At 66.6% G+C, this 55,871-nt stretch carries 55 protein-coding genes, 1 tRNA gene and 1 pseudogene (1 of these 57 running past the window's edge); 18 read left to right on the forward strand and 39 right to left on the reverse strand.

The window, feature by feature from the left end; genetic code table 11:
* Together Q0A27_RS03930 and Q0A27_RS03935 are read right to left on the reverse strand one after the other, a co-directional pair.
* Positions 1 to 891: metallophosphoesterase (locus tag Q0A27_RS03930; protein ID WP_291473767.1), on the reverse strand; the 891-nt coding region annotated here is incomplete at its 3' end.
* An 89-nt stretch (positions 892 to 980) separates the two neighbouring features.
* Positions 981 to 1,574: a hypothetical protein gene (locus tag Q0A27_RS03935; RefSeq protein WP_291473768.1), complete on the reverse strand. Its 594-nt coding sequence runs from the start codon at positions 1,572 to 1,574 to the stop codon at positions 981 to 983.
* A 542-nt stretch (positions 1,575 to 2,116) separates the two neighbouring features.
* Here Q0A27_RS03935 and Q0A27_RS03940 point away from each other — a divergent pair.
* Positions 2,117 to 2,326: a hypothetical protein gene (locus Q0A27_RS03940; protein WP_291473769.1), complete on the forward strand. Its 210-nt coding sequence runs from the start codon at positions 2,117 to 2,119 to the stop codon at positions 2,324 to 2,326.
* A 119-nt stretch (positions 2,327 to 2,445) separates the two neighbouring features.
* On the opposite strand, the gene Q0A27_RS03945 is transcribed toward Q0A27_RS03940, so the two are convergent.
* From Q0A27_RS03945 to Q0A27_RS03955, 3 genes are all read right to left on the reverse strand, one after another.
* Positions 2,446 to 3,066, reverse strand: coding sequence for a hypothetical protein (locus Q0A27_RS03945; protein WP_291473770.1), 621 nt, complete (start codon positions 3,064 to 3,066; stop codon positions 2,446 to 2,448).
* 586 nt (positions 3,067 to 3,652) lie between these two features.
* Entirely contained in the window at positions 3,653 to 4,081 is a 429-nt protein-coding gene (locus Q0A27_RS03950) for a hypothetical protein (protein ID WP_291473771.1), read from the reverse strand.
* Between the two features lie 434 nt (positions 4,082 to 4,515).
* Entirely contained in the window at positions 4,516 to 5,565 is a 1,050-nt protein-coding gene (locus Q0A27_RS03955; RefSeq protein WP_291473772.1) for a TniB family NTP-binding protein, read from the reverse strand.
* Between the two features lie 163 nt (positions 5,566 to 5,728).
* On the opposite strand from Q0A27_RS03955, the gene Q0A27_RS03960 reads away from it, so the two are divergent.
* The gene (locus tag Q0A27_RS03960) at positions 5,729 to 5,920 is read left to right on the forward strand and encodes a hypothetical protein (protein ID WP_291473773.1); all 192 of its coding nucleotides are present in this window, start codon (positions 5,729 to 5,731) and stop codon (positions 5,918 to 5,920) included.
* Positions 5,921 to 6,010: 90 nt separating this feature from the next.
* Here Q0A27_RS03960 and Q0A27_RS03965 read toward each other — a convergent pair whose 3' ends face one another.
* Complete coding sequence (locus Q0A27_RS03965; protein WP_291473774.1) at positions 6,011 to 8,074, reverse strand: Mu transposase C-terminal domain-containing protein; 2,064 nt, start codon at positions 8,072 to 8,074, stop codon at positions 6,011 to 6,013.
* On the reverse strand, positions 8,071 to 8,856 hold the full coding sequence (locus tag Q0A27_RS03970; RefSeq protein ID WP_291473775.1) for a TnsA-like heteromeric transposase endonuclease subunit: 786 nt from the start codon (positions 8,854 to 8,856) through the stop codon (positions 8,071 to 8,073). The genes Q0A27_RS03965 and Q0A27_RS03970 overlap by 4 nt, the downstream gene beginning before the upstream one ends.
* A 589-nt stretch (positions 8,857 to 9,445) precedes the next feature.
* Here Q0A27_RS03970 and Q0A27_RS03975 point away from each other — a divergent pair.
* Complete coding sequence (locus Q0A27_RS03975; protein WP_291473776.1) at positions 9,446 to 9,997, forward strand: dihydrofolate reductase family protein; 552 nt, start codon at positions 9,446 to 9,448, stop codon at positions 9,995 to 9,997.
* Here Q0A27_RS03975 and Q0A27_RS03980 read toward each other — a convergent pair.
* Complete coding sequence (locus Q0A27_RS03980) at positions 9,984 to 12,254, reverse strand: excinuclease ABC subunit UvrA (RefSeq protein WP_291473777.1); 2,271 nt, start codon at positions 12,252 to 12,254, stop codon at positions 9,984 to 9,986. The two genes, Q0A27_RS03975 and Q0A27_RS03980, sit on opposite strands and share 14 nt — an antisense overlap.
* A gap of 68 nt (positions 12,255 to 12,322) precedes the next feature.
* On the opposite strand from Q0A27_RS03980, the pseudogene Q0A27_RS15010 reads away from it, so the two are divergent.
* Positions 12,323 to 13,090: pseudogene (locus Q0A27_RS15010) on the forward strand (helix-turn-helix transcriptional regulator); the annotation flags it as partial.
* Positions 13,091 to 13,135: 45 nt separating this feature from the next.
* Here Q0A27_RS15010 and mgtE read toward each other — a convergent pair.
* From mgtE to Q0A27_RS04000, 4 genes are read right to left on the reverse strand one after another with little or no spacing between them, the layout of a single operon-like run.
* Entirely contained in the window at positions 13,136 to 14,437 is a 1,302-nt protein-coding gene (mgtE, locus tag Q0A27_RS03985; RefSeq protein ID WP_291473778.1) for a magnesium transporter, read from the reverse strand.
* 7 nt (positions 14,438 to 14,444) lie between these two features.
* Complete coding sequence (locus Q0A27_RS03990; protein WP_291473779.1) at positions 14,445 to 14,630, reverse strand: hypothetical protein; 186 nt, start codon at positions 14,628 to 14,630, stop codon at positions 14,445 to 14,447.
* A gap of 35 nt (positions 14,631 to 14,665) precedes the next feature.
* Positions 14,666 to 15,349, reverse strand: coding sequence for a YceI family protein (locus tag Q0A27_RS03995; protein ID WP_291473780.1), 684 nt, complete (start codon positions 15,347 to 15,349; stop codon positions 14,666 to 14,668).
* 56 nt (positions 15,350 to 15,405) lie between these two features.
* The gene (locus tag Q0A27_RS04000) at positions 15,406 to 15,789 is read right to left on the reverse strand and encodes a hypothetical protein (protein WP_291473781.1); all 384 of its coding nucleotides are present in this window, start codon (positions 15,787 to 15,789) and stop codon (positions 15,406 to 15,408) included.
* 44 nt (positions 15,790 to 15,833) lie between these two features.
* Between Q0A27_RS04000 and Q0A27_RS04005 the strand changes: the two genes are divergently transcribed.
* Positions 15,834 to 16,205: an RNA polymerase-binding protein RbpA gene (locus Q0A27_RS04005; protein WP_291473782.1), complete on the forward strand. Its 372-nt coding sequence runs from the start codon at positions 15,834 to 15,836 to the stop codon at positions 16,203 to 16,205.
* Between the two features lie 102 nt (positions 16,206 to 16,307).
* Here Q0A27_RS04005 and Q0A27_RS04010 read toward each other — a convergent pair whose 3' ends face one another.
* From Q0A27_RS04010 to Q0A27_RS04020, 3 genes are read right to left on the reverse strand one after another with little or no spacing between them, the layout of a single operon-like run.
* Positions 16,308 to 17,084, reverse strand: coding sequence for a polyprenol monophosphomannose synthase (locus tag Q0A27_RS04010; protein ID WP_291473783.1), 777 nt, complete (start codon positions 17,082 to 17,084; stop codon positions 16,308 to 16,310).
* A gap of 3 nt (positions 17,085 to 17,087) precedes the next feature.
* Positions 17,088 to 18,677, reverse strand: a complete 1,590-nt coding sequence (gene lnt / locus Q0A27_RS04015) for an apolipoprotein N-acyltransferase (protein WP_291473784.1) — start codon at positions 18,675 to 18,677, stop codon at positions 17,088 to 17,090.
* Entirely contained in the window at positions 18,674 to 19,216 is a 543-nt protein-coding gene (locus tag Q0A27_RS04020) for an FxsA family protein (protein WP_291473785.1), read from the reverse strand. The genes lnt and Q0A27_RS04020 overlap by 4 nt, the downstream gene beginning before the upstream one ends.
* Before the next feature lie 91 nt (positions 19,217 to 19,307).
* Between Q0A27_RS04020 and Q0A27_RS04025 the strand changes: the two genes are divergently transcribed.
* Positions 19,308 to 19,643 carry a hypothetical protein gene (locus Q0A27_RS04025; protein WP_291473786.1) on the forward strand — a complete coding sequence of 112 codons (336 nt, stop codon included), beginning with the start codon at positions 19,308 to 19,310 and terminating at the stop codon, positions 19,641 to 19,643.
* A 25-nt stretch (positions 19,644 to 19,668) separates the two neighbouring features.
* Here Q0A27_RS04025 and Q0A27_RS04030 read toward each other — a convergent pair whose 3' ends face one another.
* From Q0A27_RS04030 to Q0A27_RS04090, 13 genes are all read right to left on the reverse strand, one after another.
* Complete coding sequence (locus Q0A27_RS04030; protein WP_291473787.1) at positions 19,669 to 20,400, reverse strand: SDR family NAD(P)-dependent oxidoreductase; 732 nt, start codon at positions 20,398 to 20,400, stop codon at positions 19,669 to 19,671.
* A complete protein-coding gene (locus tag Q0A27_RS04035) occupies positions 20,397 to 21,551 on the reverse strand; it encodes a Xaa-Pro peptidase family protein (protein ID WP_291473788.1) in 1,155 nt (384 codons plus the stop codon). The genes Q0A27_RS04030 and Q0A27_RS04035 overlap by 4 nt, the downstream gene beginning before the upstream one ends.
* A 22-nt stretch (positions 21,552 to 21,573) precedes the next feature.
* Positions 21,574 to 24,300 carry a DEAD/DEAH box helicase gene (locus Q0A27_RS04040; protein WP_291473789.1) on the reverse strand — a complete coding sequence of 909 codons (2,727 nt, stop codon included), beginning with the start codon at positions 24,298 to 24,300 and terminating at the stop codon, positions 21,574 to 21,576.
* Positions 24,287 to 25,285 carry a twin-arginine translocase subunit TatC gene (gene tatC / locus Q0A27_RS04045; RefSeq protein WP_291473887.1) on the reverse strand — a complete coding sequence of 333 codons (999 nt, stop codon included), beginning with the start codon at positions 25,283 to 25,285 and terminating at the stop codon, positions 24,287 to 24,289. The genes Q0A27_RS04040 and tatC overlap by 14 nt, the downstream gene beginning before the upstream one ends.
* Positions 25,286 to 25,378: 93 nt before the next feature.
* Entirely contained in the window at positions 25,379 to 25,645 is a 267-nt protein-coding gene (gene tatA, locus Q0A27_RS04050; RefSeq protein ID WP_291473790.1) for a Sec-independent protein translocase subunit TatA, read from the reverse strand.
* Positions 25,646 to 25,709: 64 nt separating this feature from the next.
* The gene (locus tag Q0A27_RS04055) at positions 25,710 to 26,699 is read right to left on the reverse strand and encodes a YafY family protein (protein ID WP_291473791.1); all 990 of its coding nucleotides are present in this window, start codon (positions 26,697 to 26,699) and stop codon (positions 25,710 to 25,712) included.
* On the reverse strand, positions 26,696 to 27,706 hold the full coding sequence (locus Q0A27_RS04060; protein WP_291473792.1) for a WYL domain-containing protein: 1,011 nt from the start codon (positions 27,704 to 27,706) through the stop codon (positions 26,696 to 26,698). The genes Q0A27_RS04055 and Q0A27_RS04060 overlap by 4 nt, the downstream gene beginning before the upstream one ends.
* Positions 27,703 to 29,139 (reverse strand): Pup--protein ligase, encoded by a 1,437-nt coding sequence (gene pafA, locus Q0A27_RS04065; protein ID WP_291473793.1) that lies wholly within the window; start codon positions 29,137 to 29,139, stop codon positions 27,703 to 27,705. The genes Q0A27_RS04060 and pafA overlap by 4 nt, the downstream gene beginning before the upstream one ends.
* Positions 29,136 to 29,333: a ubiquitin-like protein Pup gene (locus tag Q0A27_RS04070; protein ID WP_014009939.1), complete on the reverse strand. Its 198-nt coding sequence runs from the start codon at positions 29,331 to 29,333 to the stop codon at positions 29,136 to 29,138. The genes pafA and Q0A27_RS04070 overlap by 4 nt, the downstream gene beginning before the upstream one ends.
* A gap of 67 nt (positions 29,334 to 29,400) precedes the next feature.
* The gene (dop, locus tag Q0A27_RS04075; RefSeq protein ID WP_291473794.1) at positions 29,401 to 30,927 is read right to left on the reverse strand and encodes a depupylase/deamidase Dop; all 1,527 of its coding nucleotides are present in this window, start codon (positions 30,925 to 30,927) and stop codon (positions 29,401 to 29,403) included.
* Positions 30,924 to 32,570 (reverse strand): proteasome ATPase, encoded by a 1,647-nt coding sequence (arc, locus tag Q0A27_RS04080; RefSeq protein WP_291473795.1) that lies wholly within the window; start codon positions 32,568 to 32,570, stop codon positions 30,924 to 30,926. The genes dop and arc overlap by 4 nt, the downstream gene beginning before the upstream one ends.
* Before the next feature lie 56 nt (positions 32,571 to 32,626).
* A complete protein-coding gene (locus Q0A27_RS04085; RefSeq protein ID WP_291473796.1) occupies positions 32,627 to 33,463 on the reverse strand; it encodes a tRNA (adenine-N1)-methyltransferase in 837 nt (278 codons plus the stop codon).
* Positions 33,464 to 33,680: 217 nt separating this feature from the next.
* Positions 33,681 to 35,621 carry a thioredoxin domain-containing protein gene (locus Q0A27_RS04090; protein WP_291473797.1) on the reverse strand — a complete coding sequence of 647 codons (1,941 nt, stop codon included), beginning with the start codon at positions 35,619 to 35,621 and terminating at the stop codon, positions 33,681 to 33,683.
* A 22-nt stretch (positions 35,622 to 35,643) separates the two neighbouring features.
* On the opposite strand from Q0A27_RS04090, the gene Q0A27_RS04095 reads away from it, so the two are divergent.
* Genes Q0A27_RS04095 through Q0A27_RS04115 form a run of 5 tightly spaced genes read left to right on the forward strand, consistent with a single transcriptional unit; the run spans position 35,644 to position 41,360 of the window.
* Entirely contained in the window at positions 35,644 to 36,321 is a 678-nt protein-coding gene (locus Q0A27_RS04095; RefSeq protein ID WP_291473798.1) for a YoaK family protein, read from the forward strand.
* 33 nt (positions 36,322 to 36,354) lie between these two features.
* Positions 36,355 to 37,761, forward strand: a complete 1,407-nt coding sequence (locus Q0A27_RS04100) for an FAD-linked oxidase C-terminal domain-containing protein (RefSeq protein ID WP_291473799.1) — start codon at positions 36,355 to 36,357, stop codon at positions 37,759 to 37,761.
* Positions 37,762 to 37,775: 14 nt separating this feature from the next.
* A complete protein-coding gene (locus tag Q0A27_RS04105) occupies positions 37,776 to 39,152 on the forward strand; it encodes an FAD-linked oxidase C-terminal domain-containing protein (RefSeq protein WP_291473888.1) in 1,377 nt (458 codons plus the stop codon).
* Positions 39,145 to 40,527: an FAD-linked oxidase C-terminal domain-containing protein gene (locus Q0A27_RS04110; RefSeq protein WP_291473800.1), complete on the forward strand. Its 1,383-nt coding sequence runs from the start codon at positions 39,145 to 39,147 to the stop codon at positions 40,525 to 40,527. The genes Q0A27_RS04105 and Q0A27_RS04110 overlap by 8 nt, the downstream gene beginning before the upstream one ends.
* Positions 40,524 to 41,360, forward strand: a complete 837-nt coding sequence (locus Q0A27_RS04115) for a RecB family exonuclease (RefSeq protein ID WP_291473801.1) — start codon at positions 40,524 to 40,526, stop codon at positions 41,358 to 41,360. Before Q0A27_RS04110 ends, Q0A27_RS04115 begins: the two co-directional genes overlap by 4 nt.
* Positions 41,361 to 41,394: 34 nt before the next feature.
* Here the strand turns inward: Q0A27_RS04115 and Q0A27_RS15015 are convergent, their stop codons facing one another.
* From Q0A27_RS15015 to Q0A27_RS04140, 6 genes are all read right to left on the reverse strand, one after another.
* Positions 41,395 to 41,700, reverse strand: coding sequence for a helix-turn-helix transcriptional regulator (locus Q0A27_RS15015; protein WP_367273305.1), 306 nt, complete (start codon positions 41,698 to 41,700; stop codon positions 41,395 to 41,397).
* A gap of 604 nt (positions 41,701 to 42,304) precedes the next feature.
* Complete coding sequence (locus Q0A27_RS04120) at positions 42,305 to 43,237, reverse strand: Sir2 family NAD-dependent protein deacetylase (RefSeq protein ID WP_291473802.1); 933 nt, start codon at positions 43,235 to 43,237, stop codon at positions 42,305 to 42,307.
* 29 nt (positions 43,238 to 43,266) lie between these two features.
* A complete protein-coding gene (gene aspA, locus Q0A27_RS04125) occupies positions 43,267 to 44,778 on the reverse strand; it encodes an aspartate ammonia-lyase (RefSeq protein ID WP_291473889.1) in 1,512 nt (503 codons plus the stop codon).
* A gap of 114 nt (positions 44,779 to 44,892) precedes the next feature.
* Positions 44,893 to 45,738: an ATP phosphoribosyltransferase gene (hisG, locus tag Q0A27_RS04130; protein ID WP_291473890.1), complete on the reverse strand. Its 846-nt coding sequence runs from the start codon at positions 45,736 to 45,738 to the stop codon at positions 44,893 to 44,895.
* Positions 45,739 to 45,766: 28 nt separating this feature from the next.
* The gene (locus tag Q0A27_RS04135) at positions 45,767 to 46,030 is read right to left on the reverse strand and encodes a phosphoribosyl-ATP diphosphatase (protein WP_014009953.1); all 264 of its coding nucleotides are present in this window, start codon (positions 46,028 to 46,030) and stop codon (positions 45,767 to 45,769) included.
* Positions 46,031 to 46,035: 5 nt separating this feature from the next.
* Positions 46,036 to 46,737: an HAD family phosphatase gene (locus Q0A27_RS04140; RefSeq protein ID WP_291473803.1), complete on the reverse strand. Its 702-nt coding sequence runs from the start codon at positions 46,735 to 46,737 to the stop codon at positions 46,036 to 46,038.
* A 59-nt stretch (positions 46,738 to 46,796) separates the two neighbouring features.
* Here Q0A27_RS04140 and Q0A27_RS04145 point away from each other — a divergent pair, with 59 nt between their 5' ends.
* Positions 46,797 to 47,603: a thioesterase family protein gene (locus Q0A27_RS04145; protein WP_291473804.1), complete on the forward strand. Its 807-nt coding sequence runs from the start codon at positions 46,797 to 46,799 to the stop codon at positions 47,601 to 47,603.
* Here the strand turns inward: Q0A27_RS04145 and Q0A27_RS04150 are convergent.
* Genes Q0A27_RS04150 through Q0A27_RS04160 form a run of 3 tightly spaced genes read right to left on the reverse strand, consistent with a single transcriptional unit; the run spans position 47,600 to position 50,111 of the window.
* On the reverse strand, positions 47,600 to 47,971 hold the full coding sequence (locus tag Q0A27_RS04150; protein WP_291473805.1) for a hypothetical protein: 372 nt from the start codon (positions 47,969 to 47,971) through the stop codon (positions 47,600 to 47,602). The genes Q0A27_RS04145 and Q0A27_RS04150 overlap by 4 nt on opposite strands.
* Positions 47,968 to 49,260, reverse strand: coding sequence for a cysteine--1-D-myo-inosityl 2-amino-2-deoxy-alpha-D-glucopyranoside ligase (gene mshC / locus Q0A27_RS04155; protein ID WP_291473806.1), 1,293 nt, complete (start codon positions 49,258 to 49,260; stop codon positions 47,968 to 47,970). Before mshC ends, Q0A27_RS04150 begins: the two co-directional genes overlap by 4 nt.
* Before the next feature lie 23 nt (positions 49,261 to 49,283).
* On the reverse strand, positions 49,284 to 50,111 hold the full coding sequence (locus tag Q0A27_RS04160; protein WP_291473891.1) for an undecaprenyl-diphosphate phosphatase: 828 nt from the start codon (positions 50,109 to 50,111) through the stop codon (positions 49,284 to 49,286).
* 88 nt (positions 50,112 to 50,199) lie between these two features.
* Here Q0A27_RS04160 and Q0A27_RS04165 point away from each other — a divergent pair, with 88 nt between their 5' ends.
* Positions 50,200 to 51,297, forward strand: a complete 1,098-nt coding sequence (locus Q0A27_RS04165; protein WP_291473807.1) for a hypothetical protein — start codon at positions 50,200 to 50,202, stop codon at positions 51,295 to 51,297.
* Positions 51,298 to 51,323: 26 nt separating this feature from the next.
* Positions 51,324 to 52,433, forward strand: coding sequence for a quinone-dependent dihydroorotate dehydrogenase (locus tag Q0A27_RS04170; RefSeq protein ID WP_291473808.1), 1,110 nt, complete (start codon positions 51,324 to 51,326; stop codon positions 52,431 to 52,433).
* A 29-nt stretch (positions 52,434 to 52,462) separates the two neighbouring features.
* Here Q0A27_RS04170 and Q0A27_RS04175 read toward each other — a convergent pair whose 3' ends face one another.
* A complete protein-coding gene (locus Q0A27_RS04175; RefSeq protein WP_291473809.1) occupies positions 52,463 to 53,023 on the reverse strand; it encodes a YbhB/YbcL family Raf kinase inhibitor-like protein in 561 nt (186 codons plus the stop codon).
* Positions 53,024 to 53,142: 119 nt separating this feature from the next.
* Between Q0A27_RS04175 and Q0A27_RS04180 the strand changes: the two genes are divergently transcribed.
* From Q0A27_RS04180 to Q0A27_RS04190, 3 genes are all read left to right on the forward strand, one after another.
* A tRNA-Leu gene (locus tag Q0A27_RS04180) sits at positions 53,143 to 53,228 on the forward strand.
* Positions 53,229 to 53,296: 68 nt separating this feature from the next.
* Complete coding sequence (locus tag Q0A27_RS04185; protein ID WP_291473810.1) at positions 53,297 to 53,980, forward strand: VTT domain-containing protein; 684 nt, start codon at positions 53,297 to 53,299, stop codon at positions 53,978 to 53,980.
* 25 nt (positions 53,981 to 54,005) lie between these two features.
* Positions 54,006 to 54,650 carry a DNA-binding protein gene (locus tag Q0A27_RS04190; RefSeq protein WP_291473811.1) on the forward strand — a complete coding sequence of 215 codons (645 nt, stop codon included), beginning with the start codon at positions 54,006 to 54,008 and terminating at the stop codon, positions 54,648 to 54,650.
* A gap of 12 nt (positions 54,651 to 54,662) precedes the next feature.
* Here the strand turns inward: Q0A27_RS04190 and Q0A27_RS04195 are convergent, their stop codons facing one another.
* Positions 54,663 to 55,523 (reverse strand): DUF3097 domain-containing protein, encoded by an 861-nt coding sequence (locus tag Q0A27_RS04195; protein WP_291473812.1) that lies wholly within the window; start codon positions 55,521 to 55,523, stop codon positions 54,663 to 54,665.
* Positions 55,524 to 55,562: 39 nt separating this feature from the next.
* Between Q0A27_RS04195 and Q0A27_RS04200 the strand changes: the two genes are divergently transcribed.
* Positions 55,563 to 55,871, forward strand: partial view of a hypothetical protein gene (locus Q0A27_RS04200; protein WP_291473813.1) — the 5' end (the start) only. Its footprint extends 534 nt past the window's final position; the window shows 309 of its 843 coding nt (coding positions 1–309); its start codon is at positions 55,563 to 55,565; the stop codon falls past the right edge of the window.

Genomic DNA, 55,871 nt, shown 5'->3' on the forward strand with positions numbered 1-55,871 from the left:
CGTGGGCCAGGGCAGTTCGGTGTCGGTCCAGGGCCACAGGGGACCGAACCCGGTCACGGTGAACTCGTCGACCGGGTACCAGCCGGTGTCGGTGATCACCTGCCGGTGGGCCACCGGTACCGACCACGTCCACTGGTCCGGCCCGCCGCCGTGGGTGTCGAGGATGACGACCGAGCCGTCGTCAGTCTCTTTGGCCAGGGCGATGTCCAGTGTGCCGGTCAGCTCACCGTCCAGGGGCGCGGCGAAGCGGGTGTGGTGGTGACCGTGGATGTGGACGGCCGGGTGCACAGCCGCGAGGATCCGGTCGATGCGGGCACGGTCTGCCTGGCTGAGTGGGTCAGCGGCCTTGTCCCAGGCGTGTGCACTGCCTGCGGACAGGGCGGTGAACGCTGCTGCCCCGGTCTCGTGGGTGACGAGGATGTCCACCGGGCCAGTACCGGTGCTGGCGGCGGTGATGGCGCGGGTAACCTGGGCGTCGGTGATGTGTTCGGCGGGGAACCAGTTCACGCCCTCGGTCCGCCACTTCCGGTCGGTGGAGGTCGCCCCTCCCAGGAACAGCAGGTCGATCCCAGCGATGGTGGTGCGTAGCCCGCGGGGCATGTAGGTGATGGACCGGGTCAGGGCGGTGGGTTCGGTGGTGTCGGGTGTGAGGAGGGTGAAGTCCTCGTGGTTGCCGTCGATGATCCGGTAGTCGACACCTGGGGCGCGTTCGTCGATGATGAGTTGCAGGAGATCGAGGTCGGCGGGGTGGTGGAAGCCGAAGTCACCGGTCTGGACGATGGTGGATGCCCCGGCGGCTGCGGCGAGGTTGGTGGTGTGGATGAACGCGTCGATGTCGTCGTGGAGGTCGCCGACGAAGGCGATGCGGTGCGGGTCCGGGGTGGTGCTCATGGGGTGAGGGTAAGGGACGTGACAAGCCGTTGGCTAGTTCTTGTGTCCGGTTCTGCGCAGGTAAGAGGGAGTTTACTGGTTCTTGCTGGTTAAAGAGCTACCGCGAGAACAGTAGCTACGACGATACCCAGGACCGTGGCGAACAGTGTCCATGAGGCAATCCTGATTGTCTTCCTGGAGGAGGTCTCTGCGCTCGTGTTGTTCTCGACGAGTCTTTGCTCGACGTTCCCCATCTGCTGGTCGAGTTGCTGGATGCTGGCAGCCATGGCTTGTAATACCTCTAGTGAGGCAGTGGCGACCTGGTCCTGACGCTGTTGTCTGGCTTCCTTCTCTCGCGCAGCCTCGTCGAGTCCTTCGTTGAGTTCGTCGTAATCGAAGGAAGGAACCACAGACGATGTGAACTGTAGAGCTTCGTATTCTGGAGGGATGTCAGTTAACGAGATAATCGGCTGCATTGCCTTTACGCTGTCTGACAGTGTGGTGGACGCATCGAGCGCAGGTAGAGATAGCGAATTGAAGTTGCCAGCAAACTCGCTTATTCCGGGTGGGATCGCAATGGACCTCTTAAGCTCTTCCATTGCAGGTCCTATCTTTTCGGACATGCGTTTTCCTTGTTGAATCGCCTCATCGTGTCGTGGATGATTCTCATCTGCGAGGGCCTCCCGCATCTCGCCGAAGGCCATCTTGCTGGAACGTGAACTCAGCTCTGGTCCTTCCTCACCCGCTTCGTGTCCACGATGTGCGGGAATCCCGTCATGTTCGTGCAATTGCTTCCCCTGGAGTCTCGCGCATCGAACCTATTGTTGATGCCAGTGACCTTCATCCTAGCCGACAGAAACGACGTGACAGATCTGCCTCGTTAGCTTGTTCGGCGTCGCGGGAGTGTCCACTGCACGCGTGCACCGCGCCGCTGCTGCTGTGAACACCGCGGGGTGGTGCTGTCGTTCGTAATCTCCGCAGCGAAGTACCGCTCTGCTGCCGACGGGGGCTGGTGTCTTTGTGGGTATTGAGGTTACCGGCCACGGGGTCAGGCTACCGAGATCGGGGACGTCGCGTCAGTATCACGTGTCGAGTTCTGCGCAGTTCAACAAGGCGTCGACGCAGAACAGAGGCGTGATATGGGGGAGATATCCTGGCGCGGGGAGCGCGGAACAGGGGTCTGGCAGGGTTGCCCACAGCACCGATAAGCAGTGCTGCCCTCCGTGGGGTTTTCCACGATGAAAGGATGGTGGACCACATGCTGTTCATCTTCACCCTCCTGCCCCTCCTCGTCTTCGGCGCGCTCGCGCTGCTGGCCAGTGGTGGCCTCCTCGGTGCCATCGCCGGTGTCGGCGCCAGTCGTGAGCGTCCGGTCGCGTTGCAGACCGCGTTCGCCGCCCTGTGCGCGATCATCGGCACGATGTCGGTTAACTACATCGTGACTGCTGTGCTGTAGCTGTTGGAGAGAGACCTCCACCCCAGAAAGTTGGGGGTGGAGGTCTCTCTCGTTCTGCAGTTTTCAATTCAGCTTAGTTACCGTTCCGGTAATTATGTACGACATCCGGATACCTACAGCTACGCCGTAAGCAATGTCCTCGCTTGGGAGGGGTCCATAGTTCCAGAACGTAGCATCAGATCACGAACAGTCGAGTTGCTGTTGAGTCCCACACCTGCGATTGCCTCGGAGTGTTCCGGTACTTCCTCGGCCTCGCTTCCGCTAAGTCCAAGCCAGTACACTAGGTCTCCCTCCGGCATCCCGAGGAACACGGAGTCGTAGTGTCCGCAATTCTCCAGAGCGTCGCTAACCAGATCGTCGGGGAGGACAGCAACGGCGATGATGTCTCCGGTTGCTGCCAGCATGCCGTGGAAGGTGTCCTTGCGTTCTGGGTAGTTCTGGAGGAAAGTCGCGTACTCTACAGCGAGATTCTGTCGTTGGAGTCTCCGGGTGGTATCGGTGTCCTGTAGTTCTCGCACGTAGATCGCCGGGTGGTCATCAGACTCTGCGAGTGCCTGTCGCTCAACGTAGAACACGATTGAGGTGTCAGTCCCTACGAGGTCGGCGACGGCTTCGGCAGCGAGGTCTTTGGCCTCTCTGAGTGTATCGGAACCTCCGATAGCGCCGATGTCGGTCCCGTAGTACTGCCAGGTTGGTGTCAATCCGGGCATGTGCCTGATGACGACGTGTACGTTGTTCACTTCAGTGCCCTCCTTGCTTCATCTAGGGACAATCCTACCTGGGTGACAAGTATCTGTCTTACGATCCCACCGTTGACGGAGGCTCCGTCGTGGTAGGAAAACATGAACTGTTTACCATTGATGGGACTCTTGAAGTGCGTGTGGCTGCCTCTTCCGCGTTGCTTTCCGCCTGGCTTCTTAAGCGGATCACCGCAGATCCGGGTGAGAATCTTCCTCATCTGGCGACCCGACAAGTTGGGGAACCTTCCATCCTTGCCCAACGCCTGACCACCGCTCCTCTGTTCCATGTCAACGTGGGACCACGGTAACACTTCCCATATCGGTAGGTGAAGAGGTGAGATTTCACTGCGTCCAGAGAACACTATAAGTGCAGGTAGGTTATCGTCTCGGGGGGTAGCTTGCACCCCCGATGAGCCATGAACTATGCGATGCAGCTTCCCGCACACCGCAGCAGGATACGTCAACCAACCAACCAGCCACCGGTTCCCCTCGCGAAGTTGCCTGGGCCCTGGACATCTCAGGGGCCAGGCATTTGCCAGTGGCCAAGTCGAAGGGAGGGCCAGGCGCACCGCCGCCCGCTGAGACTTCACCTCTTCTCCCACCTCGGGCGACTCGTCCAGAACTGCAACGTCACGGCGATGGTTGGATCAGGCGCCACCCCACGCAACCTGGCAGACGTGAGGTGCTCGTAGTCCCGCTTCAGGGAGTTCCACAGCACATTGTGGATCCGCCAGGACTCAACAAGCTCCGTGGGGTGCACAGCGGCTGCGATCCTCTCGTCCAGGAAAGCTCGACGCGTCTCGGGGCGAACGGGGGACAGCACCTGACCCAGGAAAGCGTCGTCGGTCAGCAACACTGCGACGGCGACTGTCTCCGGATACCCCAGCATCTCCGTACCTGCCTCGCGGAGACGTAGCCGACGAAGCCGGGACTGCACCACATGCTCAGGAAGACACTGGCAGATGCCGCGACAGTTCATGAACACTACGCTGCCCAGTGACAGTCCGCGTCCCACCAGTACACGGTGAAAGGTCCGCTCAGCCGTCAGGAACTCTGGCGCTCCAGAGACATCCACCTGTACCCCATCACCGAGCCATCGGCGGTGTCGTAAACAGACGTCTCCGCCGATGGCAGAGAGCAGCCCGGTGGCCGGCTGCCCTGCGGAACATTTGGCACACAGTTGGCGGTAGGAGAGTGGGACGGTGCCATCCTGTTCCGTCTCTGTGAACGCGGAGGAATGCAAGTCTCCCAGGCTCCGCCAGATCTTCCGGCGCTCCTCACTCTCGCGCCGCTGCGGGAATACATACCCCTGCGAGCGCAGAGCAGATTCCACGTCCTCGACCGTGAGATGGTTGGCTGCTGCGGCGCGCCGCGCGTACGAGATGAGTCCCTCACCCTGGAAACACCGCACCCGCACCGGAAGTGGAGCGGGGCCACGTGAACCGACGCTCATACAGCGCCACGCCTCCGCTGCGCATCCGTCTTCGCAGCCGGTGGAACCAGTGCCTGACCGCGTACGGCCTCCTGGTCCAGGATCACGGTGTCCAGCCCCGTCCGGGTGATTCTCTCGGCCCCGGAGAGTATCGCCTCAATCGCGGCGTCGCCGAGCAGGTTGCGCAGACTGCCAATGGACCCGCCGGTGCGGTGCCACAGGTACGCCGCTATGTCGTCGGTGGTCAGCGTACCTGGTGTGTGTGCGGCCAGTGGAAGAAGCTCTTCCATACCGGCGACCAACTCCACCCACGCTTCTCTATTCGCCGCACTGCCGTAGCCGTAGACCCGCAGGTCGTAGATCTTGGTCCGTGCCCGGATCTGGCGTCCCATCTCGCCGGCCAGAAGGTCGGAGTCCAGCAGGTCGATCCCGCAGAAGATCACAGCCGCGTCCAACCGCTCGGTGAACGACTTCAGTGTGCTGGCGGCATCAGCGCCGGCTGACTTGTTCGTTTTCAGGTTGTGGACCTCGTCGACGATGATCATGGACGTCTTCAGGTCCCGCAGTACAGCAACGACGTGGTCGGTGATGGTAGGGGCATCCCATCCGCGGCGGACAGGCAGACCGATCCAGCGGGCGACCGCAGACATCAGCATCTTCGGGGTGCATCCAGGTGGAACAACCAGGTAGACGACCGGGGCGACTGACAGATCGGCTGCGGAGATCCCCAGTTTTCTACGCACTGCGGTCTCGTGCTTCTTCCCCAGGAGCATGGCGATGGTGGATTTTCCGACTCCGGCTCTACCTGAGATCGCCAGCGTACGACCGGCAGTGGAGCGCGTCGCGGCGAGTCGGGCGCGTAGGATCCGGACCTGGTCGGTAACCGCAGCGATGTCCTTGGTGTTGATGACGACGTCCGCACCGATCCATGCGAACCGGGACTCGTTGTAGGTTTCCAGGTCGCTGGGGGCGAGTTCGGTGAGTTGGTCGGTTCCCAGAATCTTGGGGGCGACCAGGTGTCGGGAGGCGAACTCGCGCCAGCTGGCGAGGGAGTCGGGGACAGCCATCGGGCTACCTCAGCTTTCGGTGGTGTGGCGTGCAGTACGTGGTGTTTGCCGAGCGTAGCCTCGGCACCGGCATGGCTGCTGTCACTAGTACCCGGGGACGTGACATCTCTGATGCGTTGCCTGTAGAATTGGTGGCTGATCAGGGAAAGGCGGGTTATGAACCATGACGATCCAGAACCGTTCGATGGCCACGGGTACGAAGCGTCGGGCCTTCCTGACAGGGGTGGGGAGCCTGATGGACCTGAGCGGGAAGACGACATACCGCCAGGCACAGAAGATGATGCCCCCGCCGAAGAAGCCCATGACACGCGGCCAGTTGGAGCAAATGATCCGGCGCCTGGAGATGGGGAAGTAGACGAGCCGCGTGTAGCGGTCACGGAGTACCTCCAGCAGAAAAGACGCGGAGGTTGCGTAGCAGGCAGATGAGAGCGACCTGGGTGATCGGTTAGAAGAAGTCGTCTTCGTCGACGCGGCGTGCTGCACGTCGACGAGGTTTGACCGGCGGATCGTCGTCTGGCGGAACACTGGGAGTCGAGGGGGACAGGTCTGCCGTCGGGGGTTCGCCACCGGTCAGCAACGCCAGGTCTGCCTTTGTGACCTCCACCGCCGGGGCCGCAGGGACGCTAGACTCAGCGGTCCGCGAGCGCTTCGATGCACTGCGCTCCTTCGTGGTTGTCGGCGCGGTGAGAATCCGGTTGATCTGCTCGGCGACGTCTTTACCGGCCAACTGATTGGCCGTCCGGGTCAGTACTCGCTTCGCCGCGGTCAGAACGTCCTGGGAGAACGGTGCTGAGACTTGGGCGTTCATCACCCACGTCGCCTCGATCCAACGGCCTTTCACATGGTCTCGGACCCAGATCCGGTTCATCCGGTGCGGATCGTAGCGAACCTCCCACTTACCCGATGCCGGCGCCGGAAGGCCCGAGGACATACCGCGGTACTCGGCGAGCTCGGGAGCTGTGTAGTGCAGCCCGTCGAAGTTGATCCCGTAGGGCTGGATCGACCGGTAGGCCACCGGAAGCAGAGCGATGTAGTCGTCGCGCTCGAAGGTCACCGAAGCCTGCGGGGCTACCGATGCCAGCGCGGCGTACATCTCGTTGGGGGTCAGCTTGCGCTTGGGCATCGCAGCGATCCGCAATCCCTCCTGGGTCCGGTTCTGGTAGACACCGACGACCCACATGTCCATGAGATTCTGGACCTCGACCATCGTCCACACCGCCTGGCTGGCGGGGTCCTTGCCCCGCTGGACGACGTTGGGGCCGACGTAGCCGTCCAGGTGCTGGACGAAACCGGTACGCAGGCCCCGGAAGAACGACTCGATGTGCGGTTTGTCGGTCGGGGTCCGGGGCGCGGCCAGCGTGAGGTTGATCTGCAGGCGCTCGCAGGCGGAAAGGAAGGTGGTGGACTTGAACGCCCTGCCGCGGTCCATGGTGATCGACTCCGGGACGATGACGGGCTTCGCCGCGACCTGGGCGCGGGCTTCAGCGTCATTGGGCAGCATCCCGGTGGGCAGGATCGAGCGTGAGTACGCCAGGGATTCAGGCCATCCCGGCTGCAGGGTCAGTGGGGTCATCGCGCGGGCGAGCAAGACCGCGGCGTCGACGGCCTTTGTCGCCACCGGACGGGCAATGACGGCCAGGACGGTGCGGGTGGCGATATCTACCGCGGCGGTGACGTCGATGCGACCGGAGGACCCGTCGGGGTAGATGACCATGAGGTCCAGGGGAGTGGAGTCGATCTCCACGAGCTCGCCCGGGCGTTGCGGATGCCGGGTGCCCCAGGCGCGGTCGGGACGGTTGGACTTGGACCGGCGGGTGGTGGCAGAGCCGAAGGGGGAGCGGTCGCGCTCCAGTTTCCGCAGGATGCGGTACAGGGTGGCCCGGGACGGGACTTCCCAGCCGTTGTCCTGTGCAGCGTGGGTGACGCGCATGATTGCCCGGGACCGGGTGCCGGTGGACAGGTTCGTCTGGCCGGCGATCTCTTCTTCCAGCAGGGCGATGACGCGGGGGTCGGTGCGGCCAGCGACGGTGGTGTGCCGGACCTTCCTGGAGTCAACGAGCCCGGCGATGCCCTGGGAGCGGTAGGCCGCAAGATAGCGCTCCAGGGACCGCTGTGTCACCGGGAATCCGAGGCCGGTCAGCTCTGCAAACTTGGCGTCCAACCGGTGTTGCAGGGGGTTGTCGAGGTCGTATTCGCTTCTGGGTACCTGTGTGTCTCCGTTGTCGGGGAGGATGCCGTGGACCAGCTCGTAGACATGCCGGTGGAGGAACTCGGTGTGCTTCCGGGTCTTCTCGTCGAGAGTGTCGAGGACCGCCACCGAGTCCAGGTCGGGGAGTCGGTCCGGGGTATCTGCGGTGTAGGAGTCGGCGGTCAGCAGGTCTGACACACTGAGCTGTCTGGTGTCTCCGGTGGATAGGTTCGTGAGGGTGAGGAGGGCACCGTCCTGGGCGGTGACCTGCCAGTCGGCGCCGTCGAACGTGATGTAGTCGAGAAGTCGGACGCTCTTCATGGTGTCGGCTCCCAGTGTCGTCGAATGGGGGACTCCATGGTCAGTGGCTGCGACGGATCGAAGTGCACCTCGCCGTGGAACAGCAGGTGCAGTGTGTTGCAGAGGATGGCGTCCCGGGCGAGCCCCGTGCTCCGGGACGCAGCGTGCACACCCGCACGTAGTGAGGTTTCAGGGTCGAATACAGCGAGCAGGGCACCGCGGACCTCCGTGTCAGGAGCGTAGCGGTCCATGCGGTAGCCGGCCAGCCAGTCGAGGGTCTCGGAGGTTGGTGACTCCAGGCCTGTGAACACGGTGTAGCCCCAGCCGATTTCGGCGCAGAGCTCGGCAGTGAGGTGAAAATGGGGGTCATCGGCCGCGTCGGGACGGCGGACGTCGACGAGGGTGGCATCACCGCCGGCGTGGCGGCAGAAGAAGTCAGGGACGTGGGAGCGCAAGGTCCTGGTCCGGCCTTCCGGAGTTTCGGTGGTGGCGCCTGCGGGCCAGAGCAGACCGAGAGGCTGGGCACTGATAGCGGTGATGGACGGGTCGAAGTCTGCGGACAGCAGGAACTGGCGCTCCAGGAGAGACTCGAAGGGAACATGCGTGCCGACCGTCGTGGAAAACCAGTAGCCCTCGTAGTTGCGCTTGTGCTTCCAGGCGAAAAACTCGCGGAGTGGCTGGGCGCGTTCCACGGGGATGTCGCCGAGGGCGGCGTCTCCTGCGAAGTTCTGGATATTTCCGTCGAGGTTGATTAGGACGCGTGTCTGGTCGGTGCCGTTGGCGGGCAGATGTCGAAGTGTCATGTCCCGGGCTCCCAGTGACGAGTGACAAGGTTCCTCCGAGACTACGACAGGTTCAGTGCGAAAGATAGGAGAGATCCGTACCCCGACAGGTTAAGTGCGAAAAACGACAGAATGACTGAGACAGATCAACAGGGGCGGGAGTCGGCTCTGGCTCTCTCGCTCTAAAATGTCATAATGTATATTATCGGCTAATCAGAGTGGGGTGCCGGGAGTGAGGTTCTGCGGTGACACCGACGATGTTGTGTCGCCGCTGTGCCGGCACCGTATCCCACTCGTGCCCTTGCCTGCCGCTCTGACTGGTGCGGACTGCTGTGCCATCTGGTTGTGGCCGCCGCCTTCGACCCGTGACGGATTGCCGGCCCCGGGCGTCACGGCCGGATGGCGCTGAACCGAACCGGACGGCACTGTCATCCTCGTTGTCGGACTGCGCTCAGCACCTTTGAAGCCCTGATCTCCCGTTCTTTGTCCGCCCTTCCGGTAGCCTCTAATTACGTCACAGTGACGTTTATGGTGGAGCATTCCTCTCCATGCGGCACCAGGATTTCAACCCCCGTCGACATCTTCTGACCGCCGCGTCATACTGGATGTCATGCACGTCACCTACACGACCGCGACCACCGTCAACGGATTCCTCGCCACCGAGGACGACTCGCTCGACTGGCTCTTCGCCGTCGGCGGCGAGACTCCCGAACTCGGCGCCCTGATGGACGCGACGACTGTTCTCGTCATGGGCTCGCACACCTACGAATGGCTGCTGTGCGACCAGGACCTCATCACGCAGCCTGAGGCATGGACCGCATCCTTCGGCACCCGACCTGTCATCGTCTTCACCTCACGGGAGCTGCCGGCACCGCAAGGTGCCGACGTCCGCTTCGTTGACGGTACCGTCGGCGACAACGCCGACATGCTGCAGGACGCCGCGGGCGACGGCACCGTCTGGGTGATGGGTGGCGGAGACCTGGCCGGTCAGTTCCTCGACGCCGGACTTCTCGACGAGATCACCCTCCATCTCAGCCCGGTTTTCCTCGCGAACGGAAAGTCACTGCTCCCGCGGGACCTGGCCTCGGATCAGCTCACTCTGGTCCGGGCCCGGCAGATCGGTCAGTTCATCGAGGCGACCTGGCGTATCAGTCATTCCTGAGCGCTTCTGCCAGACAGTGGCCGGTGCCCGACCGGGAACCGACCCGGACCAGCTCAGCCGGTGTGCCCTCGAAGACGACCTGACCGCCGTTGTCACCTGCGCCCGGACCGATGTCGATGACGTGGTCGGCATGCGCGATGACCTGCTGATTATGCTCGATAAGTACGAGTGATCCACCAGCGTCCACCAGCGCATCGAACAGGTCCAGTAGTCGACGGACATCCGCGGCGTGCAGTCCTGTCGTCGGCTCATCGAGGATCAGGCGTAGTGGTGCGTCCCCGCTGATACTGCCGAGATGTCGGGACAGGAGCAGCCGTTGACGTTCTCCGCCGGACAGTCCGTCGAGTGTCCGGCCGGCCGCCAGATACCCCAGGCCCACCCGGTCGACCCAGCGCAGTCGCGCCGCATCTGCCGGACCGAGCAGCTCGGCGACCTCGGAAGGACGCAGCGCCTCCACATCGGCTATCGTGTACCCACCCACAGTCACGGACAGGGCTTTCTGGTTGAACCCCGACCCTCTGCAAGCCTCACAGGGCGTCCTCGTGTCTTCCATGAAGGCCAGGTCAGTGGTGATTTCCCCGGTGCCACGGCACTCGGGACAACCGCCCTTCGCATTGCGGGAGAACCAGGACTGAGACAGATCGCCGGACGCCGCGAAGAGTGACCGGAGTCCGTCGGCCGCACCGGTAATCGTCAACAGTGAGGACCGGCGACCGCCGTGCAGTGGCTGCTGACCGACCACGGTGAATTCGGGATGCTGCGCGGCGAAATCAGTGGTCATCAGCGAGGATTTTCCGCTTCCGGCCACACCGGTGACCACGGTGAGGACGCCGGTCGGGACCGCCACTGTGAGGTCCCGGAGGTTATTGCTCCGGGCGTGCTCTACCGCAGCGGAACCGGTCGGTGTGCGGACCGAAGACTTGAGAACCGGAATATGAACACCGCTCCCAGAGGCGGGTGAACCAGTGAAAGTGACCTCGCCACCGGATTCCCCTGCTCCCGGCCCCATGCCGATGACGTGGTCGGCGGCAGCGATGACCGCCGGATTGTGGTCGACGACGAGAACAGTGTTCCTCCTGTCTCTCAGGCCGCTGAGTAGCGTGATGACACGCTGTACGTCGTTGGGGTGAAGGCCGGCGGCCGGCTCATCAAAGACATAGGTCACCTCGGTCAGGGGGCTTCCCAGGTGCCGCACCATTTTTAGCCGCTGCGCCTCACCGCCGGACAAGGTCGGCGACGACCGGTCGAGGTTCAGATAGCCCAGGCCGACCTCGGTGAGGGCGTCCACGCGGCGGGAGATGTCCACGAGCAGAGGTGCGGCGCTCTCCCCCAGTGACTCCGCCGCATCGGAGACCAGTCCGTGCAGGTCGGAGATGGACACTGCGGCCCAGTCGGCGATCGACCGGCCGTTGATGTGACTGTCCCTTGCCTCCGCGTTGATCCTCGCGCCGGCACAGTCCGGGCAGGTCGAGTGACTCACCACGGCGTCGAGACCGGCACGCTCGGCAGCGGTGAGCCGGGACGGCGTCCTGCGCAGGTAGGAATCCCGAAGGCGGGGAATGATCCCGTCGAAGCGACCGTGGTCCGGATATCCCGGTAACGGCTCCTCCAGTCGGAGATCACGGGCATGCATCAGCACATTGCGGATCTCGTCCGGCAGCTGCGACCATGGCACGGACGGGTCACAGAGACCCGAGGTGACCAGACGTTTCCACCGGTAGGTCCCGGGCGCGAAGGTCGGGAACCGCACGGCACCGTCGTCCAGTGAAAGGTCCGGGTCGATCAACGCGTCCTCGTCGATGGCGGACAGCGTCCCCAACCCCTCGCAGGTCAGGCACATGCCGGTCGGATCATTCGGAGAGTACGCCGGGGAGAATCCCGCCGACGGCACTGCAAACCGGGAGAAGAGCATCCGCAGCGGGGTCGCGAGGTCCACGGCCGTGGCCACCGTAGAGCGGGCATTACCGGTGAACCGTCGCTGGTCGACCACGGTCGTGAATGTGAGCCCGTCGATCCGGTCGACGTCCGCCGGCGGGTACCGGGCCAGACGGGTGCGTACGAAGGACGGGTATCCGGCGGCCGTCGCCCGCTGTGCCTCCGCCGCGATCGTGTCAAAGACCAGTGAGGATTTCCCGGAACCGGAGACTCCGGTGACCACGGTCAGTGCGTGAGACGGGATCTCCACGTCGATGTCCCGCAGATTGTGGGTGCGGGCGCCGGTGACGGTGATGGACGCGGTGTTCTCGTCAATGTTCATACTGATCACGCTACGGTGGAATGCAGCAGTAACATGACCGCAAAGGGAGGAACACAGTGACGACGAGGATGGGAAGGCTTCTCCACCTGCTCGACCTCCTCGACGGCGGGACCACCTGGTCCGCAGCTCATCTTTCAGGGCTGCTGGACATCCCCGAACGGACGCTCCGACGTGACATCACCGAGCTCCGGAACCTCGGCTACCACATCGAAGGGGTCCCGGGGCGTGGCGGGCACTACGTGATGCCCCGGGGAAAGCGTCTTCCCCCACAGCCGTCCCGGTCGGAGTCGGCATCAGAACGGACTGTCGAGATCGACACCAGCGCTCCCGGCGTGGCGGACGGTCTCTTCATTCTGCTCGGCCACGCGGCTGCCGAGCACCGTGAGGTGACCTTCAACCACACCGGACGTCAGGCAAAGCTCCACCGGACGGTGCATCCCGCCCGTCTGGTCCACCTCGACGGGCGCTGGTACCTCTACGGGTGGGACCTGGACCGACGGGACTGGAGGACATTCCGGCTGGACCGCATAGGGGACGTGGCGTTCACCGGCAACCGGTTCACCCCGGCCCCTCTGCCCCGGAACGATGTCACCGAACTGCTCCGGGAGCAGTTCCGGAGTGGCTCAATCGTCGAGGTCGTCCTCGATCTGGCGACCGGCCCTGACAACGCAGCTGCAGTTCTCCACCGGGTCGACGGGACGTTGGAGGCCACCGACAGAGGTCGACGTACCCGCTACACGGCCCGCGTGGATTCCTTCGAGTGGCTGACAGTCGTTCTCGTGCTCACCGACATCGAATTCACGGTCATCCGACCACCGGAGTTCCGGCGGTTCGTGCAGCAGACCTCCGACAGACTTCACCGGGCCTGCTCGGTGCCTGGCTCAGAGCATGCTTGCGAGGATGACCTGGGCGATCGAGAAGTAGATGACCAGGCCCGTGGCGTCCACCAGCGTAGAGACCACCGGGGTGGAGAACACCGCCGGGTCCACGCCGATCTTCTTGGCCACCAGCGGCAGCACCCCGCCGACGATGCAGGCCCAGGCGCAGATGCAGATGATGGTCAGCGACATCACCGCGCCGATTCGCCACTCGTAGATCAGCGAGATGAACGGGAAGATCAGGGCACCGAGGAACACTCCCAGCAGCAGACCCACCCGCACCTCACGCCAGATCACCCGGCCGATGTCACGGGGCTGGACCTCATCGACGGCCAGGGCTCGCACCACTGAGGAGGCCGCCTGCGATCCGGCGTTGCCTCCGGTACCGGTGATCATCGGGACGAAGGTCGCCAGGACAACGACCGACGCGAGAGTGTCCTCGAAGAAGCTCATCACGTTGACGGTGAGGACCGCCGTGAGTATCAGCACCAGGAGCCACACGCCACGCTTCCGGGCCAGGTGGAACACCGTCGCCGTGAGATAGGGCTGCTCCAGCGGCTCGGAACCACCGGCACGGTAGGCGTCCTCGGTGGCCTCCTCCTCGAGGATCTCCATCGCGTCATCGACGGTGAGCATGCCGAGGAACCGGTTCTCGTCGTCGACGACGGGCAGTGCGAGCAGGTCGGCCTCCTGGACCAGACGGGCGGCCTTCTCCTGGTCGTCGGTGGCGTTGACCGCGTGGGTCTCCTTGTTCATCAGCTCCGCGATCGGCGTGTCTGCCGCAGAGGTGACGAGGGTCGACAGGTTGACCAGCCCGACGAGATGCCGGGTGTGGTCGGTCACGGCGAGCACGGCGATGTCCCGGTTACGCAGATCACGGCCACGGAGCTTCTGGAGCGCCTGTTCGCGCGTCGTGTCCGAGGCGATCACCGTGGGCACCGGCGTCATCACACGTCCGGCGGACCCCTCCGGATAACCGAGCAGCTGCGCGGTGACCTGGCGGCGGTCCTCCGGCAGCCCGGCCATCATCCGGGCGGCGACCTTCGCCGGCATCTCCCCGAGCAGCTGGGCACGGTCGTCATCGGGCAGATCGAGCAGCAGCTCGGCGGAACGCCCTTCCCGGAACTCGTCGAGGAGCTCCGCCTGGTGGGCGACGTCCAGATACTCGAACACTTGGGACGCACGGTCCTTGTCCAGAAGCCGGAACAGGACGGCCTGGTCGGTGGTCCCCAGGCGGGACATTTCTTCGGCGATCTCGACGGTGGTCAACTCGCCGAGTCCGGTCTGCAGGTCGACGATGTCCATCGCAGACCTACTCCCGGTACTTCTCGTCGTTGTAGAGCTTCCACAACTGCCATCCTGTGAAGCCGAGGAAGATCACGCAGAGGCCGATGCAGATCAACGGTACCACGCCGTCGAGGAAGAGCAGGACGACGATGAAGGCGAGCAGGGTCACCAGCCGGATCCAACGGGTGGTGACCATTACGGTGCGGTCCACAGGGTTCTCCTCGGGGTCAGGGCCTGTTGCCGGGCCTACATCTGGGCGAAGACCAGCAGCAGGTCGATGGTTCCCTCTGCTGCGATCTGGGAAGCGACGAACTGCGGTGACTGGAGACCGAAGTCCTCGCGGACAACAGGGAGTTTACCTTCCACGATGACATGCTCGCCGGTACGCAACACCGTGAGATCGGCGGTCACCGTGTTGGTGTGACCATGCATCGTCAGATCACCGGTGAGAGTGACCGTGTCGACAGTCCCGTCGTCCGGCAGTCCGGACAGATCCACCGGCTCGGTGATCTCGAAGGTCGCCTCCGGGTAGTCATCGGTCTGCAGGATGTGGCGACGGACGTTGATGTCGCGCTTCTCGATGTCGGACCCGATGGACTCGACATCGACAGTGATGTCGCCCTCGGTCAGTGTCCCGTCGTTGACGACCAGGCCTCCGGTGACACCTTCACCTCGCCCGGAGGTGGACTTCCGCTGACCGGGCAGGACCTCGTCGAAGGTGTAACCGGCCTGGGTGCGGTTCTGCCCCTCACCGGAGACGATCCCCCAGTGACCGTCGACCCCCACTGAGGCGGGTTCCCCGGAGCCTTCGGCGATGGACGCCGTCTGGAGTCCGTTGCTGCTGAGCAGTTTGTACACCGGTGGTGCCACAAGCCCGACGGCCAGCGCGACCACGGCGACCACGAACAGCGTGATTAATCCCTTCCGCATGGGCTCCATGCTATCTGCCACCCCCTCGCGGAACTGCATCGGGACATAACCACCCCTTATGTGGCACCTGCGTCATCCACGCGTCCCCGGATCTTCTCTGCGGCTCTCGCCAGATCCACGAGCTCCCGGCACAGCGCGGCGATCTCCTCGGCGTCCTCCCCCGCCTCCACCGCCGCAGCGACGTCCTCGGCGCCGCACCGGAGTTCGAAGAGCCGGTCGGTGAGGTCCTCGGCGGCCGACCGCGGCAGGATCAGTGCGTCGGCCGGCACTGTCGTCCCGGCGAGGTCACGGCGCTGCTCATAGGCGCGCTGTCGGCAGGACTGACCGCAGTAGCGACGACGACGCCCACTACCGGTCTGCACGAGTTCCCGGCCGCACCAGGCACAGTGCTCTGCGCTCCCGGGGCGACGGTGTGAACTTTCGGGAATATGGGGTAACATTATGAGGTTGACAATACGCGAGAGACCGGAAGGATGATGCAGCGATGGCAGATCGCGTTCTCCGCGGAAGCAGGATGGGCGCCGTCTCCTATGAGACGGACCGTGACCATGACCTGGCCCCACGCAACATGGCGAAGTACCGGACGGAGTCCGGCGAGATCTTCGAGGTCCCGTTCGCCGATGACGCCGAACTCCCTAACGAGTGGATGTGCAAGAACGGCCAGCTGGGCAAGCTGGTGGAGGGCGAAGGCCAGGAGGCCAAGCCCGTAAAGCCACCACGTACCCACTGGGACATGCTGCGCGAGCGGCGGTCCATCGAGGAGCTCGATGTCCTCCTCGACGAGCGTATCGAACTGCTGCGTAAGCGGCGCCGCAACGCCATGAAACTGCTCAAGGAGCAGGAGGGGCAGTCCTAGGGTTCTCCCCCGCGGCATCTGCGCCTCGCCTTCCGCGCACACAGGATCAGCCCCCGCACCCGGTACCGGGTGCGGGGGCTGATCTCTGCCCGGAGGAACCCGCTACCGGCGTCCCAGCTTCTTGTTCAGGGACGCCACCAGCCCCTTGGCCTGGCTCCAGCGGTGGGCAAGGCCCCACTTCGTGACGACCAGCAGGCTGTCCTTGACGAAACTGCCGTCCAGCTTGGACTCCCCGATGACCCGCTCGGTGAAGGTGATCGGCACCTCACGGATGACCGCTCCCGCCTGCACCGCGCGCCACGCCAGATCGACCTGGAAGATGTACCCGGCGTTCGACAGCTCGTCGAGGTTGAACTCCTCGATGAGGCTGCGACGGTAGGCACGGTAGCCGGCGGTCATGTCCGACAGACCGGCGCCGAGTGCCAGGGAGATGTAGAGGTTGCCACCCTTGGACAGCACCCACCGGAACCACGGCCAGTTCACGGTTCGGCCACCCTTGATGTAGCGCGAACCGATGACGAGGTCTGCGCCGGCGTCCACCTGCTCCAGCAGCAGGTGCAGCTGCTCGGGCGCATGGGAGCCGTCGGCGTCCATCTCGCAGATGACGTCGTAACCGGCGTCCAGACCCCACCGGAAACCGGCGATGTATGCGCCGCACAGTCCGCCCTTGCCGGCGCGGTGCAGGACGTTGATGTGACTGTCGGCGGCAGCCATCTCGTCGGCGAGCTCTCCGGTCCCGTCGGGGCTGTTGTCGTCGACGACGAGGATGTCCACCCGGTCCGGCTCGGCGTCCCGCACCCGACCGATGATCAGGGGCAGGTTCTCCTTCTCGTTGAAGGTCGGGATGATGACGAGGGTTCTGTCGCTGGGCTTGGACACTGGCTACCTCTTCGTACGCGTGCGGGCGGGTTGGTTTGAGCGGGTGGTGCGGGTCGTGATGTAGGCGGCTGCGACGGCGACGGCGCCCAGGGCGGCGAGGATCCACTCGACGACAGGACCGACACGTGCAGACAACGTCTCAGTATCCCGCACCGGAACATCGGCCTGCAACAGACCCTCCCGGAAGATCGTCGTGCGCTGATCGACGGTACCGTCGGGGTTGACGATCGCGGACACGCCCGAGGTCGCGGCGACGACGACGGCACGGTCGTACTCGATCGCCCGCATCCGGTTGATCGCCAGCTGCTGGAAGGTCATGTCGGTGGTGCCGAAGGTGGCGTTGTTCGTCGGGCTGGTGAAGATCGTCGCACCGTTGCGCACCGAGTCACGGTAGGCCTCGTCGAAGGAGACCTCGTAGCAGGTTGCGACGCCGAGGGTCTCCCCCGCGGCGTCCACCGTGTTGTTGCCGTCACCGGGTTTGAAGTCGCCGGCCATGTCGACGTAGGAGCTGACGTGGCGCAGCAGGTCCTTCAACGGCATGTACTCGCCGAAGGGCTGCAGGTACTTCTTGACGTGCTGCTGGCCGGGGCCGTCCTCCGGATCCCAGACGATGATCGCGTTGCGGGCGCCGACATCGTCTCGGGTCACCGCACCGACGAGGACCGGTGCGCCGAGCTGTGCGGCGACATCCTGGATCTTGTCGTAGGCCTCCTGGCTGCGGTACGGGTCGACGTCGGAGGCGTTCTCCGGCCAGACGACCAGGTCCGGTTGGGCACGTTCACCGGCGGCGACCTCGTCGGCGAGCTCCCGGGAGACCCGGACGTGGTTGTTGAGCACCGCCTCCCGTTGGGCGTTGAAGTCCAGACCCAGCCGGGGCACGTTGCCCTGGACAGCGGCGATATTGAGAGTCGGAGTGTCATCGCCGTCAGACCACACCGGGGAGACCACCGGGATGAGCAGGCCACCGATGACGGTCAGCGCGACCGGAACGGCCCCGCTGATCCACCGTCGGTGCACGAGCAGGCTCAGCGCATAGCCGGTGAGGACGACAGCGAAGGCGACGAGGGTGGGTCCGGCGATGCTGATCCACTGGGCCAGCGGGCCGCCGAGCTGCCCCCAGGCCAGCCGGACCCAGCCGAAGCCGCCGAAGGGCCAGTTGACGCGCACCCACTCCACGGCGACGTACCAGGCGGGGACGGCAACCAGCAGCATGGGGTGGCGTGGACACTTGCGCAGCAGGAAGGCCAGCCCCGCGCCGAAGGCAAGGCAGTACAGCGACTCGACGAGCGAGAGCCCCAGCCAGGCGATGGCGCCGACGTACTTGCCGACCCACGGCAGCAGGAACAGGTAGCAGGCCAGCCCCTGGATCCAGGTCAGCCACATGATCCACCGGACCGGCCGGTCCGTACCGGTCGGGATGTGGTCGACAGCCACGAAGAGGACGCCGAGCCCCAGCGGCGCGGCCCACCACAGCCCGGTCGGCTGGTAGGAGGCGAACTGGGCGATGCCGGCAGCGACTGCGGCCAGTGTCAGCAGGACAAAGCGGAGGACGGTGCGTCGGTCAGGTCTGGTCCACCGGGCGTTCCGGCTCACCGGTCGCTTCCCCGGGTTCCACCGGTGCGGTCACTGCCGGTCCCCGGGTCATCGTCGAACTCCGTGGACCGGTGGTCGATGATGTCTCCCCAGCCTCCGGTGGAGCCGGCGTCCTCCCCCGTCGCCTGGCCGGTACCACCCGGACGGAAGGACGCACCACCGACCGTGAAGCGCTCGCCCAGTGACATGACGCGCAGCCCCAGGGAGTTGCCCAGGCGGGACGCCAGCAGCGAGCGTACCGGCGGCAGCAGCAGGAACAGGCCGAAGACGAACGTGAGGATGCCGGGGGTGACCAGCAGGATTCCGGTGATCACCGAGACCGCGATGTCTGCGGTGAAGGTGTCGGTCGACTTCGAGGTCGACCGCTGGGACGGGATACGCGCCCGCATCCGACGGAAAGACCCACGTGCCAGGAGGAATCCGATGAACGGGGAGAAGATGAGGAGCGGGAACGCCCACCCGAAGCCGATCCACTGTCCGAGCAGGATGAAGAACACGACCTCGGCGACAAGGTAGATCAGGGGAAAGGCGCGCAGCATGCCTACCACTGTACCGGGGGGTACTAACGCCGGCGTGACCGGATACGATAGGAGAATTGATTCACAGACAATTATGACGAAAGGTCCACCAATGACCGGACTGCGCCGCCGCAGCCTCGCCCTGACTCTTGCCGCAGCCACCGCCTTCGGTGGCGCTGTGGCAGCCCCCGCCGTCGCCGAGACGACCTCCTCCACCGCCGACAGCTCTCTTCCGAGCTCCAGCACCGGCGACCTGCCGACCTCCTCCGCTGACGTCGAGGGTTCCGTCCAGGGCTCCCTCGACGACAACTGCGGCGGTATCAGCTCCGACAGCATTGTCTTCGGCGAGATCATCAAGTGCGGCGTCGCCGTGGTCGGTGGAGCCACCGTGCTCTTCTCGGTGCTCGCCCTGCTGCGTTCCGTGTTCTACGAGATCACCAGGTTCTGATCCGGGTCTGATCCGGGGCCCCGCACTACCGCGGCGCACGCCGCCAGAGGAACCGCGGCACCAGGCGCATCACCATCGCCAGCACGCTCAGAGACCGGGGCACCCACACATCGGGTGTCCCGGTTTTCAGTGCCTTGACCACCGCCTCGGCCACCACATCAGGGGTGACCGACAGCGGTGCCGGATCCATGCCCTCGGTCATCTTCCCGATGACGAAGCCCGGGCGGATGACCGTCAGCCGTACACCCGTGCCGCGCAGTGCGTCCTGCATGCCCTGGCAGAACCCGTCGAGGCCCGCCTTCGCCGAACCGTAGACGTAGTTGGGACGCCGCACCCGGGCCCCGGCGATCGACGAGAACGCCACCAGGTCGCCACGTCCCCGCGCCTTCATCCGCTCGGAAAGCTCCGTGAGCAGTACCGCCTGCGCGGTGAAGTCGGTGTGCAGGATGCGCGCCACTTCCCCACCGTCGCGCTCGGCGAGTTCCTGGTCACCGAGGACACCGAATGCGGCGATCGCGGTGTCGAGGGCTCCGCGGGACTCGATGTCGTCGATGACGGACGCCTGGGCGTCGACATCTCCGGCATCGAAGAAGACGGTTTCCACATCGTTCGCACCCGCGCCACGGCAGGCGTCCTCCAGGTCGGTCAGAGCCTCAGGACGCCGTGCGGCCAGCACGATGTCGTTGCCGGAGGCCAGGCGGGTGATGATCTCCCCACCGATCTCACTGGTCGCGCCGAACAGGACGATGCGGCTCATGCGTTGACTCCTCTGTCTTCTGCAGTGGCCCCGGTCGGGACCAGGTCATGGGTGGTCAGGTTGACTGGCTCGCAGCCGTCGGTCGTCATCACCACGATGTCCTCGATACGGGCTCCCCAGTCGTCCGGGATGTAGATTCCCGGCTCGATGGAGAACGCCATCCCCTCTACCAGCGGCAGGTCGTTGCCGGCGATGATGAACGGTTCCTCGTGACCCGACAAACCGATGCCGTGGCCGGTGCGGTGGGTGTAGAACCCGCTGTAGCTGGCGGCGTCGATGACGTCCCGGACGACCTTGTCCAGCTCATGGGCGGTGACACCAGGCTTCGCGGCGTTCAGCCCTGCCTGCTGTGCATCGTGGAGGACGCGGTATGCCTCGGTCTGGTCCGGACGGGCGGACTCCACCGGGCCGACGATGTAGGTGCGGGTGCAGTCGGAGTGGTAGCCCGTGTCCAGCGTTCCGCCGATGTCGATGACCACGATCTCCCCGTCCCCGATGACGCGGTCGGAGAAGTCGTGGTGCGGGTCGGCACCGTGCGGGCCTGAGCCGACGATGATGAAGTCCACGGTGACATGTTCGGCCAGAATGAGCTTCTCCAGGTCTTCGGCGACCTCCCGTTCGGTCCGTCCGGCGCGCAGCAGGCCGGGGACCTGTCGGTGCACCTCGTCGATGGCGGTGCCGGCGCGTCGCAGCTCGGCGATCTCGGCCTCATCCTTGACCATGAAGACGTCGCGCAGCACCGCGGTGGCGTTGACCGTGGTCAGACCCCGGGCCTGGAGGTTCAGCAGGTGATTGGCGGGCATCTCGCCGGACACCGCGACGGTCGCGGTTGCGGCAGAGTCGGCGAGGTCACCGACGGCGAGGGCGAGGGCGTCGTCCCCGTCATTCCACGGCACGACCTCGACGCCGACGGCCCCGGCGACACCGGTGCGCAGCGCGGCGGCGTCCACCGCAGGGACGACGATGCGGCGGGTCGTCGGTGTGATGACGAGGGCGGAGAAACGCTCGTGGGTGTCGATGTCGCTGGCCAGCAGGAACCGCAGGTCTGCGCCGGGGGTGAGTACTGCGGCGTCGATGTGCTGCTCGGCAAGCAGTGCGGCGACGGCGTTGAGCCGGGCGGTGTAGGTCGTCAGAGGGAACGGGACAGTCATGGTCCCCCACTCTACGACCCCGCTACGACGTCGCGCCGAGCTCCACCACACCACGCCGGATCGCCGGCACCGCCTTGCGCGCCGCTGCCTTCACGGAGGCCGCGTAACCGGTGTGCTTGATCTGCTCCAGCAGGTCGATGACCCGGGTACACCAGCGCACGAAGTCACCCGGGGTGAGCTGTGCGCCGGCGGCCTCCGCCGCCCGCAGGCAGTAGTCCAGCGGGGCACCCGCGGTCCACTGGTGCAGGGCGGTGGCGAATCCGGTCTGCGGTTCACGGGTCAACGGCAGGCCGTGGCGTTCCTCGTCACTGACGAGCTCGCCATGGATGCGTCCCACAGCGGTCACCGCCGCAGCCAGCGCCTCGGTCGGGACTTCGGTGGTGTGGCGTCCGGTGGCCTCGCGACGGTTCTCGAAGACGACGGTCGAGACCGCCGCCGCGAGTTCCGCCGGATCCAGGTCGTCCCAGATCCCACGACGCAGGCACTGGGCGACCAGCAGATCCGACTCATGGTGGATCCGGGACAGCCGGTGCCCCTCAGCCGTGACCTGCAGGCCCTCGCGGTCGGCGGCGGTGACAGACCCGCTGTACTCCACGTAGTCGAGCTCGGCGAGCAGGTCGAGGATGTGGTCGAAGGTCGCCGAGAGGGTCTCGGAGTCCGGTGTGACGGCCTCCAGTTCACGGTCCAGGGTCCGGCGCGCGGCGACGACACGCTCGGCCGGGCGCACCAGATCCTCGCGGTTGCGCAGCGCATGCACCGGGTGAATGTGCACCTTGTCGCGCAGCACCGCGGCCTCCCGCGAGGAGCCGCCTCCGGCCTTCCTCTTCAGCTTCTTCGGCCGCTCGACGCGCTCACGGCGCAGGTTGGACGCCACCGCCCGGGCATTGCGCTTCGGCGAGCGTCCGGCGTTCTTGTGGAGCTTCATGTGCCCCAGCGGCACCGGCACATTGCCGAAGGACCCGGGTGCGACCGGGCCGCACCAGCCGTCCTCGACGACGATCCACGGCCGTGGGTGACGGTGGTCCGAATCAGAGCGCACCACCACCGCGATGTCCGGGTTGTTACCGGTCGGCAGGGCGATGATGTCGCCCACGCTCAGCGAGGACAGCAGGTTGGAGATCTCCTTCTCCCGCTGGTTGCCTGAATCACGCTTCGCCTTGCGCTCTGCCAGGTTCAGATCGCGGCGCAGTCCCGCGTACTCGATGACGTCGGTTGCGGTGAGTTTGGTGTGCCGGCTGCGCAGTTCAGCGGCCAGGTCCTTCTCCAGACCGGCGAGGTCCCGACGCCGCCGGGTGAGCTGCGTGGCCTGCTCCACCACGTGCGTGGCTGTCTGGTACTGGGCGAAGGAGCGGTCCAGGATCCGCTGGGCGTCCGTGTACCCCTTGGTGGCGATGAGGTTCACCGCCATGTTGTAACCGGGCCGGAAGATCGAGTCCAGCGGGTAGGTGCGGGTGCCGGCGAGATGCGCGACGGAGTGGGGTTCGACGCCCCTGCTCCACAGCACCACCGCATTGCCCTGCGTGTCGATGCCACGGCGTCCGGCACGGCCGGTGAGCTGCGTGTACTGACCCGGAGTCAGTTCGACGTGGGCCTCACCGTTGTACTTGACGAGCTTCTCCAGCACGACCGACCGGGCGGGCATGTTGATGCCCAGGGCCAGGGTCTCCGTGGCGAAGCAGACCTTGAGCAGCCCGCGGGTGAACAGGTCCTCCACGATGTGCCGGAAGGCCGGCAGCATGCCGGCGTGGTGGGCGGCGTAGCCGTTGGACAGCGCGCGGCGCCACTGGCGGAACCCGAGGACGCCGAGGTCGTCGGTGGGGATGTCCTGCACTCCCTCGTCGACGGTGCGCAGGATCTCGTCCCGGTCGGCGTCCGTGGTCAGTCGCACCCGGTCCACCAGGAGCTGACGGACCGCGCCGTCGCAGCCTGCCCGCGAGAAGATGAAGTAGATCGCCGGGAGCATCCCGGCCGCACCCATCCTGTGCACGACATCGGTGCGCTTCGGTCCGGTGCGTCGTCCGGTCTCCTCGGCCCGCGCCGCGGCGGCGACGACCGCGCGGTTGGCCTCCTCCGGGTGCTTCGGGTCGTTGAGCGGCAGGATCTGCTTGTCGACCATCATGAACTGGTCCAGCGGCACCGGCCGGTGGGTGGTGATGATGAGGTCGGTCTCACCACGCACGGTGGTGAGCCAGCCGCCGAACTCCTCGGCATTGCTCACCGTCGCCGACAGGCTGACCAGCACCACCGACGGATCGAGGTTGAGGATGACCTCCTCCCACACCGGCCCACGGGAGGGATCGGCGAGGAAGTGGACCTCGTCCATGACGACGTGGGTGAGGTTGTCCAACCGGTGGGAGCCGGCGTAGACCATGTTGCGCAGCACCTCGGTCGTCATGACGACGATCGGCGCGTTCCCGTTGATGCTGACGTCGCCGGTGAGCAGACCGACGTGATCCTCCCCGTGGCGGGCGACGAGGTCGTGGAACTTCTGGTTGCTCAGCGCCTTGACCGGGGTGGTGTAGAAGCATGCTCCTCCACGTTCCAGAGCCAGGTGGACGGCGAACTCGCCGACGACGGTCTTGCCGGAGCCGGTGGGGGCACACACGAGGACGCCGCGTCCGGCTTCCACCGCGCAGGCGGCCCGCACCTGGAAGTCGTCGAGCGGGAAGCCGTAGTCATCGGCGAAGTCGGTGACGGAGGCGGGAAGAGGGTCGGGCAGGGGCGCGCAACCGGACTCAGAGGATGTCATCGAGATCCCCGGAATCGTAGCTGCTGCCGTAGCCGGTGCCCTCGCCCGGCGCACGGCCGGAGTCGTCGCGGATACGCTCCCTGCTGCTGGCGTTCACCGGGCGGGACGGGGTGACCGGGGTCGGAGACTCCGGGCCACCGTCGGAACCCAGCGGAGAGGCGGGTCCGATGTGCGAGCCCTCCTCGTCATCGAGGTCGTCGGTGAAGAAGGCGTCCGGGGACAGCCCCGCCTTCTTCGCCCGGCGCTTGTCGTTGATCCGGGCGAACTGGGTGGCGATCTCCATCATCAGGCACAGGGAGAGCGCGAGGATGACCATCGAGACCGGGTCCTGGCCGGGGGTGATGAAAGCGGCGAAGACGAACAGGACCATGATGATGATCCGGCGCTTCTCCTTGAGCACCTGGTACGGCAGGATCCCGACGATGTTCAGCATCGCGGTGATCAGCGGGACCTCGAAACTCACCCCGAAGATGAACAGCAGTGCCAGGGCGAAGCTGAAGTACTCCGTACCGTTGAGTGCGGCAATCTGGGCATTGTCACCGATGGTGAGCAGGAACTCCAGTCCGAAGGAGAGGACGAAGTAGGCCAGCACGGCGCCGAACGCGAAGAGCAGAGTGGCGATGGAGGCGAAGCTGCGGGTCCAGCGCTTCTCGTTCTTCTTCAGTCCCGGGGTGATGAACCCCCAGATCTGGCCGAACCAGACCGGTGCGGAGAGCACCAGACCGACCATGAAACCGACCTTGAGGCGCAGCATGAACATCTCGAAGGGGCTGGTCGCCAGCAGTCGGCACTCACCGTCGCTTCCACCGAAGCGGGACTCCGGCGGCAGCTGGCAGTACGGCTCCTTGAGGATGTCGCCGAGACTCGGGGTCCCCAGGATCGACACGTCGTACCAGAGGTAGCCCAGGACGGTGCCGACCCCGATCGCCACCAGGGCGATGAGCAGGCGGCGACGCAGCTCCTTGAGGTGCTCGACGAGCGACATGTTCGCGCCCTCGGCGCGGACCCTGCGTCGTGAGGTACGCCGGGGCCGCGCGGCGCGCCCTCCGGCCTGTTCAGTGGTGGCCATTGTCGGGGTCTAGGACTCCCGGGACTGTGCGTCCTTGGCGGCGTCATCGGCCGCGGAGGACGGGTCAGCGATACGGCGGGCGGCCTCGGCCTCCGGAGAGTTGGCCGGGGCCTCGACGGCCGGCTGGTCGTCGTTCTTCATCTCCTTCATCTCCGACTTGAAGATGCGCATGGAGCGGCCCAGGGAACGTGCCATGTTGGGCAGGCGGGTGGCGCCGAAGAGGAGGACGAGGACCACGAGGATGATGAGGAGCTCAGGCCATCCGAGGTTACCCATGGGGTCAGTGCCTTTCATTGGGGAGTCCGGGACCCGACGGGGCCCGGAGGTGACAGGGGTCAGGTTACGCCAGTCGCCGGTACGCGGCCAATGCAGCGGCGGACCGCTGCCCCACCCGTTCCGCGAGTGTGTCCGGGACCACTGCCGTGATCTCCGGGGCGTAGGCGAGGATGAACCGTTCCAGCCAGGCGCCGGTGTCCGGGATCTCCACCCGGGTGCCGTCGATGTGCCACACCGGCAGGTACTCCAGCATCCACATCGCCTCCTCGGTGAGCTCCAGTTCCGCCCACTGCTCGGCTGTCCGGAACCCGAACGGGTCCTCGGCGTCGATCTCCCGGGGCAGCGCCGCGGGAGCGGGCCGGTCCAGGATCTCCACGGTGTCCATCCGGGTCACCGCGAAGCACCGCTGGTCCGCGGCCGTCTGGTCGGGGTCGGTGCGGCCCCACAGGTAACCGACACCGTCAAGGACGCTGGCCTGATCGGGGATGAGCTCTCGGGTGGTGAGACTGTCGGAGGAGACCGACAGGTAGCTGAACCGCACCCACCGACGTGCGGCTACCGCCCGGCGCAGCTGCGCGAGCACACCCGCTCCCGGGCCGGCCGGACGCACAGGGGCGACGTCCCCGGAATCTGCACCGGAATCTTCACCGGTCTCCACCAGTGCCCGCAGCCTGGTCGCCGCGGTGTCCGCATCATCCTGTTCCCCGTCGGTGAGGATGCTGGCCAGCTTCTCCAGGTTCAGCTGCAGGGTGTCGGCCTCTGCGTCCGTGAGCGCCAGGGGTCTGTCCAGCCCGAAGGTGTCGTTGAGTGTGACGCGTGCCCCGGTCACCGTGAGATCGACCAGCGAGCCCGGCAGCAGCCCGGGCAGTCCGCTCTCCTGGACCCGGGTCAGCTCCTCGGTGAGCTGCGGCACGGAGACACCGAAACGGTCCGCCGTGGTCATCAGGGAGGCGTCCGGGTGGGCACGCAGCCACGCCAGCACCGAGAGAACGCGGCGCAGCTGGATCAGGGTGCTCTTCCGGGACCCTTTCCGTGGTACGGCGCGGGTGGTCATCGGGCTCCTCCCAGGAGATCGTGGGCGCGTTCCAGACGGGCGACGATGTCGTCGACGAGGTCCGGCGGATCGAGGACGACGGCGTCCGGTGCGTAGGCGGCGGCGGTGCGTGCCAGCCAGGTCCGGTCGACCGGGCCGACGGTGAGCAGTTCGCCCTCGCCGTGGGCCACGGGGTCACCGTGGGCGTGGGCACGCAGTTCCAGTGCCCCCTCACTGCGGAAGAGGACACGGGCGGTGACCAGGGTGGACGCCGCCTCAAGTCCTTCCGTGACCAGGGCACGGACCGGCCTGTCCGGTACCGGCCAGGCACAGAACTCCTCGACGATCTCCAGATCGGCGATACGGGAGAGCCGGAAGGTGCGCTGGGCACCCCGGTCGACGTCGAAGCCGGTGAGGAACAGCCGGCCGTCGACGGCGGCGACACCCCAGGGTTCCAGGGTGCGCTCCTGTGCGTCGGCGGTCAGCCGGGGCCAGTAGTGGAACCGCAGCCGCAGCCGGTGGTCGAGGGCGTGGCGCAGCCGACGGACATCCGTGTCGGTGAGGTCGGTGGAGTCCGGGACCGCACCGACGACCGGGGCGACGCCGTGACCGGCGTCCAGCGGACTGGCCGGGGTCAGTTTGACCACCGCAGCCTGTACCGCCTCCGCCAGGTTGTCTTCCATCGCCCAGCGCCCGGCCGCGGCGACCGCATCCCACTGCCCCGGGGTGAACTGCACGGTGGGCAGGTAGGAGGAGGCGGTGTCGAGTCGGTAGAGCTTCTCGATCTGCCCGTCATCGTCAGGCGTGCTCTTCTCCTCCAGCCGCACACCCAGGTCGGCGAGCAGGGCCCGGTCACGTTCCAGCTGCTTACGGACCGTGTCCGGTGCCCCGGAGTAGCCGTCGACTTTGGCACCGATCCACGCTGTCGACCGGAACTTCGGCTCGTCCGACAGGGTGATCAGCAGGTTGAGGATCCGGGAGGCCGCGTCCTCCCAGTAGACCTTGACCGGTCGGTTGCGGGAACTCACGCCGGCGCCTCGGCGAGCAGGTCGGTGAGGTCGGCCAGGGCGGCGTCGATCTCGGGTGACCCGGTGCAGAACGGGTCCGGGAGCAGCAGCTCTCCCCCGCCCTCGCCGTTGACCTTCAGGCGGGTCCAGTCGACCGTCGTCTGCCGGGTGGACTCCTCGGCGGCGTGGAGGAACTTTCCGCGGACCGCGGCACGGGTCGTCGCCGGCGCCTGCTCGGTGGCGGCGAGGATCTCCGCCGGGTCGATGAGCGTCTTCGCCCGACCACGGCGTACCAGCAGGTGGAACAGGCCGCGGTCCGGATTGATGTCGTGGTAGGTCAGGTCGATCTGAGCGAGACGTGGATCGGTGATCCCCAGGTTGCCGCGCTCGGCGACCGCGTCGATGAGCGACTTCTTGATCACCCAGTCGATCTCGGTGTCCACCGGGGAGAAGTCACCGGTGCCGAAGCAGTCGAGGACGCGTCCCCACAGGTCGACGACGTCGGCGAGCTGCGAGTTCGGTGTGCCGGTGCCGTCCTCCCCGCGCTGGTTGAGCCAGTCGACGGCGGCGGCGTGGAAGGCCTGCTGGATCGCCAGTGCCGTGACAGTGCCGCCGTTGCGCAGGTCCAGCGGGGTGGAGCCGCTGAAGTCGCGGGAGATCTCCCGGATCGACCGGATCTCGTTGGACAGCTCGAAGTCCGGCAGCTCCACCCCCGCCTCGATCATTTCGAGGACCAGGAGGGCGGAGCCGACCTTCAGCGCCGTGGTGGTCTCGGACATGTTCGAGTCACCTACGATGACGTGCAGCCGGCGGTACCGGGCCGAGTCCGCATGGGGCTCGTCACGGGTGTTGATGATCGGCCGGGACCGGGTCGTCGCCGAGGAGACCCCTTCCCAGACATGGTCGGAGCGCTGCGAGAGGCAGAACCCCGGTCCGAAGTTCTCGTTGGGGGCACCGGGGGACGGCACACTGATCTTCCCCGCGCCGCAGATCAGCTGGCGGGTGACGAGGAAGGGCAGCAGCTGGGCGGATAGTGCCTTCAGTGGAACATCCCGGCTGACCAGGAAGTTCTCGTGGCAGCCGTAGGAGTTGCCGAGGGAGTCGGTGTTGTTCTTCAGCAGGTAGACCTTGCCGCCGATACCGCGCTCGGCGAGCGTCCGCTCACACTGCTCGGCGAGCCGGTGGAAGATGACCTCCCCGGAACGGTCGTAGGCGACGAGCTGGTGCAGCGAGTCACACTCGGCGGTGGCGTACTCGGGGTGCGCGCCGACATCGAGGTAGACCCGCGAACCGTTGCGCCAGTAGATGTTCGAACTGCGGTACCGGTCGACCACCGGGGCGAACAGGTAACGGGCCACCTCGTCCGGGCCGAGCCTGCGGTGCGAGTCCAGGACACTGGTGATGCCGAACTCGGTCTCCAGACCGGTGATCCGGCGCGTGTGGACGGTGCTCACTCTCCGCCCTTCTGCACATAGGACTTCACGAACTCCTCGGCGTTCGACTCGAGCAGCCCGTCGATCTCGTCGAGCAGGTCGTCGGTACCGCTGACCTTGAGCTGCTCCTGCCCGGAGGCGGTGACGTCATCGGGCGTCGTGCCCTCGTCGCGTCCTCGTCCACCGTGGATCTGGCCCTGTCCGCCGCTGGTCATCTGTGAAACATCTCCCGGTTGTTCTGGTTAGTGTGTGTCAACGTTCTTCAGGCTAGCAGTCGGCCGCTCAATCGAGGCCGAGGACACTCTCCGGCATGATCTCCGTGAGCACGGCGATGAGGCCGGCGGCGTCGGTGACAGTCGCCAGGGCGTCCTCCAGCTCCGCCGCAGTGGCGCGGGAGGGGTCCGACAGCAGGACGCGGGTCGCGGACGAGCCGGCGCAGGGGACGTCGAGGATCAGCGAGTCCCAGTTCGCGGCGAGAAGCTGGTCCGGGAACCGGCGGGCGACTTCTCCACGCAGCCAGGCACGGGTGGTGGTCGGCGGTGTGGTCACCGCGGCGCGGACCTCCTCGGGCGGAACCAGGGTACGGATCCGACCCTTGCGTACCAGCGCGTTGTAGAGGCCCTTCGCCGGGTCGATGTCGTGGTACTGGATGTCGACCATCGCCAGGCGAGGATCGGTCCACTCCAGGCCGCGGGCCCGGTAGGCGTTGAGCAGCGACAGCTTCGCCGTCCAGTCCAGACGGTCCGAGGTGGTCATCGGGTCCCCGGCAAGATCGTCGAGGATGTCGCCCCACACGTCGAGGACCAGCTGGTCGTGCCCGACGAGGCTGTCGGCCAGCGCTTCGGTGACCCGGTTCCGGATCTCCTGCTGGATCTGCACCGCGGTCATCTCCCGGTTGCCGTAGAGCCGCACCGGGTGGGTGCACTCCAGGTCACGGGAAATCTCGCGGACCGCCGCCACCGGTTCGTAGAGGGCGATGTCGGAGAAGTCGACCCCGGCGCCGACGGCGTCGAGCACCAGGGCGGTGGTTCCGATCTTGAGGAAAGTCGCGAACTCCGAGAGGTTGGCGTCCCCGATGATGACGTGCATCCGTGCCCAGTCCGAGCCGGAGTGCGGCTCATCGCGGGTGTTGATGATGCCGCGGTTCAGCGTGGTCTCCAGGGAGACGGTCGTCTCGATGTAGTCGGCACGCTGGCTGATCTGGAAGCCCGGATTCTGCCCGGACTCCCCCAGCCCGACGCGTCCGGCACCGGTGTAGACCTGCCGGGTGACGAAGTGCGGGATGAGGGCGGCCTGGACCGCCTCGGCGTCGTAGCTGCGCGGGTAGAGGTAGTTCTCGTGGGCGCCGTAGGACGCGCCCTTGCCGTCGACGTTGTTCTTGTGGATCTGCAGGCGGGGCTGGTCCTCGACCTGCCCGGAGGCTACCGCGGCCTCATGCATCATCAGTTCGCCGGCCTTGTCCCAGATCACCGCGTCCCAGGCGTCCGTCGTCTCCGGCGAGGAGTACTCGGGGTGGGCGTGGTCGACGTAGAACCGGGCCCCGGAGGTGGTGACCACGTTGGCGTTACCCAGGGCGTTCGGGTCGATCACCGGGGCGGTGCGGTAACGGCGCAGGTCGAAACCACGCACGTCACGCAGCGGGGACTCCTGTGCGTAGTCCCACCGGGTCCGTCGGTTCACCCCGGCACCGGAGGACGCTGCATAGGCGATCACGGCCTGGGTGGAGGTGTCGATCGGGCTGGCGGTGGGTTCGTCGGGGGCGATGATCCCGAACTCGGTCTCGGTCCCGATGATGCGCTTCGGGGTCATACGGTGACCTCCTGCCGGTGGACGGTGATGTCGACCACACGACGGGAACTGTGGCCGGAGATCCTGGCCCACTCCGCCGGGTTGGTGGTGTCCGGCAGATCGTCATTGTCGTGGCACTCCTGGGCGACCGCCAGGTCGATGTGCTCGGCGGAGATGCCGGACCCGGTGCCGCGCAGGGCGTCCTTGATGGCGAACTTCTTCGCCCGGTCGACGATATTTGCCAGCATCGCGCCCGAGGCGAAGTCACCGTAGAACAGGTCGCGGGCGGAGCCGTCGGAGAAGTGCAGGGTGAGAAACGGCCGGGCGTGGGAGAACAGGCCGTTGACGACCCGTTCCCGCAGTTCGGCGGCAGTGGTCCCGGATGCCAGGGGCAACGCGTCGGTGAGGTACTTACCGAGGATGTCCAGGGACGCTTCCCGGTCAGGCCGCTGCACCCGGATCTTCACGTCGAGGCGGCCGGGACGCAGGATCGCCGGGTCGATGAGCTCCTCACGGTTGGATGCACCGATGACGATGACATTGCGCAGCCCCTCCACACCGTCGATCTCGGCGAGCAGCTGCGGTACGACCGTGGACTCCACGTCCGAGGAGACACCGGTACCACGGGTGCGGAAGATGGCCTCCATCTCGTCGAAGAAGATGATCACCGGGGCGCCGGCGGAGGCGATCTTGCGGGCCCGCTCGAAGATCAGGCGGATCTGTCGTTCGGTCTCACCGACGAACTTGTTGAGCAGCTCCGGGCCCTTGATGTTGAGGAAGTAGGAGTGCGATCCACCGGTACCGCCGTCGGCCGATCCCTCGCCGGCGGCGTCCATCCGACGCGCCAGGGACGACGCCACGGCTTTGGCGATCAGCGTCTTACCGCAGCCGGGAGGGCCGTAGAGCAGCACTCCCTTCGGCGGCAGCAGGCCGTAGTCCCGGTAGAGCTCCGGGTGCAGGAACGGCAGCTCCACCGCATCGTGCAGCTGCTCGATCTGGCTGGTCAGTCCGCCGATGTCGGAGTAGTCGACGTCCGGCACCTCCTCGAGCACCAGGTTCTCCACCTCGGCACGGGTGATGACCTCGAAGGCGTACCCGGCGCGACGGTCGACGACGACCGAGTCGCCGGGGCCGACCTGCTTCGCCTCGATTTCGGAGGTCAGGGCACCCGCGCATTTCATGAGGGACTCCTCGCCGAGTTTGTCGGCGACGACGATGCGGGACGCGTCGATGACCTCGACGACGGAGGCGAGGTCACCGGCGTCGGTGGTGCCGCACACCTCGACGACCTGGGAGCCCTCCCCCAGACGCACCAGGGCGCCGGGGGTCAGGTCGATGCGGTCGACATTGGGGCTGACCATCAGACGCATCCGGCGGCCGGCGGTGTGGACCTCGGCGGTGAAGGCGTCCGGGCCGGTCTCCAGGAGGGTGCCATAGGTGCTGGGCGGCTCCGCCAGGGCGTCCAGTCGGCCGTTGAGCTCGTCGAGCTTGTCACGGCTGGCCTTGAGGAGCTCGGTGAGCTTGGCGTTGCGGGTTCCGAGGGTCCGGTTGGCCAGCTGGAGCTGGCGGTAGGACTCGGGACCAGAGTCCACGGGAGAGGTGGGGCCGCCGGTGCCTGCGGGGCGGGCGTCTGCTGTGGTGTGGTTAGCCGGGCCGTTGGTCATGGCCACAGTCTACAAGGGAGGTAACCCTGTGTTGGCCGCTACCGGTCAACAGGGTGTTACTTCCGTGCCCGGCGCTGCGGACGCGGGGCGACGGTGCCGTCTGCGAGGCGTCGGGCCCAGACGAGGAAGGCGGTGTGGGCGTTCATCCGGTGCTCCGGGCGGGTGGCCAGGCCCTCGACCTTCCACTCGCGGACCAGGGACTCCCACGCCTTCGGCTCGGTGAAGCACCTGAGCTCGCGGATGCCCTCCATGACCTTCATCAGCTGCGGCACGGTGGCCACGTAGGTCATGAAGACGCCGCCGGGGATCAGCAGGTCGCGGACGGTCTCGAGGCACTCCCAGGGGGCGAGCATGTCGAGGATGACGCGGTCGACGGGACCGTCGGTGTCCGCCACGGTGACGTCCTTGAGATCACCGAGGCGCAGGTCCCAGTTCTCCGGGTGGCCACCCATGTACTCGGTGACGTTGTCCTCGGCGTAGTCGAGGTGGTCCTCGCGGATCTCGTAGGAGATGAGCTTGCCGTGGTCACCGATGGCGCGCAGCAGGGTCATCGACAGGGCACCGGAGCCGGCACCGGCCTCCAGGACCTTGGCGCCGGGGAAGATGTCGCCCTCGACGAGGATCTGGGCGGCGTCCTTGGGGTAGATGACCGCGGCACCGCGCGGCATGGAGAGCACGTGGTCGACGAGGAGGTGCCGGAAGCACAGGTACTCGCCGCCGACGTGGGACATCACGACGGTTCCCTCGTCCTTGCCGATGATGTCGTCGTGCCTGATCTGCCCCTTGTGGGTGAAGTAGCTCTCCCCTGTCTCCAGGGTGATGGTGTAGTGCCTGCGCTTGGCGTCGGTGAGCTGGACCCGGTCGCCGGGCTGGAACGGACCGGAGTAGGCCACGGGGTTCCCCTTAACTGTCGAAGTCGTGAACCTGGCCAGTCTAGAGCAGCCGGGGTCTTATCCCTCTCATTCCCCTACCCACCGGCGCAGTTCCGCCGCACCCCGTTCCAGTCCGCCCGGCCGGACAGGGACGGCAGATTCGGGTTGCGACGGGACGCCGTGGACCAGGCTCACCGCTGTCACCGGGACCAGCCGTGATTTCCCGGGTGTATATCCGTCACTCCCCCAGCTGCTGCGCCACGCCACAGACTCCGGCGCGGCAGATCTGGACCACCGGACCGTCCCCGTCAGGCAGCGTCCCGATGATCCCGGCCCCGTCCTCGACGCGCAGGATCAGCGCGGAGGTGCCCAGGTCCGCACGGAGGGAGACGAGCTGCTCAGTGGACGCTCCCCTCGTCACCGCGGTCACCGGCCCGGCGAGATGCGCCTCCAGGGAGCACAACCAGCCACCGGCACCCGCGAGATGACGTTCCACGGTCTCGGCATGGGCGTCGAGGATACGACGGGCCTCGACGAGCCAGCGGTTCCCCAACTCGTGGAGATCCGGATCCGCGGCAGACTGCGCCAGGCGTCCTGCGTAGGTCAGGGCCTCGGCGAACACCCCGACTGCCGCCGGTGTCGCCCCGTCATAGGGCTCGCGGGGACGCACCCCGGTGCCCGCCACGGCCTCGGCGTCGTCGTACCAGGTCCCGCGATCGCGGGAGAAGACGAGCTGGGTGTAGCTGACCAGCTCACTGACCTCGCTGACGAGGTCCTCGCCGTGTTCCCAGGCACGCACCGTGGCCAGCAGCAGCCAGGCGCAGTCCTCGAGCGTGCCCGGGGCACCGGGACAGCGGGTGACGTCGAGGACAGTGCCCTCGTCATTGGTGAGTACCGCCTGCTCCCGGAGCGCGGCCGTGGCACGCGGCCCCTCCGGATCCCCGGCTTCCGTCAGTGCGACGGCTGCCATGGCGTTCCAGGCGGTGATGACCTTGTCGTCGATGCCCGGCTGAGTACGCTGCGCCCTCGCTGCCAGCAGGGCCTGACGGACCTGATCGTCCGGGGCGTCTCCTCTCAGGGTGAGCACGGACCGGCCGTCGAGCTGGCCCGCGGGGGACACTCCATAGGCGGTGGAGACGGAATCGGCGTCCTGTCCGACAACCGCGGCGATCTCCGACGGTGTCCAGGTGTAGGTCAGCCCCTCCACGCCGTCGGCGTCGGCGTCCAGACTGCTGACGAAGAGAGCGCCGGTTCCGGTCCGCATGTCCGCGGTCAGGAATGCACAGGTCAGCTCTGCCGCACGCCGGACCAGCTCATCCTCGGGACGGTGCGCCAGGTACGCCGACATTGCGCGCACCAGCAGCGCATTGTCGTAGAGGGTCTTCTCGAAGTGCGGGACGGTCCACGTGGCGTCCACACAGTAGCGGTGGAACCCGCCGCCGAGCTGGTCGAACAGGCCACCGCGGACCATGTCGTGGAGGGTCGATTCCACCCGGTCGAGGGCAGCGTCCTTCACCGGGGTGTTCTGCGCGCCCTCCTGCTCGGCGTAGCGCACCAGTCCCAGCAGCGCGGCCGACGGCGGGAACGTCGGTGCACCCTCGACCACTCCGGCACCGGCGGCGACGATCCGTGCCGGGAGTGCCTCGGTGTCCTCGTCGGCGTGCCAGGACGCCGACCCTCCCTCCTCTGACGCCGCTGCCAGGGTGTGGGTGAGCTTGCCGGCCACGGCGTCCACCTGCGCCCGGTCCTCCCGCCAGGTGCGCACGAGTGCCGCGAGCAACTGCGTGAGCTGGTCGGGCCGGAAGTAGGTGCCGGCGAAGAACGGCCGGCCGTCGGCGTCGGTGACCACCGTCATCGGCCAACCACCCTGCCCGGTGAGGGCCTGGGTGGCCTGCATGTAGACGGCGTCGACGCCCGGATGCTGCTCCCGGTCGACCTTCACCGTCACGAAACCGGCGTTGATCTGTGCGGCGATGTCCGGATCGGAGAAACTCTCCCGCGCCATGACATGGCACCAGTGGCAGGTGGCGTAACCGATCGACAGGAAGACAGGGACATCCCGGCGGCGAGCCTCAGCGAACGCCTCCGGACCCCACGGCCACCAGTCGACAGGGTTGTCGGCGTGCTGGCGCAGGTACGGGGAGGTTGAGTCAGCGAGTCTGTTCGGAGTGGTGGACATGCCCCCACGGTAGCGTGGACGCGTGCACACCTACCGACGTGGTGAACAGCTGCTCGCTGTCGCCCTCACCGTTCTCGCAGGGTTCGTCGACTCCGTCGGCTTCCTCTACCTCGGTGGCGTCTTCCTGTCCTTCATGTCCGGAAACACCACCCGCTTCGCCACCGCCGCGGTCGAGGGCGACGGAAGCCTCGCCGTTCTCGCAGGCAGCTGCCTCGGACTGTTCCTCGGCGGCGTGATCCTCGGTGCGCTGGTCCACCGACTCGCGCGGAACCGGTGGGAGCTGACCCGGGGGCGGGAGGCGGTGATGGTCACCGTCACCCTCCTCTTCGGCCTTTCCGCACTGCTTGTCGCCCTCGACGCCGAGCGTGCGGCCATGCTGGTGCTCTCCGTCGGCATCGGTGCCCTCAACAGCGTCTTCGAACGCGACGGGGAGGTTGCGGTCCCGCTGACCTACATGACCGGCACACTGGTGAAGATGGGCCAGCGACTGGTGGACGCCTTCTTCGGCGGCGAGCATATCCGCTGGATCTCCCATCTGCTGCTGTGGCTGGGCCTGGCGGTCGGTGCGGTGGGCGGTGCCGTGGTTTTCGAGACCCTGGGCATCTCCACGGTCTACGTCATCGCCGGCTACATGCTGCTGCTCACGGTGGTCAGTCAGGTGGTGCGCGAGGGGCGTCGACGCGCCGGGCTGCCGCTGTAAAAGCCTGTTCAGCCGCGGACTACAGTCAGGTGTATGAGCACTGTTGACACTGTTGACGCCGACCTCGATGCTGAGCTGGGTTCCCTCCTCACCGGGTCTCTGATCACGGACCCTGACATCCTCGCCACCTTCTCCCGCGACGAGTCCCTCTACTCCCCGGACGGGACGCCGCTCGCCCTGGTCCGGGCGCATTCGGTCGACGATGTGGTCGCCACGATGCGTGTCGCCTACGCCCACGGTATCCCGGTGGTGCCCCAGGGCGCACGCTCGGGTATCTCGGGCGGGGCGAATGCGGTGGACGGCTGCATTCTCCTGTCGGTCAAGTCCATGGACCGGATTCTTGCGGTGGACGAGGAGAACAAGACGGTCACCGTCGAACCCGGGATCATCAACCTGGACCTGAAGAATGCGCTGCGCCCCTACGGGCTGGCCTACCCGCCGGACCCCGGTTCGGTGGCGATGTGTTCGATCGGCGGGAACATCGCGACCAATGCCGGTGGCATGTGCTGCGTGAAGTACGGCGTGACCCGTGAGTACGTCCGCAAACTGAAGGTCGTGCTCGCCGACGGGACGCTGACCCGGCTCGGGCACCGCACCGTCAAGGGTGTCGCCGGGCTCGACCTGGCAGGGCTGTTCACCGGCTCTGAAGGCACCCTCGGCGTCATCGTCGAAGCCACCCTCAAGCTCGTTCCACTGGGCCCGGATCCGCTCTCTGCCCTCGCGACCTTCTCCACAGTCAGGGCTGCAGTGCAGACCGTGGCGGCGTACATGGCCACGGGTGCGACCCCTTCCCTGCTGGAGATGATGGATGCGAAGACCATCGGCATGATCAACGCCCTCGGGGACTTCGGTCTCGACGAGTCGGTCGGTGCAGTGCTCATCATGCAGTCGGACTCCACCACCGCTGCTGCGGATACCGAGGCCTTTGCCACAGTGGCGACCGACAACGGTGCCCACGACGTCGCCTTCGCCGACAATGCCCGGGACTCCGAGATGCTTGTCGCCGCCCGCCGGTCCGCCCAGCCGGCCTGGGAGCACTACGCCCGGGCGCACGGTGGCGGACAGCTGCTCGACGACGTCTGCATCCCGCGCTCGGCCATGGCGGAGTTCTGCGACCGGGTGGACGCCATCAGCGCGTCCACCGGTGCGATGGTCGCCGTGATCGCCCACGCCGGCGACGGCAACATGCACCCGTCGGTCTTCTTCGACACCGCCGACGAGGCCTCTGTCGCCCGTGCCAGGGACGCCTTCGACCAGATCATGGCGCTGGGACTCGAACTCGGCGGCACGATCACCGGTGAACACGGTGTGGGTAACCTGAAGTCGGAATGGCTGGCCAGGGAACTCGACGAGGGCAACCGTCGCCTGCACCGTTCAATCAAGGACGCCGTGGACCCCACCGGCATCCTCAATCCCGGAAAGATGCTGGAGCACCTGTGACCGACGCCGCTGCCATGCTTGACACCCTCGCCGCACAACTCACCGGTTCGCTGACCACCGACCCGGATGTCCTGGCCACCCACTCTCTCGACGAGTCCGAGCACCGGCCCGACGGAGCCGCCCTCGCCCTGGTCCGGGCGTCCTGCGTCGACGACGTGGTCGCCACGATGAGCTTCGCCTACGCCCACGGCATCCCCGTGATCCCGCAGGGCGCGCGCTCCGGACTGTCCGGTGGTGCCTGCGCCGTCGACGGGTGCATCCTGCTGTCTGTCAGGGCCATGGACCGGATCATCTCCGTGGACGAGGAGAACAAGACCGTCACCGTCGAACCCGGCATCATCAATCTGGACCTGAAGAACGCGCTGCGGCCTTACGGGCTGGCCTATCCTCCGGACCCCGGTTCGGTGGCGATGTGCTCGATCGGCGGGAACATCGCCACGAACGCCGGCGGTATGTGCTGTGTGAAGTACGGCGTGACCCGCGAGTACGTCCGTGAGATCACCGTCGTCCTCGCCGACGGGACCGTTACCCGGCTCGGCCACCGGACCGTGAAGGGGGTGGCCGGCCTGGACCTCACCGCCCTGTTCACCGGCTCAGAGGGCACCCTCGGCGTCATCGTCGAGGCCACACTCAAGCTCGTGCCGCTGGGCACAGACCCGCTGAGTGCCCTGGCGACCTTCCCCGACGTGCGTACCGCCACCGAAGCCGTTGCCGCCTACACGGCCACCGGGGCCACTCCGTCGATGCTGGAGATGATGGACGGCATTTCCATCGGCTTCATCAACGCCATCGGCGACTTCGGCATGGACGACTCGGTCGGAGCAGTCCTCATCATGCAGTCCGACTCGACCACTGCAGCGGAGGACACCGAGGCCTTCGCCGCGATCTCCCGGGACCACGGAGCCGTCGACGTCGCTTTCGCCGACAATGCCCTGGACTCCGAGATGCTTGTCGCCGCCCGCCGCTCCGTCCAGCCCGGCAATGAGCACTACGCCCGCGCCCACGGCGGTGGGCAGCTCATCGACGATGTCTGCGTCCCCCGCTCCCACCTCGCCGAGTTCTGTTCCGGGGTCGAGGCGATCCGCGAGGAGACCGGGACGATGATCGCGCTGGTCGCCCACGCCGGCGACGGCAACGTCCATCCCTCCGTCTTCTATGACCAGCAGGACGCCGCCTCCCGGGCAGCGGCTACCGGGGCCTTCGACCGGATCATGGCACTGGGGCTGGCCCTGGGCGGCACGATCACCGGTGAGCACGGGGTCGGCGTCCTCAAGGCGGAGTGGCTGGCCAGGGAACTCGACGAGGGCAACCGCCACCTGCACCGCGTCATCAAGGATGCGGTGGACCCCACCGGCATCCTGAGCCCCGGTAAAATGCTGCACTATGTCTGACCTCGCCACTCTCGCCGACCAGCTGACCGGTCCGCTCTCCACCGACCCGGACATCCTGGAGACCTTCTCCTCCGATGAATCGGTGTACCGTGCCGACGGCAGCGCCCTGGCCCTTGTCCGCGCGCACTCGGTCGACGATGTCGTCGCGACCATGCGTTTCGCCCACGCCCACGGGATCCCCGTGGTCCCCCAGGGTGCGCGCTCGGGACTCTCAGGTGGCGCCTGCGCCGTGGACGGCTGCATACTGCTGTCGGTGCGGAACATGGACCGGATCCTCGAGGTCGACGAGGAGAACAAGACCGTCACCGTCGAACCCGGCATCATCAACAAGGACCTCAAGGACGCGCTGAAGACGAAGGGCCTGGCCTACCCGCCGGACCCGGGTTCCTACGCGATGTGCTCGATCGGCGGGAACATCGCCACGAACGCCGGCGGCATGTGCTGCGTAAAGTACGGGGTGACACGCGAGTACGTCCGTGAGATCAAGGTCGTCCTCGCCGACGGAACCCTGACGCGCCTCGGTCACCGCACCGTCAAGGGCGTCGCCGGCCTGGATCTCACCTCACTGTTCACCGGTTCGGAGGGAAACCTCGGCGTCATCGTCGAAGCGACCCTCAAGCTCGTGCCGCTGGGTCCCGATCCGCTGAGCGCCCTGGCGACCTTCCCCTCGGTCACCGCCGCCGCGTCCGCCGTCTCCGCGTACATGCGCACCGGAGCCACACCGTCCCTGTTGGAGATGATGGACGGTACGACCGTCGGCATGGTCCAGGACATGACGGATTTCGGTCTTGATGCCTCGGTCGGTGCGGTCCTCATCATGCAGTCCGATTCCACTACCGCGTCCGCGGACGCCGAGGCCTTCGCCGACATCGCGCAGGAACACGGTGCTGTCGATGTCGCCTTCGCCGACAACCCGGACGACTCCGAGATGCTGGTGGCCGCCCGACGTTCCGCCCAGACAGCCTTCGAGCACTATGCGCAGTCCCACGGTGGCGGGCAGATGCTCGATGACGTGTGCGTTCCCCGTGACAGGCTGGCGGAGTTCTGCGACGGGATCACCCGCATCGGTGAGGCGACCGGGATCCGGGTCGCCGTCATCGCCCACGCCGGTGACGGCAACACCCACCCCTCGGTCTTCTTCGACAACGACGACCCGGCATCCGTCACCGCCGGTTACGACGCCTTCTACCGGATCATGGAGCTGGGCCTGGAGCTCGGCGGCACGATCACCGGTGAGCACGGCGTGGGTGCGCTGAAGGCGGAGTGGCTGGCCAAGGAGCTCGACGAAGGCAACCGCCACCTGCACCGTGAGATCAAGAACGCCGTCGACCCGACGGGTATCCTCAACCCCGGAAAGATGCTGTCCCGCCTGTGACTTCTGAGTCTGCTTTACCCGCTCCCGCGAAGCGTCGCCCGCTCGCCCTGTCCCCCTCCCGCGTCGGAGACTACAACCAGTGCCCGCTGCTCTACCGCTTCCGGGCGATCGACCGACTGCCCGAGCCCAGCACCGTCGCCCAGGTCAAGGGGACGCTGGTCCATGCGGTCCTGGAGGAACTGCACGGTCTCCCGCGCGCGGAGCGCACCTACCCGGCGGCGGTGAAGATGCTCAAGCCGCACTGGGCGGCGATGACGGCGAAGGACCCGCTGCTGGATGAGCTGGTGCCGGAGTCCGACTACATGGACTTCCTCGTCGCCTCCCGTGACCTGGTCAAGGGCTACTTCCTCATGGAGAACCCGGAAGCCTTCGACGCGGACTCGATGGAGAAGTTCGTCGACCTCACCCTGCCGAACGGGGTGCCGGTGCGCGGCTTCATCGACCGCGTGGATGTCGCCCCCACCGGCGAAGTCCGTGTTGTCGACTACAAGACCGGGAAGAAGCCGATCCCCCGGTTCGCCGGTCAGGCGATGTTCCAGATGCGGTTCTACGCCCTGGTGTGGTGGCGGCTCTACGACCACATCCCCGAGCAGCTGCGGTTGATGTACCTCAAGGTCCGGGACGACATGGTGCTCTCACCGACCCCGGCAGAGCTCAACTACGTGGAGAAGGACCTCGGCCGTATCTGGGACGCTGTGGGCACCGACGCCCGGTCCGGTAGCTTCGCGCCGAAGACCTCGAAGCTGTGCGGCTGGTGTTCCTTCCAGAAGATCTGCCCCGCCTTCAACGGCACCCCGCCGGAATATCCGGGAGTGCCGCCCGAGTTCGCGTGAAGAGACAGGTCGCAAGTTCGACGAGCTACCTCAATTAGCTTTGGAACCCGGTCACTCGGGTCTGCACGCGGTACTCACCAGGAGTCTGCCCGAACCGCTTTCGGAATGCCGAGATGAATCCGGTGGTGCTTGTATACCCGACGGCGGTGCAGACATCTGTCAGTGGTAGTTTCCCATCGAGCAGTGGGAGAGCTGCGGTGAGTCGCACTTCGGTGAGCCGTTCTCGGTAGCTCTTTCCGGTTTCTTCCTGGAACTTCCTGTGCACCGTTCTTTCATTTCCCCCGGGCTTCTCGGTGAGGTCCTTGAGTGGGATACGGCGGCCCGGGTCACGCGTCACCATTTCGGCGATCGCGCGTGCTCGCGAATCGGTCGGCAGGAGGACCCGGCCCTGGGACTGCCCTGGAAGGCCTGGGCCACCACCTTCAGCACAGTATCGATCCCGGGAACAACACCGCCCACCGTTTCGTGCGAGGCGTGACCGCTGTCGACGTCGTCGCCGATTGTCAGGAGGAGCAGGCTGACGTGGTGATTGCCGACCATGCGGCTGCGCGGGTCGTGGAGAAGCTTCGGGGACGCGACATGGTGAGAACGGAGGGTGGTACACAGGCACTTCGTCGGACGGTGAATGCCCGACTGCAGATTGAGGGTGAGGAACTGAGCACAGTCTCTGTCCCCCGCCCCTTCGGAGCGCTGATCCTGAAAGCCGCCGCGTATATCACGGATTCCCGGGACCGTGACCGCCATCTGTTCGATGCAGCGGCTCTGCTCGCCTGCATCGATGACCCGTGCGTCGAGCGGGAGGGCTTCACGGGGTCAGATCGAGGTCGCATTGCGATGTGGTTTCGTACCTCGACCAGCTTCATCCGGCATGGCGGATGCTCTCCGAGCCGGACCGCGTGCAGGCACAGATCGCGCCCGACATTCTTGCCGCGTGAAATGCCAGCTCACTCCAGATCAAGTTCATCGAGCAGATCCAGGAACGCCGGGGCGACCGACACCCGCCACAGGACGTCGACCTTCGCATCTGCCCGCCCCGGACCGCCGTTGATGACACTGACCTGCTTGCCCTGCTGCTGCGCGTCCAGTACCAGCCGGTAGCCGCTCATCACCGCCAGCGAGGAGCCGACCACCAGCACCGAGGACGCCTCCTCCACCATCTGGGCCGCCCGCTCACGCCGTGCGACAGGCACCGGTTCCCCGAAGTAGACGACGTCCGGCTTCAGCAGCACCGAACCGCAGACCTCACAGCCGACCATCCGGAACTTCGCGACGTGGGCATCATCCAGCGTCACGTCACCGTCCGGGTTGACCTGCGTGGGATCCGGCCGGATCTCCTCCAGGTAGCCGGGGTTGGCCGCTTCCAGCCGGGCGTCGAAGGACTGTCGCTCTTCGGTGTGCCCGCACTCGAGACAGATCACGCGGGCCAGGTCGCCGTGCAGGGTCAGCAGGTTTCGCGACCCCGCGGCGGCATGCAGACCGTCGACGTTCTGGGTGATGACGCCATCGACCAGGCCGGTGTCCTCGAGTTCGGCGATGGCGTAGTGCGTCGCATTCGGCCGGGCCGTCGCCATCTCCCGCCAGCCGACGAAGGACCGTGCCCAGTACCGGTGCGAGGCCGCCGGATCATGCCGGAATTCCTGGTAGGTCATCGGCCGGTGCCGTCCGAGTGAGCCGTGCGGCCCCCGGTAGTCCGGGATGCCGGAATCCGTGGAGACTCCGGCTCCGGTGATCACGAGGACGCCTCCCCTGCTGAGCTGGGACGCCACTGAGTGCAGCGCGACATCCGGATCAGCGTGCGTCCCGGTCTCCTCGACCACCCGGGCGATGGAACGCAGCGCGGAGCGGTGGGCGAGAGTGACCGCGTCAGGAAGAGCCATGGCCTCAGTGTAGGCCCGTGACCCGAACCCTACGAGTCCAGGAAAAGCTCCCCGCGCCACACCGGGTGCAGCAGGTTCTCGGTGCTCAGCACCTTGTCGAGGGTCTCCTTGTCCAGCAGTTCCATCTCGAGGACGACCTCGGGCACCGACTTGCCGGTCCGGGCACACTCCTTACCCACCAGGTCACCGTTGTGGTGGCCGATGAGCGGGTTGAGGTAGGTGACGATACCGATGGAGTTGTCGACGTAACGGCGGCAGACTTCCGGGTTCGCGGTGATGTCCACCACGCAGAGGGTGCGCAGCGTGGTGCAGGCCCGGGCCAGCAGTCGGATCGACTCGAACAGGGACTGCGAGATCACCGGCTCCATGACATTGAGCTGGAGCTGACCGGCCTCCGCCGCCATCGAGATCGTCACGTCATTGCCGAAGACCTTGAAGCAGATCTGGTTGACGACCTCCGGGATCACCGGGTTGACCTTCGCCGGCATGATCGACGAACCGGCCTGACGCTCCGGCAGGTTGATCTCGTTGAGCCCGGCCCGCGGGCCCGAAGACAGCAGTCGCAGGTCGTTGCAGATCTTCGACAGCTTCATCGCCGCACGCTTGACCACCGAGGACGCGTTGACGTAGGCACCCGTGTCACTGGTGGCCTCCAGCAGATCCCGGGCCGGCTTGATCTCCAGCCCCGTCACCTCCGACAGTGCCGAGGTGACCTGTGCCTGGTAGCCGGCCGGGGCGTTGACCCCGGTCCCGATCGCCGTTCCTCCGAGGTTGACCTCGAGCATGAAATTGGCCGCCCGGTCGAGCTGCGCCTGCTCCTCAGCCAGGTTGCGGGCGAAGGCGGTGAACTCCTCGCCGAGGCTCATCGGCACCGCGTCCTGCAGCTGGGTGCGACCCATCGTGATGATGTCCCGGAACTCGTCGCCTTTGGCGGCGAAGGACCGCTCCAGCGCTCCCAGGTGCTTGATGAGCTCCTGGAACGCGGTGTGGATGCCCAGACGGAATCCCGTCGGGTAGGCGTCATTCGTGGACTGGCTCATGTTGACGTCGTCATTGGGATTGATGACGTCATACCTGCCCTTCTCCTCCCCCAGGTATTCCAGGGCGAGGTTGGCCACCACCTCATTGACGTTCATGTTCGTCGAGGTACCCGCGCCACCCTGGTAGACGTCGATCGGGAACTGGTCCATGCACCGGTGACTGTCGAGGATCTGGTCACAGGCCCAGACGATCGCGTCGGCCTTGTCTCCCGGCAGGGTGTGCAGCCGCCGGTTCGCCAACGCCGCGGCCTTCTTCACCTGCACCATGCCGCGGATGAACTCCGGCAGCTGGTTCAGGGTCGTCCGCGAGATCTGGAAGTTGTCGACCGCCCGCAGCGCGTGGATGCCGTAGTAGGCGTCTGCCGGAACCTCCATCGTGCCGAGGAGATCCTCCTCGGTACGGAAGGAGTCCGCGGAATGTGCCTGGCGGGAGATGGACTCCGCGGAGGTGATGATGTCCGTCGACAACGTCACCGGACGGTAGGTCCGCCCGGTCGGCATGGCGTGCGGATCGTTGCTCGGGTCGGCCTGGGGATCGTTCTGGGAGTCTGACACGGGACTGCATGACCTTTCGGATCAACGCCGGGCCTGGAGACGACGGGTGGGTGGGTGAGGTCAGATCCTGGCGATGCGGATGTCGCTGGCCAGGATGGCCTTGGCCCCCAGTGCCGAGAGCTTGTCCATGAGGGAGTTGGCGTCCTTCCGCGGAACCATCGCGCGGACGGCCGCCCAGTCCTCATGCGCCAGCGGCGACACGGTGGGGCCGGACAGGCCCGGCGTGATCGACGATACCTGCTCGAGAATGTTTCGGGGGCAGTTGTATTCGATCATGACGTAGTTGCGGGCGTGGAGGATGCCCTCGAGTCGCTTGAGGAAGACGCTCTGCCGCTCGTCGACATCGGCACCGCGACGCCCCACCACGACGGCGGTGGAGGAGATCAGCGGCTCACCGAACGGTTCCAGCCCCTGCTGACGCAGGGTACGGCCGGTGGAGACGACATCGGCGATGGCGTCCGCCACACCGAGACGGATCGAGATCTCCACCGCACCGTCGAGACGGACGACCTTGGCGTCCAGACCACGCTGCTCCAGGTCGCGACGCACCAGATTCGGGTAGGAGGTCGCGATGCGTTTGCCGTCGAGGTCGTCGACGGTCCAGTTCTCCCCCGCCGGGGCGGCGTAACGGAAGGTCGAGGAACCGAAGCCGAGCTCCATGAGTTCCTCGGTCTCCTCGCGGGTGTCCGCGGCCAGATCGCGTCCGGTGATACCCATGTCCAGGTGACCGCTGGCCACGTAGATGGCGATGTCCTTGGGGCGCAGGAAGTAGAACTCCACGCCGTTGGCCTCGTCGCGGACGGTGAGGGACTTCGTGTCCCCACGCCCCCGGTAACCGGCTTCGTTGAGGATGTCGGTGGCCGTCTCCGACAGGGAACCCTTGTTGGGGACGGCGACGCGCAGCATCTCGTCGGGTGCACTCACGACGGAACTCCTAGAGGAACTTGTAGACGTCGGCGGGGGTCAGGCCTCGCTTGACCATGATGACCTGCAGCCAGTAGATGAGCTGGGAGATCTCCTCGGAGAGCTCGTCGTCGGACTGGTACTCCGCGGCCAGCCAGACCTCGCCCGCCTCCTCGGCGATTTTCTTGCCGAGGTTATGCAGTCCACCGTCCAGGGCCTTGACGGTGCCGGAGCCCTCAGGCCGGTCGACGGCACGCTGGGCAAGTTCCTCAAACAGGGAGTCGAAGTTTTTCACGGGACTCATTGTGGCACATCAACCGTGGAAGCGGTGATGCGACCCCATATGTCCAGCAGGTCCGCGACCGTCAGGCCGTCCAGATCGTTCCCCTGTCCCGGACGCAGGTCGGCGATGTCCGCTGCACCCTCGGGGACGGTATTCCCCGGGGACGGGACGCCGAGGACGCGACACCCGGCCGCCACCGCCGAGCGCATCCCGTTGGTCGAGTCCTCCACGACCAGGCAGTCGTCCGGTGCCAGACCCAGGCGTCGGCAGGCCAGCTGGTACGGCCCGGGGTCCGGCTTGCCGTGGGTGACCTCGTCGCCGCACACCGAGCCGACGAAGTGGTCCGCGCCGATCGTCTGCAGCGCCTGGTCAGTGAGGGACCGGTAGGTGTTCGTCACCACCATCATCGGCAGCATCCCCTTACCCTCGGTGAGCAGCTCCGGGATGCCGGGGCGGAACGGTAGATCGGTGGAGAAGAGTCCGGAGACGATCGCGTAGAGCCGGTCCACCCACCGGGCCAGTGACTCCCCGTCGAGCGTGAGGCCCGCCCAGTCGGCGCAGATCTGTACCGTGTTTTCCGCGATACCGCCGACGGTGGTCTCCCGGACCTCCGGGGTGAGCTCGCGGCCCATCTCCGCGCACATCGCGTAGGTCGCCTCGCCCCACCGTGGTTCGGTGTCGACCAGCGTGCCGTCCATGTCCCAGAGAATCGCCTTCATGACTCCCCATCATGCCCCGACCGTTCCGGACTGGTGAACTGCCGGTACAGTGCCTGTCTATGACAGACATCACACAAGGGTATTTTCTTCCGGGCGACGTGACCGGAGATGACGACGGCACCCGGCACCGCGACTTCACCGCCACCCCGGAGACCGAGAGTCCCTGGGGCCCCGGCCTCCAGCACGGCGCTCCCCCGTCAGCACTGGTCACCTACCTGCTGGAGTCTGTCGCACCGGCCGACGGGCGCCTGGTGCGCGTCAGCGTGGACCTGCTCGGCGCCGTTCCCCTGGGTCTGCTGCACACCACTGCCCGGATCATCCGTCCGGGACGCCGCATCTGCCTCATCGAGGCGGTGATCACCGATCCGGAAGGACGCGACGTCGCCCGTGGAACCGGTTGGTGGGTCCACCACGTCGACACCACCGCGGTGGAGAAGGCCGTGGCCGATCCGATCATTCCCCGCGAGGAGTGCGAGGTCTCCGATCCCGAGGACCCGACGTCGTTCCTCGGTATGTGGGCCTCCGGCTACATCGACACCCTCGAAGTCCACTCGGCTCCGGGGCAGGCCTGGGTGCGTAGCCCGATGACCGTGGTCGCGGGCGTCCCGGACTCCCCCTGGGTCCGGCTGATGGGTGTCGCCGACACCGCCAACGGCACCAACCCCACCCTGAATCCCCGGGAGTGGCACTTCATGAACACCGACATCACCGTCAACCTGCACCGGCTGCCGCGCGGGGAATGGACCGGCATCGTGGCGGACGCCAACTACGGTCCCGACGGCGTCGGACTCACCGTGGCCCGCCTCTACGACGAGGAAGGCCCGGTAGGCACCTGTAACCAGGCGCTGATGATCAATCCGCTCTAGTCGTCCTGCTCGGTGATCCGGTCCAGGTCGTCGATGACGTCGTCAGCGTCCTGGTCATGCTCGAAGGCCAGCTCGGAGACGATGGCGCGGAAATCCGCCTGCTCCTCGTCCTCGAACACCGCGTCCCCGTGACGCTCACTCAGGGCACTCAGGGCACCGTAGGCGGAGATGACCGCCAACGACATCTCCGTCGGCTCCTGCCGGATCTCGGCGGTCAGCCGGCGGAGGATCTCCGCGGCGTCGGACGCGACTTCGGGCGGGTACGGGGGCTCCCAGAACTCCCGCTCCTCCTCCCGCAGGTAACTGCCGGTGGACAGGGACTTCAGCGTGTCCAGGAACTCGGCGATGAGGTCGGCGGAACGGCTCACAGACGGACCCCCAGCAGTGCGTCACAGACGGTGCGCAGCACGGTCGCGGCGTCCTCGCCTCCCGCAGGGACAGCCGCGGTGGAGTCCCCGGGGGCGGACGTTGCGGTATCGATGGTCCGGGCGCACCAGGCGTCGACGAGGTTCAGGACGCGCGGTGTGTCGAGGTCGTCGGACAGCGCGGCACGGACATCCGCGACCAGCTGCGCCGCCGCGGACGCCGGGCGGGAGGCCGCGGTCTGTGCGGCACTCCGCCACCTGGCGAGACGGTCCTCGGCCCGGGCGAGCACCGCGTCCGACCAGTTCCGGTCGGACCGGTAGTGCTGCTCGTAGAGCCCCAGCCGGACCGCGGAAGCGTCATGGCCGTCGGCGGTGAGCTTCGAGACGAAGACGAGATTGCCTAGCGACTTGCTCATCTTCACCCCGTCCAGGCCGATCATACCGGTGTGGACGTAGTGGTCGGCCATCCGGTCGCAGCCGTGGGCGGCCTCGGCATGGGCGGCGGAGAATTCGTGGTGGGGGAAGCGCAGGTCGCTGCCACCGCCCTGGATGGCGAAGGACGTACCGAGCCGGTTGGTGGCGATGGCCGAGCACTCGACGTGCCAGCCGGGGCGACCGGCGCCGAAGGGGGCGTCCCAGGAGGGCTCGCCGTCACGGTGGGCACGCCAGACGAGGGCGTCGAGCGGATACTTCTTGCCGGCCCGGTCCGGGTCGCCGCCGCGCTCGGCGAAGAACTCCGCCATCTCGTCGGCGGTGTACCGGGACTCGTAGCCGAACTGCTCGGTGAAGGTGTGGTCGACGTAGATGTCCGGGAACTCGTCACCGTCGAGGCGGTACGCCGCGCCGACCTCCAGCAGCCGGTTGACCAGGTCGATGACCTCGTCGACGGACTCCATCGCTCCGACGTACTCGCGCGGCGGGATGACCGACAGGGCCTCCATGTCGGACCGGAAGAGGTCGATCTGGGAGCTGCCCAGATCGCGCCAGTCCACACCGTCACGCTCGGCACGTTCGAACAACGGGTCGTCGACATCGGTGATGTTCTCGACGAAGTGGACCCGGTGTCCGTTGTCGAGCAGGGCGCGGTGGACGAGGTCGAAAGTCACGTAGGTCGCCGCATGGCCGAGGTGGGTCGAGTCATAGGGGGTGATCCCGCAGACATAGATCCCCACCTCCCCCGACGCCCAGTCGGTGCGGACCGGCCGCACCACGTCATCGGCGGTGTCGTACAGGGACAGGGGAACTCCGTCCCCGGACAGGGTGGGGACTTCAGGGAGAGGCCATGAACGCATGGCCACAGATACTACCCGCGGTGCTATGCGCTCATCACTCCGAGACCCAGCAGAAGCATGACCAGCAGGCCGACGGGGATGCGCCAGGCCGCGAACCAGGCGAAGGAGTGGTTGGCGACGAACTTCAGCAGCCAGGCGATGGCGATGTAGCCGACGATGAAGGCCACGGCGGTACCGATGAACAGCTGAACCCCACTGGCAGCCTGCCCGGAGGACGGGTTGAAGGCGTCCGGCAGGCTGAACAGTCCGGAGGCGAGCACCGCCGGAATCGCCAGCAGGAAGGAGAACCGGGTGGCGACCTCGCGGTCGAGGTTGAGGAACAGACCGGCGGAGACCGTGCCACCGGACCGGGAGACGCCGGGGATCAGCGAGAGGCACTGGGCCAGGCCCATGACCACGGCGTCCTTCATCGTCAGTTCGTCGAAGCCACGCTTCTTGGTGCCGACCTTCTCCGCGAAGATGAACACGAAGGAGAACAGGATGAGGACGGACGCGGTGATCCACAGGTTGCGCAGCGCGTCCCGGATCATGTCCTGGAAGAGGAAACCGAGGACACCCACCGGGATGGTGCCGACGATGATCATCCAGCCCATCCGGTAGTTGAGGTTGTCGCGCTTCTGCCGGTCGAACACCCCGGCGAACCAGGCTGTGAGGATCAGCCAGATGTCCTTGGCGAAGAAAACGAGGACGGCGAGCTCGGTACCGAGCTGGACGACGGCGGTGAAGGAGGCACCGGCGTCCTCACCCCAGAAGAGTTCGGAGACGATCCTGAGGTGGCCTGAGGAGGAGACCGGGAGGAACTCGGTGAGCCCCTGGACGATCGACAGGACGACAACCTGCAACCATCCCATGTCCGTGGTCACCGTCTCGGAAGCGGAGAGAAGAGTCTGGGTCATGTGTGGAGAGGTTACCGGCACAGGGTGTAGTAGCGTGAGACGGGTGAAGCGCCTGTCCCACAAGACCGTCTGTACCTCGGTGATCGCTCTCGCGACCACCCTCACCCTCGCCGGCTGCGGCGGAGATTCCGATGACGGGGACGGCGAGACCGTCGTCGGCGTCGCCGCGACACCCGACGTCTCCCCTGGCGGAACCGGCGGCGATGCCGTCGGCGACGTGACCGGAGGCGATGCCGTCACCGACCTCGCACGGATCGGTCTCGGGGAGGACGCCGCGGGCACCGACGCCGTGGCCGCCCTCGGCGACGGTGAGCTGGCGGTCGGCACTCTCAGCGAGGTCGCCGACGGCAGTGCCGACACCGTCGACGTCGACGACAACTGTGACCGGGTCGTCTCCGCACCTGACGGTGTGATCCTCACCTGTGGCGACACCGTCAGCGTCCGCGACGCCTACGGCAAGGAGACCCGCACCCTCGAGATCGGATCCACCGTCACCGGTGCCGCCGTGGTCGCCGACGGAACGGTCGCCGTGACGACCGAGGGGTCCGACCAGGTCACCTGGTACGACGCCGAGGGTGACAAGAAGAACTCCGAGGGTGTCAGTTCCACCCCCTCGGGCATGACGCCGGTCGGCAACGACCGCAACGCCGACAACGACGGTGCCGCCCAGTGGCGCGTCGCCGTACTCGACGTCGAGCAGTCCTCGGTGGCGGACATCGACATGGACAAGCGTCAGTACAACGCCGCTCTGCGCGTCGGTCAGGGCCTGGGTACCGCCTCCGCCAGCCAGACCCCGGACGGCGTGCTCGTCGCCTCCGACCCACGTACCGACCAGGCGCTGGTCTACACCCTCACCGACGTCGTCCGGCATACCCAGGCCGTGCACACCGGCCCGTCGCCCTGGGCGGTGCTGTGGGACGCCGGGCGTCAGCTCATGTGGGTCTCGACCACCGGTGACAACGCGCTGACCGCCTACGACCTCGCCAGCGGCACCCCTGTCGAGGTCGGTCGGGTCGACACCGTCGCCGATGTCCGGCAGATCACCGACAACCCTGACGGTGACCTCCTGCTCATCGGTGCCGACGGCACCCGCCAGCTCATCGATTCCGCTGACCTGCCCACCGGCAACCAGCGCCCGTAGAATATCCGTAGAAAAGGACCACTGACGTGTCTGCCCTCCCCTCGTTCCGCGCCGTGCGCGGTGTTGCCTACGACGCCTCCCTCAAGGTCATGTTCCGGCTCCATCCCGAGCGGATCCATGTGCTGATGAACCGGTGGCTGTCCCTGGCGTCCCAGGTCCCGGTGATCCGGAAACTGCTGCGCCGGTGCCTCGTCGTCGATGACCCGGTGCTCGCCCAGACCGTCGCAGGGCTCCACTTCCCGCGCCCGCTGGGTCTGGCGGCCGGCTTCGACAAGAACGCCACCGAAGCCGATATCTGGGGGCCGCTCGGCTTCGGCTCCGCCGAGGTCGGCACCGTCACCGCCGCCGGCCAGCCCGGCAACCCCACCCCCCGACTGTTCCGCCTCAAGGCGGACCGGGCGCTGCTCAACCGCATGGGTTTCAACAACGACGGAGCAGCGGCCGCCGCCGAGCGGCTGCGCGACCGTGTCGAGCCGGAGCCGCTGGGGGTGAATCTCGGCAAGACCAAGGTCACCCCCGCTGACGAGGCCGCCGACGACTACCGCATCTCAGCACAGGCCGTCGACGGGGTCGCCGACTACCTGGTCATCAACGTCTCCTCCCCCAACACCCCTGGCCTGCGTGACCTGCAGGCGGTCGAATCGCTGCGTCCGATCGTCGAGGCGGTCCGTGAGGTCAGCGCACGACCCCTGTTCGTGAAGATCGCCCCGGACCTTTCCGACGAGGATGTGGACGCGGTGACCGATCTCGCGGTGGAACTTCGGGTCACCGGGCTCATCGCCACCAACACGACGATCAGCAGGGAGGGTCTGGTAACCCCCGGCGCGCGTGAACTCGGCGCCGGTGGTGTCTCCGGCGCACCGGTGGCCGCCCGCGCCCTGGAAGTGCTGCAGCGCATCTACCGCCGGGCCGGTGACAAGCTCGTGCTCATCGGCGTGGGCGGTATCGAGACCCCGCAGCAGGCGTGGGAGCGCATCGGTGCCGGTGCCACGCTCCTGCAGGGCTACTCGGCCTTCATCTACGGTGGCCCGGACTGGATCCGGGACATCCACCTGGGCTTGGCCGACCAGGTCCGCCGCCACGGCCTGACGGATATCTCCGAGGCCGTGGGCAGGGAGCTTCCCTGGATCGACTGACGGTTCTGATCAGTCGACCAGGGGGAAACTCAGTTCTCCGCCCAACCCCACAGCAGGGCACGGGCAGAGGCCTTGAAGTTCAGGTTGAACCCGAGGATGGTCGGGGTGGACCGGTCGGGGATGTCCAGCCGCTCAGGGACGGCGTGGACGGCGTAGATGTAGCGGTGGGGACCGTGGCCGGCCGGGGGCTCGGCACCGTAGAAGCCGCGGCGACCACTGTCACCGCGCAGGGCCACAGCACCTTCCGGCAGACCGACGAGTTCATCGTCACCGGCACCGGCGGCCAGAGAGGTCACCGAGGCCGGGATGTTGAACACGGCCCAGTGCCAGTAGCCGGAGCCGGTCGGCGCGTCCGGATCATAGCAGGTCACAGCATAGGTCTCGGTGCCCTCCGGAGCGCCGGACCAGGACAGCTGCGGGGAAATGTCGTTGCCACCGAGCTGGCCTTCGGCCAGTCGGCGGCCGTCGGTGACGTCCTCACTGGTGACGGTGAAGGTCGGCAGGTCAGTCAGCGGTCCGTAGGGGTCGGGGCCCGGGAACCGGTCATCGATGTACGTGGGCTGGTGGTTCTTCTGTTCTGGAACGCTCATGTGCTCCAGTATGCCTCAAACCGGCGGGGGCGCAGCGGCGATTTGGTCTCCCCTGACCCCGCGGGCTACAGTATGCGAGTCCGCACGGCGCCTCTCACGGTCCGTGCAGCAGTTACCCTGTCCGGGTGGCGGAATGGCAGACGCGCTAGCTTGAGGTGCTAGTGTCCTATTAACGGACGTGGGGGTTCAAGTCCCCCTCCGGACACCCAGAAAGAGACAAGGCCCGCCGACAACGGCGGGCCTTGTCTCATGTCGGAAGGAGGCACCCCGGACATGCGTCGTTTCCCCGGCTTCCGAGGTCTCCCCTGGCGGAAGCTCACCGCACTCGCGATGATCCTGGTCCTCCTGGCGGCGATGATGGTCGTTGTCCCGATGCCGGATGCTGACAGTGTCCGTGACACGGTCTCCGCCACCGGTGTATGGGCACCGCTCACCTGGCTGGGGATGATGGTCGTCAGCACCCAGCTGCCGTTCCCGCGGACCGTCTGGACGATCTCCGCCGGAGCCCTGTTCGGAGCCCTGGCCGGCAGCCTCCTGGCCCTGGCGGGCCTGGCAGTGTCCGCGACGGTGTCGCTGCTGCTGATCCGTCGTTTCGGGGCCCGCACCGTGAGACGGACCTCGTCACCGGAGATCCATGCTCGGCTCGCAGTCATCCAGGAGATGCTCGCGCAGCGTGGCTGGATCAGCGTCCTGGGTCTGCGGATGATCCCGGCGGTCCCGTTCAGTCTGCTGAACTACGCCTGCGCGCTGACGAAGATCCCGCTGGGCCTCTACCTCGTCGCGACGGTCTTCGGCTCAGCACCGAACACGGTGGCGACGGTCGTTGCCACGGATGCGCTGTTGGGAGGCGGAAGCCCCTGGGTGCTGGGGATCAGTGCGGTGGTCATCCTGGTGGGCGTCCTGCTCACCGGGCGGGAGATGCGGCTTCTGCGTGCTGGGGTCAAGTCGACAGGGTAGACATCCGTGGTTGTATCGTGGACGTATGTTCGCCATCCACGCCCTGTACCATGGCCGGTCGAGACGCCGGGCCGACTACATCCGAGATGTCGCCGAGGCACTGGCCTCCACCAGTGCGGTGTCCGACGTCCGGATCTACGGCGCCGAGGGGTTCGCGGTGGTCTCCTCTGACGCCGACGGCGCCACGACCGTCATACTCAACCTGCTGCAGGCCGGTGATTTCGCGGTGGGTATCGGAGCGGTCGTCGGCGGGGTGGGCCCGGTCGACAGCACCCCGGACGAGGCCGGGGCTACCGGCGACCTTCATGACCAGCTCTTCGAGGCTGCCGCCCGTTCCTTCGGACGCCAGCACCGGGCAGCGACGGTGACGACCCGTGTCGAGTTGCCCGGTCCCGGCGGAGTCCGTGCACCGGGCACTCCGGCGGATGTCGCCGACGATGTCACCGCCGCCTTCACCCTCCTCGCCCACGTCCTGACCCGGCGGACCCCCGAAGGTCGGGAAGCGACCGCACTCATGCGTCAGGGGTACCTCCAGACCGAGGCGGCCGACCACGTAGGTATCTCCAAGCAGGCCATGTCCCAGCGGCTCGCCGCGGCGGGCTGGCAGGCGGAACAGGCAGGGTGGACGCTGGCCGTCCACATGCTGCGGCGGGTCACGGACCTGGTCTGACCGGTACCAGTCTCAGTGCCCCGGCTCGGTGACGAAGTCGACGAGCCGCTCCACCGCACCGATGAGGGTGGCATCCAGATCCCGGAAAGTCTTCACCGACGAGTACACCCGGTGCCAACCGTCGCGTGGCGTCCCCCAGCCGAGTTGCCGGCACACCCCGGTCTTCCAGTCCTCGCCCCGCGGCACGCGGGGCCATTCCCGGATACCGACGGACGCGGGCTTCACCGCCTCCCAGATGTCGATGTACGGGTGTCCGGTGACCAGGACGTGGTCGCGGACCCGACGGTCGAGTCGCTCGATGAGGCGGGTCTCCTTCGAGCCCTCCACGAGGTGGTCGGCGAGTACCCCGACCCGGCGTCCCGGTCCGGGGTTGAACTCGGCGAGCATCTCGGGCAGATTGTCGAGGCCCTCGATGAACTCGACGACCACGCCCTCGACGCGCAGATCGTGACCCCAGACCTGCTCGACGATCGCAGCATCGTGCAGGCCCTCCACCCAGATCCGCGACGGGGCGGCGACCTTCGCGCGGACGTCGGCGACCTTCCTGGACCCGGAGTTGGATCGCTCGGCCGCCCGCTTCTCCACGTGCCGGACCAGCGTGACGGGGCGTCCCTCCAGAAGGAAGGCACCCGGACGCAGCTTGAACAGGCGGTCCCTGCCGTGGCGGTCTTCCAGCCGGACAAAGTCGCCGTCGTAGCTGCGCTCGAAGCCGGTGACCGCCCCGACCCATTCGCCGTCCGCGGTCTCCACGACCAGCCCGGGCGTCGCCGGGACCTCGGGCGGGGCGGGACGCCGGGGCCGGTGCCCACCAGCTCCACCTGAACAACCTGAGCCGCCGAGAATGTCGGATCCGTACCTGTCGCTGTAACCCATGGGCGTGAATTCTAGGCGGAGAGCGCTAAGCTGTGACGAATGACCACACCCCGGCCCGCACTCGGGACCTCGCTGCGCGAACAGCTCTGGTCCCCGGTACAGAACTCCACCCTGTGGCTCGGCTGGTGGCTGCACGGCCTCCTGTCCGCCGATGACGTCATCGACGCCTTCACCGAAGTCCAGGGACCCGCACACACCCTGTTGGTGGACGCCACCTCCGACGACCCCTTCGACGGAGAGTTCGGTGGTCGCCCCACCTCCCTGGTCGACATGCTGCGCGCGGTGCGGAGTATCGCCGCCGACGCCCCGGTCTCGGTCTCCGACCGCCCGCTGGTGGGCCTTGTCCTG

The sequence above is a fragment of the Corynebacterium sp. genome (genome assembly GCF_022712275.1).
Lineage (GTDB): Bacteria > Actinomycetota > Actinomycetes > Mycobacteriales > Mycobacteriaceae > Corynebacterium.

What these genes read in the sequence shown, in the direction of transcription:
- Q0A27_RS04005 (WP_291473782.1), top strand. Translation starts at nt 15,834, where the DNA reads ATGGCAGATCGCGTTCTCCGCGGAAGCAGGATGGGCGCCGTCTCCTAT.
- Q0A27_RS04145 (WP_291473804.1), top strand. Translation starts at nt 46,797, where the DNA reads ATGACAGACATCACACAAGGGTATTTTCTTCCGGGCGACGTGACCGGA.
- Q0A27_RS04000 (WP_291473781.1), bottom strand. Translation starts at nt 15,789, where the DNA reads ATGTTACCCCATATTCCCGAAAGTTCACACCGTCGCCCCGGGAGCGCA.
- Q0A27_RS03980 (WP_291473777.1), bottom strand. Translation starts at nt 12,254, where the DNA reads ATGAACATTGACGAGAACACCGCGTCCATCACCGTCACCGGCGCCCGC.
- Q0A27_RS04040 (WP_291473789.1), bottom strand. Translation starts at nt 24,300, where the DNA reads ATGACATCCTCTGAGTCCGGTTGCGCGCCCCTGCCCGACCCTCTTCCC.
- Q0A27_RS03975 (WP_291473776.1), top strand. Translation starts at nt 9,446, where the DNA reads ATGCACGTCACCTACACGACCGCGACCACCGTCAACGGATTCCTCGCC.
- Q0A27_RS03960 (WP_291473773.1), top strand. Translation starts at nt 5,729, where the DNA reads ATGACGATCCAGAACCGTTCGATGGCCACGGGTACGAAGCGTCGGGCC.
- Q0A27_RS04140 (WP_291473803.1), bottom strand. Translation starts at nt 46,737, where the DNA reads ATGAAGGCGATTCTCTGGGACATGGACGGCACGCTGGTCGACACCGAA.
- Q0A27_RS03970 (WP_291473775.1), bottom strand. Translation starts at nt 8,856, where the DNA reads ATGACACTTCGACATCTGCCCGCCAACGGCACCGACCAGACACGCGTC.
- Q0A27_RS04120 (WP_291473802.1), bottom strand. Translation starts at nt 43,237, where the DNA reads ATGGCTCTTCCTGACGCGGTCACTCTCGCCCACCGCTCCGCGCTGCGT.
- Q0A27_RS04195 (WP_291473812.1), bottom strand. Translation starts at nt 55,523, where the DNA reads ATGGGTTACAGCGACAGGTACGGATCCGACATTCTCGGCGGCTCAGGT.
- Q0A27_RS04185 (WP_291473810.1), top strand. Translation starts at nt 53,297, where the DNA reads ATGCGTCGTTTCCCCGGCTTCCGAGGTCTCCCCTGGCGGAAGCTCACC.
- mshC (WP_291473806.1), bottom strand. Translation starts at nt 49,260, where the DNA reads ATGCGTTCATGGCCTCTCCCTGAAGTCCCCACCCTGTCCGGGGACGGA.
- Q0A27_RS04055 (WP_291473791.1), bottom strand. Translation starts at nt 26,699, where the DNA reads ATGACCACCCGCGCCGTACCACGGAAAGGGTCCCGGAAGAGCACCCTG.
- Q0A27_RS04020 (WP_291473785.1), bottom strand. Translation starts at nt 19,216, where the DNA reads ATGCTGCGCGCCTTTCCCCTGATCTACCTTGTCGCCGAGGTCGTGTTC.
- Q0A27_RS04090 (WP_291473797.1), bottom strand. Translation starts at nt 35,621, where the DNA reads ATGTCCACCACTCCGAACAGACTCGCTGACTCAACCTCCCCGTACCTG.
- Q0A27_RS04190 (WP_291473811.1), top strand. Translation starts at nt 54,006, where the DNA reads ATGTTCGCCATCCACGCCCTGTACCATGGCCGGTCGAGACGCCGGGCC.
- Q0A27_RS04160 (WP_291473891.1), bottom strand. Translation starts at nt 50,111, where the DNA reads ATGGGATGGTTGCAGGTTGTCGTCCTGTCGATCGTCCAGGGGCTCACC.
- aspA (WP_291473889.1), bottom strand. Translation starts at nt 44,778, where the DNA reads ATGCCGACCGGGCGGACCTACCGTCCGGTGACGTTGTCGACGGACATC.
- Q0A27_RS03965 (WP_291473774.1), bottom strand. Translation starts at nt 8,074, where the DNA reads ATGAAGAGCGTCCGACTTCTCGACTACATCACGTTCGACGGCGCCGAC.
- Q0A27_RS03935 (WP_291473768.1), bottom strand. Translation starts at nt 1,574, where the DNA reads ATGGCCTTCGGCGAGATGCGGGAGGCCCTCGCAGATGAGAATCATCCA.
- Q0A27_RS03940 (WP_291473769.1), top strand. Translation starts at nt 2,117, where the DNA reads ATGGTGGACCACATGCTGTTCATCTTCACCCTCCTGCCCCTCCTCGTC.
- mgtE (WP_291473778.1), bottom strand. Translation starts at nt 14,437, where the DNA reads ATGGACATCGTCGACCTGCAGACCGGACTCGGCGAGTTGACCACCGTC.
- Q0A27_RS04175 (WP_291473809.1), bottom strand. Translation starts at nt 53,023, where the DNA reads ATGAGCGTTCCAGAACAGAAGAACCACCAGCCCACGTACATCGATGAC.
- Q0A27_RS04070 (WP_014009939.1), bottom strand. Translation starts at nt 29,333, where the DNA reads ATGACCAGCGGCGGACAGGGCCAGATCCACGGTGGACGAGGACGCGAC.
- Q0A27_RS03995 (WP_291473780.1), bottom strand. Translation starts at nt 15,349, where the DNA reads ATGCGGAAGGGATTAATCACGCTGTTCGTGGTCGCCGTGGTCGCGCTG.
- hisG (WP_291473890.1), bottom strand. Translation starts at nt 45,738, where the DNA reads ATGCTGCGCGTCGCCGTCCCCAACAAGGGTTCCCTGTCGGAGACGGCC.
- Q0A27_RS04105 (WP_291473888.1), top strand. Translation starts at nt 37,776, where the DNA reads ATGCTTGACACCCTCGCCGCACAACTCACCGGTTCGCTGACCACCGAC.
- dop (WP_291473794.1), bottom strand. Translation starts at nt 30,927, where the DNA reads ATGACCCCGAAGCGCATCATCGGGACCGAGACCGAGTTCGGGATCATC.
- Q0A27_RS04100 (WP_291473799.1), top strand. Translation starts at nt 36,355, where the DNA reads ATGAGCACTGTTGACACTGTTGACGCCGACCTCGATGCTGAGCTGGGT.
- Q0A27_RS04110 (WP_291473800.1), top strand. Translation starts at nt 39,145, where the DNA reads ATGTCTGACCTCGCCACTCTCGCCGACCAGCTGACCGGTCCGCTCTCC.
- Q0A27_RS04030 (WP_291473787.1), bottom strand. Translation starts at nt 20,400, where the DNA reads ATGAGCCGCATCGTCCTGTTCGGCGCGACCAGTGAGATCGGTGGGGAG.
- Q0A27_RS03955 (WP_291473772.1), bottom strand. Translation starts at nt 5,565, where the DNA reads ATGGCTGTCCCCGACTCCCTCGCCAGCTGGCGCGAGTTCGCCTCCCGA.
- Q0A27_RS04035 (WP_291473788.1), bottom strand. Translation starts at nt 21,551, where the DNA reads ATGACTGTCCCGTTCCCTCTGACGACCTACACCGCCCGGCTCAACGCC.
- tatA (WP_291473790.1), bottom strand. Translation starts at nt 25,645, where the DNA reads ATGGGTAACCTCGGATGGCCTGAGCTCCTCATCATCCTCGTGGTCCTC.
- arc (WP_291473795.1), bottom strand. Translation starts at nt 32,570, where the DNA reads ATGACCAACGGCCCGGCTAACCACACCACAGCAGACGCCCGCCCCGCA.
- tatC (WP_291473887.1), bottom strand. Translation starts at nt 25,285, where the DNA reads ATGTCGCTCGTCGAGCACCTCAAGGAGCTGCGTCGCCGCCTGCTCATC.
- Q0A27_RS15015 (WP_367273305.1), bottom strand. Translation starts at nt 41,700, where the DNA reads ATGGTGACGCGTGACCCGGGCCGCCGTATCCCACTCAAGGACCTCACC.
- Q0A27_RS04025 (WP_291473786.1), top strand. Translation starts at nt 19,308, where the DNA reads ATGACCGGACTGCGCCGCCGCAGCCTCGCCCTGACTCTTGCCGCAGCC.